Annotated in this window: 52 protein-coding genes, 1 pseudogene and 1 riboswitch (2 of these 54 only partly in view); of the genes and pseudogenes, 32 read left to right on the top strand and 21 right to left on the bottom strand. The window is 71.3% G+C overall.

Annotated elements, in window-relative coordinates:
• Window positions 1-12, top strand: the end of a protein-coding gene (locus ACFWXC_RS10870) for an ABC transporter substrate-binding protein (protein ID WP_384476389.1). Its footprint begins 1,047 nt before the window's first position; 12 of the gene's 1,059 nt are visible here — the last part of the coding sequence; its start codon lies off the left edge, out of view; the stop codon is at window positions 10-12.
• 18 nt (window positions 13-30) lie between these two features.
• On the opposite strand, the gene ACFWXC_RS10865 is transcribed toward ACFWXC_RS10870, so the two are convergent.
• The 4 genes from ACFWXC_RS10865 to ACFWXC_RS10850 form a co-directional block, all read right to left on the bottom strand.
• On the bottom strand, window positions 31-711 hold the full coding sequence (locus tag ACFWXC_RS10865; RefSeq protein WP_384476386.1) for a response regulator: 681 nt from the start codon (window positions 709-711) through the stop codon (window positions 31-33).
• On the bottom strand, window positions 708-2,363 hold the full coding sequence (locus ACFWXC_RS10860) for an ATP-binding protein (protein WP_384476383.1): 1,656 nt from the start codon (window positions 2,361-2,363) through the stop codon (window positions 708-710). Before ACFWXC_RS10860 ends, ACFWXC_RS10865 begins: the two co-directional genes overlap by 4 nt.
• Before the next feature lie 164 nt (window positions 2,364-2,527).
• Complete coding sequence (locus tag ACFWXC_RS10855; RefSeq protein WP_384476380.1) at window positions 2,528-3,472, bottom strand: sucrase ferredoxin; 945 nt, start codon at window positions 3,470-3,472, stop codon at window positions 2,528-2,530.
• An 80-nt stretch (window positions 3,473-3,552) separates the two neighbouring features.
• Window positions 3,553-4,809 (bottom strand): citrate/2-methylcitrate synthase, encoded by a 1,257-nt coding sequence (locus tag ACFWXC_RS10850; RefSeq protein WP_384476377.1) that lies wholly within the window; start codon window positions 4,807-4,809, stop codon window positions 3,553-3,555.
• 109 nt (window positions 4,810-4,918) lie between these two features.
• On the opposite strand from ACFWXC_RS10850, the gene ACFWXC_RS10845 reads away from it, so the two are divergent.
• Window positions 4,919-6,085: a citrate synthase/methylcitrate synthase gene (locus tag ACFWXC_RS10845; RefSeq protein ID WP_384476374.1), complete on the top strand. Its 1,167-nt coding sequence runs from the start codon at window positions 4,919-4,921 to the stop codon at window positions 6,083-6,085.
• Here the strand turns inward: ACFWXC_RS10845 and ACFWXC_RS10840 are convergent.
• Window positions 6,075-6,725, bottom strand: a complete 651-nt coding sequence (locus ACFWXC_RS10840; RefSeq protein WP_384476371.1) for a DUF6082 family protein — start codon at window positions 6,723-6,725, stop codon at window positions 6,075-6,077. The two genes, ACFWXC_RS10845 and ACFWXC_RS10840, sit on opposite strands and share 11 nt — an antisense overlap.
• Window positions 6,726-6,806: 81 nt before the next feature.
• Window positions 6,807-7,043 (bottom strand): hypothetical protein, encoded by a 237-nt coding sequence (locus ACFWXC_RS10835; RefSeq protein ID WP_384476368.1) that lies wholly within the window; start codon window positions 7,041-7,043, stop codon window positions 6,807-6,809.
• Window positions 7,044-7,194: 151 nt separating this feature from the next.
• Between ACFWXC_RS10835 and ACFWXC_RS10830 the strand changes: the two genes are divergently transcribed.
• Window positions 7,195-8,265, top strand: coding sequence for a CobW family GTP-binding protein (locus tag ACFWXC_RS10830; RefSeq protein ID WP_384476365.1), 1,071 nt, complete (start codon window positions 7,195-7,197; stop codon window positions 8,263-8,265).
• Here the strand turns inward: ACFWXC_RS10830 and ACFWXC_RS10825 are convergent.
• Window positions 8,262-10,718 carry a DNA topoisomerase (ATP-hydrolyzing) subunit A gene (locus ACFWXC_RS10825; RefSeq protein ID WP_384476680.1) on the bottom strand — a complete coding sequence of 819 codons (2,457 nt, stop codon included), beginning with the start codon at window positions 10,716-10,718 and terminating at the stop codon, window positions 8,262-8,264. The genes ACFWXC_RS10830 and ACFWXC_RS10825 overlap by 4 nt on opposite strands.
• 280 nt (window positions 10,719-10,998) lie before the next feature.
• Between ACFWXC_RS10825 and ACFWXC_RS10820 the strand changes: the two genes are divergently transcribed.
• The 4 genes from ACFWXC_RS10820 (at window position 10,999) to ACFWXC_RS10805 (ending at window position 15,891) form a co-directional block, all read left to right on the top strand.
• Window positions 10,999-12,402: a M16 family metallopeptidase gene (locus ACFWXC_RS10820; protein WP_384476362.1), complete on the top strand. Its 1,404-nt coding sequence runs from the start codon at window positions 10,999-11,001 to the stop codon at window positions 12,400-12,402.
• On the top strand, window positions 12,399-13,787 hold the full coding sequence (locus tag ACFWXC_RS10815; protein ID WP_384476359.1) for a M16 family metallopeptidase: 1,389 nt from the start codon (window positions 12,399-12,401) through the stop codon (window positions 13,785-13,787). Before ACFWXC_RS10820 ends, ACFWXC_RS10815 begins: the two co-directional genes overlap by 4 nt.
• Before the next feature lie 190 nt (window positions 13,788-13,977).
• Window positions 13,978-14,141, top strand: a riboswitch (cyclic di-AMP (ydaO/yuaA leader).
• A gap of 12 nt (window positions 14,142-14,153) precedes the next feature.
• Window positions 14,154-14,909 (top strand): M23 family metallopeptidase, encoded by a 756-nt coding sequence (locus ACFWXC_RS10810; protein ID WP_384476356.1) that lies wholly within the window; start codon window positions 14,154-14,156, stop codon window positions 14,907-14,909.
• A 286-nt stretch (window positions 14,910-15,195) separates the two neighbouring features.
• A complete protein-coding gene (locus tag ACFWXC_RS10805; protein ID WP_351709601.1) occupies window positions 15,196-15,891 on the top strand; it encodes a GntR family transcriptional regulator in 696 nt (231 codons plus the stop codon).
• 294 nt (window positions 15,892-16,185) lie between these two features.
• On the opposite strand, the gene ACFWXC_RS10800 is transcribed toward ACFWXC_RS10805, so the two are convergent.
• A complete protein-coding gene (locus tag ACFWXC_RS10800) occupies window positions 16,186-16,467 on the bottom strand; it encodes an HPr family phosphocarrier protein (protein ID WP_384476353.1) in 282 nt (93 codons plus the stop codon).
• 176 nt (window positions 16,468-16,643) lie between these two features.
• Here ACFWXC_RS10800 and ACFWXC_RS10795 point away from each other — a divergent pair, with 176 nt between their 5' ends.
• From ACFWXC_RS10795 to ACFWXC_RS10780, 4 genes are all read left to right on the top strand, one after another.
• Window positions 16,644-19,517: a GNAT family N-acetyltransferase gene (locus ACFWXC_RS10795; RefSeq protein ID WP_384476350.1), complete on the top strand. Its 2,874-nt coding sequence runs from the start codon at window positions 16,644-16,646 to the stop codon at window positions 19,515-19,517.
• 82 nt (window positions 19,518-19,599) lie between these two features.
• Window positions 19,600-20,196 (top strand): DUF5998 family protein, encoded by a 597-nt coding sequence (locus tag ACFWXC_RS10790; RefSeq protein ID WP_351709936.1) that lies wholly within the window; start codon window positions 19,600-19,602, stop codon window positions 20,194-20,196.
• The gene (locus tag ACFWXC_RS10785; RefSeq protein WP_384476347.1) at window positions 20,196-21,389 is read left to right on the top strand and encodes an alkaline phosphatase family protein; all 1,194 of its coding nucleotides are present in this window, start codon (window positions 20,196-20,198) and stop codon (window positions 21,387-21,389) included. The genes ACFWXC_RS10790 and ACFWXC_RS10785 overlap by 1 nt, the downstream gene beginning before the upstream one ends.
• A gap of 42 nt (window positions 21,390-21,431) precedes the next feature.
• Window positions 21,432-22,082 (top strand): thymidine kinase, encoded by a 651-nt coding sequence (locus ACFWXC_RS10780; protein ID WP_384476344.1) that lies wholly within the window; start codon window positions 21,432-21,434, stop codon window positions 22,080-22,082.
• Window positions 22,083-22,358: 276 nt separating this feature from the next.
• Here ACFWXC_RS10780 and ACFWXC_RS10775 read toward each other — a convergent pair whose 3' ends face one another.
• On the bottom strand, window positions 22,359-22,601 hold the full coding sequence (locus ACFWXC_RS10775; RefSeq protein WP_384476341.1) for a DUF5302 domain-containing protein: 243 nt from the start codon (window positions 22,599-22,601) through the stop codon (window positions 22,359-22,361).
• A gap of 436 nt (window positions 22,602-23,037) precedes the next feature.
• On the opposite strand from ACFWXC_RS10775, the gene ACFWXC_RS10770 reads away from it, so the two are divergent.
• On the top strand, window positions 23,038-24,435 hold the full coding sequence (locus ACFWXC_RS10770) for a CHASE3 domain-containing protein (protein WP_384476338.1): 1,398 nt from the start codon (window positions 23,038-23,040) through the stop codon (window positions 24,433-24,435).
• Between the two features lie 184 nt (window positions 24,436-24,619).
• Here ACFWXC_RS10770 and ACFWXC_RS10765 read toward each other — a convergent pair whose 3' ends face one another.
• From ACFWXC_RS10765 to ACFWXC_RS10755, 3 genes are all read right to left on the bottom strand, one after another.
• Complete coding sequence (locus ACFWXC_RS10765) at window positions 24,620-24,922, bottom strand: WhiB family transcriptional regulator (protein ID WP_384476335.1); 303 nt, start codon at window positions 24,920-24,922, stop codon at window positions 24,620-24,622.
• An 87-nt stretch (window positions 24,923-25,009) separates the two neighbouring features.
• Window positions 25,010-25,414: an SsgA family sporulation/cell division regulator gene (locus ACFWXC_RS10760; protein WP_384476332.1), complete on the bottom strand. Its 405-nt coding sequence runs from the start codon at window positions 25,412-25,414 to the stop codon at window positions 25,010-25,012.
• Between the two features lie 114 nt (window positions 25,415-25,528).
• The gene (locus tag ACFWXC_RS10755; RefSeq protein ID WP_384476330.1) at window positions 25,529-26,143 is read right to left on the bottom strand and encodes a hypothetical protein; all 615 of its coding nucleotides are present in this window, start codon (window positions 26,141-26,143) and stop codon (window positions 25,529-25,531) included.
• Between the two features lie 641 nt (window positions 26,144-26,784).
• Between ACFWXC_RS10755 and ACFWXC_RS10750 the strand changes: the two genes are divergently transcribed.
• Window positions 26,785-29,634: a LuxR C-terminal-related transcriptional regulator gene (locus ACFWXC_RS10750; RefSeq protein WP_384476327.1), complete on the top strand. Its 2,850-nt coding sequence runs from the start codon at window positions 26,785-26,787 to the stop codon at window positions 29,632-29,634.
• Window positions 29,635-29,741: 107 nt separating this feature from the next.
• Entirely contained in the window at window positions 29,742-30,401 is a 660-nt protein-coding gene (locus ACFWXC_RS10745; RefSeq protein WP_384476324.1) for a response regulator, read from the top strand.
• A 41-nt stretch (window positions 30,402-30,442) separates the two neighbouring features.
• On the opposite strand, the gene ACFWXC_RS10740 is transcribed toward ACFWXC_RS10745, so the two are convergent.
• Window positions 30,443-30,808, bottom strand: a complete 366-nt coding sequence (locus ACFWXC_RS10740; RefSeq protein WP_384476321.1) for a response regulator — start codon at window positions 30,806-30,808, stop codon at window positions 30,443-30,445.
• A gap of 130 nt (window positions 30,809-30,938) precedes the next feature.
• On the opposite strand from ACFWXC_RS10740, the pseudogene ACFWXC_RS10735 reads away from it, so the two are divergent.
• A pseudogene (locus ACFWXC_RS10735) lies at window positions 30,939-31,106 on the top strand (thymidine kinase); the annotation flags it as partial.
• On the opposite strand, the gene ACFWXC_RS10730 reads toward ACFWXC_RS10735, so the two are convergent.
• Window positions 31,096-31,911, bottom strand: coding sequence for a VOC family protein (locus ACFWXC_RS10730; protein WP_384476318.1), 816 nt, complete (start codon window positions 31,909-31,911; stop codon window positions 31,096-31,098). The pseudogene ACFWXC_RS10735 and the gene ACFWXC_RS10730 overlap by 11 nt on opposite strands.
• A gap of 314 nt (window positions 31,912-32,225) precedes the next feature.
• Between ACFWXC_RS10730 and ACFWXC_RS10725 the strand changes: the two genes are divergently transcribed.
• Entirely contained in the window at window positions 32,226-33,068 is an 843-nt protein-coding gene (locus ACFWXC_RS10725) for a sulfurtransferase (RefSeq protein ID WP_384476315.1), read from the top strand.
• A gap of 60 nt (window positions 33,069-33,128) precedes the next feature.
• Here ACFWXC_RS10725 and sepH read toward each other — a convergent pair whose 3' ends face one another.
• Window positions 33,129-34,163, bottom strand: a complete 1,035-nt coding sequence (sepH, locus tag ACFWXC_RS10720) for a septation protein SepH (RefSeq protein WP_384476312.1) — start codon at window positions 34,161-34,163, stop codon at window positions 33,129-33,131.
• A 471-nt stretch (window positions 34,164-34,634) separates the two neighbouring features.
• On the opposite strand from sepH, the gene ACFWXC_RS10715 reads away from it, so the two are divergent.
• A complete protein-coding gene (locus tag ACFWXC_RS10715; RefSeq protein WP_384476309.1) occupies window positions 34,635-35,420 on the top strand; it encodes a hypothetical protein in 786 nt (261 codons plus the stop codon).
• Here ACFWXC_RS10715 and ACFWXC_RS10710 read toward each other — a convergent pair.
• Both ACFWXC_RS10710 and ACFWXC_RS10705 read right to left on the bottom strand, forming a co-directional pair.
• Window positions 35,344-36,672, bottom strand: a complete 1,329-nt coding sequence (locus ACFWXC_RS10710; protein WP_384476306.1) for a D-arabinono-1,4-lactone oxidase — start codon at window positions 36,670-36,672, stop codon at window positions 35,344-35,346. The genes ACFWXC_RS10715 and ACFWXC_RS10710 overlap by 77 nt on opposite strands.
• Entirely contained in the window at window positions 36,632-37,870 is a 1,239-nt protein-coding gene (locus tag ACFWXC_RS10705) for an MFS transporter (RefSeq protein ID WP_384476303.1), read from the bottom strand. Before ACFWXC_RS10705 ends, ACFWXC_RS10710 begins: the two co-directional genes overlap by 41 nt.
• 159 nt (window positions 37,871-38,029) lie before the next feature.
• On the opposite strand from ACFWXC_RS10705, the gene ACFWXC_RS10700 reads away from it, so the two are divergent.
• Entirely contained in the window at window positions 38,030-39,157 is a 1,128-nt protein-coding gene (locus ACFWXC_RS10700) for a ferrochelatase (RefSeq protein WP_384476300.1), read from the top strand.
• 8 nt (window positions 39,158-39,165) lie between these two features.
• Entirely contained in the window at window positions 39,166-39,981 is an 816-nt protein-coding gene (locus ACFWXC_RS10695; RefSeq protein ID WP_384476298.1) for an inositol monophosphatase family protein, read from the top strand.
• 209 nt (window positions 39,982-40,190) lie between these two features.
• On the opposite strand, the gene ACFWXC_RS10690 is transcribed toward ACFWXC_RS10695, so the two are convergent.
• On the bottom strand, window positions 40,191-40,364 hold the full coding sequence (locus ACFWXC_RS10690; RefSeq protein WP_165939545.1) for a hypothetical protein: 174 nt from the start codon (window positions 40,362-40,364) through the stop codon (window positions 40,191-40,193).
• Window positions 40,365-40,781: 417 nt separating this feature from the next.
• Between ACFWXC_RS10690 and ACFWXC_RS10685 the strand changes: the two genes are divergently transcribed.
• The 4 genes from ACFWXC_RS10685 (at window position 40,782) to ACFWXC_RS10670 (ending at window position 44,332) form a co-directional block, all read left to right on the top strand.
• Window positions 40,782-41,435 (top strand): response regulator transcription factor, encoded by a 654-nt coding sequence (locus ACFWXC_RS10685; RefSeq protein WP_351728548.1) that lies wholly within the window; start codon window positions 40,782-40,784, stop codon window positions 41,433-41,435.
• 5 nt (window positions 41,436-41,440) lie between these two features.
• Window positions 41,441-42,703: a sensor histidine kinase gene (locus ACFWXC_RS10680; RefSeq protein WP_384476677.1), complete on the top strand. Its 1,263-nt coding sequence runs from the start codon at window positions 41,441-41,443 to the stop codon at window positions 42,701-42,703.
• Window positions 42,704-43,104: 401 nt separating this feature from the next.
• Window positions 43,105-43,401, top strand: coding sequence for a DUF4193 domain-containing protein (locus ACFWXC_RS10675; protein WP_003997302.1), 297 nt, complete (start codon window positions 43,105-43,107; stop codon window positions 43,399-43,401).
• Between the two features lie 13 nt (window positions 43,402-43,414).
• Window positions 43,415-44,332 carry a hypothetical protein gene (locus ACFWXC_RS10670; protein ID WP_384476294.1) on the top strand — a complete coding sequence of 306 codons (918 nt, stop codon included), beginning with the start codon at window positions 43,415-43,417 and terminating at the stop codon, window positions 44,330-44,332.
• Window positions 44,333-44,360: 28 nt separating this feature from the next.
• Here the strand turns inward: ACFWXC_RS10670 and ACFWXC_RS10665 are convergent, their stop codons facing one another.
• Window positions 44,361-44,822: a DUF3093 domain-containing protein gene (locus ACFWXC_RS10665; RefSeq protein ID WP_384476291.1), complete on the bottom strand. Its 462-nt coding sequence runs from the start codon at window positions 44,820-44,822 to the stop codon at window positions 44,361-44,363.
• Between the two features lie 58 nt (window positions 44,823-44,880).
• On the opposite strand from ACFWXC_RS10665, the gene ACFWXC_RS10660 reads away from it, so the two are divergent.
• The 8 genes from ACFWXC_RS10660 to ACFWXC_RS10625 all read left to right on the top strand — a co-directional run bounded on the left by ACFWXC_RS10660 (window position 44,881) and on the right by ACFWXC_RS10625 (window position 52,804).
• On the top strand, window positions 44,881-45,465 hold the full coding sequence (locus ACFWXC_RS10660; RefSeq protein WP_384476288.1) for a PaaI family thioesterase: 585 nt from the start codon (window positions 44,881-44,883) through the stop codon (window positions 45,463-45,465).
• On the top strand, window positions 45,462-46,025 hold the full coding sequence (gene dut, locus ACFWXC_RS10655; RefSeq protein WP_384476285.1) for a dUTP diphosphatase: 564 nt from the start codon (window positions 45,462-45,464) through the stop codon (window positions 46,023-46,025). The genes ACFWXC_RS10660 and dut overlap by 4 nt, the downstream gene beginning before the upstream one ends.
• Before the next feature lies 1 nt (window position 46,026).
• Complete coding sequence (locus tag ACFWXC_RS10650) at window positions 46,027-46,791, top strand: DUF3710 domain-containing protein (protein WP_351710003.1); 765 nt, start codon at window positions 46,027-46,029, stop codon at window positions 46,789-46,791.
• Between the two features lie 164 nt (window positions 46,792-46,955).
• Window positions 46,956-48,122, top strand: a complete 1,167-nt coding sequence (locus tag ACFWXC_RS10645; protein WP_384476281.1) for an alginate lyase family protein — start codon at window positions 46,956-46,958, stop codon at window positions 48,120-48,122.
• Window positions 48,123-48,279: 157 nt separating this feature from the next.
• A complete protein-coding gene (locus ACFWXC_RS10640; protein ID WP_384476278.1) occupies window positions 48,280-50,859 on the top strand; it encodes an ATP-binding protein in 2,580 nt (859 codons plus the stop codon).
• A complete protein-coding gene (locus ACFWXC_RS10635) occupies window positions 50,856-51,542 on the top strand; it encodes a response regulator (protein WP_351710013.1) in 687 nt (228 codons plus the stop codon). The genes ACFWXC_RS10640 and ACFWXC_RS10635 overlap by 4 nt, the downstream gene beginning before the upstream one ends.
• Window positions 51,543-51,637: 95 nt before the next feature.
• The gene (locus ACFWXC_RS10630) at window positions 51,638-52,036 is read left to right on the top strand and encodes an OB-fold nucleic acid binding domain-containing protein (RefSeq protein WP_351325771.1); all 399 of its coding nucleotides are present in this window, start codon (window positions 51,638-51,640) and stop codon (window positions 52,034-52,036) included.
• Window positions 52,037-52,039: 3 nt separating this feature from the next.
• Window positions 52,040-52,804: a DUF3159 domain-containing protein gene (locus ACFWXC_RS10625; RefSeq protein WP_384476274.1), complete on the top strand. Its 765-nt coding sequence runs from the start codon at window positions 52,040-52,042 to the stop codon at window positions 52,802-52,804.
• A gap of 89 nt (window positions 52,805-52,893) precedes the next feature.
• Here ACFWXC_RS10625 and ACFWXC_RS10620 read toward each other — a convergent pair whose 3' ends face one another.
• A complete protein-coding gene (locus ACFWXC_RS10620; RefSeq protein ID WP_351710019.1) occupies window positions 52,894-53,565 on the bottom strand; it encodes a TrkA family potassium uptake protein in 672 nt (223 codons plus the stop codon).
• Window positions 53,565-54,236 carry a TrkA family potassium uptake protein gene (locus ACFWXC_RS10615; protein WP_351325777.1) on the bottom strand — a complete coding sequence of 224 codons (672 nt, stop codon included), beginning with the start codon at window positions 54,234-54,236 and terminating at the stop codon, window positions 53,565-53,567. Before ACFWXC_RS10615 ends, ACFWXC_RS10620 begins: the two co-directional genes overlap by 1 nt.
• A gap of 363 nt (window positions 54,237-54,599) precedes the next feature.
• On the opposite strand from ACFWXC_RS10615, the gene ACFWXC_RS10610 reads away from it, so the two are divergent.
• Window positions 54,600-56,461 carry the 5' portion of an APC family permease gene (locus ACFWXC_RS10610; protein WP_384476270.1) on the top strand. Its footprint extends 184 nt past the window's final position, so the window shows 1,862 of its 2,046 coding nt (coding positions 1-1,862); its start codon is at window positions 54,600-54,602; its stop codon lies off the right edge, out of view.

The raw sequence follows: 56,461 nt of genomic DNA, 5'->3' as shown, positions 1-56,461 counted from the left end.
GCCGCCGAGTAACGGCAGGGCCGAAGGCGTTCAGCCGCGGGTCGCCCACACGTAACGGTGTTCGGGGCGGCCCGCGTCGCCGTATTTGAGGGTCAGCCGGGCCCGTCCCGTGCGCTCCAGGAGCTTCAGATAGCGCTGGGCGGTCTGGCGGCTCACCCCGGTCCGCTCGGCGATCTCCTGGGCCGACAGCGGGCCCTCGGCGTTCATCAGGGACTGGCGCACCAGCTCGGCCGTGGTGGGGGAGTGCCCTTTGGGCAGGTCCGGCTCGGACGTCGTGGACAGGGCGCCGAAGATGCGGTCCACCTCGGCCTGTTCGGCCTCGCCGCCGCCGTCCAGGGTGCGCCGCAGCTCGGCGTACGCCTCCAGCTTGGCGCGCAGTCCCGCGAACGCGAACGGTTTGACCAGGTACTGCAGGGCGCCATGCCGCATCGCCGCCTGCACGGTCGACACGTCCCGGGCCGCCGTCACCATGATCACGTCGGTCTGGTGGCCGCGCCGGCGCATCTCCTGGACCACCGCGAGGCCCGTGTCGTCGGGCAGGTAGTGGTCCATGAGGACCAGGTCGACACGGGGCAGCGCCTCCAACTGGCGCAGCGCCTCTGCCGCGTTGTGGGCCTCGCCGGCCACCCGGAAGCCGGGCACCTTCTCGACGTAGGCGGCGTTGACCCGGGCGACCCGGGTGTCGTCGTCCACGACCAGGACCTCGATCATCGTGTCTCCTCGTCGGCCGGGACGAGCGCCGGTTCCGGCTCCGGCTCGGTCAGCGCCTCGGGGAGCGCGACCGTGAACTGCGCGCCCCCGCCGTCCGCCTCACTCACGGCCGCGGTGCCGCCCTGCCGTTCGGCGAGCCGGCGCACCAGCGAGAGTCCGATGCCGCGCTTGCCGTGCGCGGGCGGCTTCTTGGTGGACCACCCCTCGGTGAAGACCAGCTCCCGCTGCTCCGCCGGGATCCCGGGCCCGGTGTCGCGCACCCTGAGGACGACCGCGCGGCCCTCGGCGCGCAACTCGACCTCCACGCGCGCGTGCGGAGTGCCGGCGACCGCGTCCAGGGCGTTGTCCACGAGATTGCCCACGACCGTGACCAGGCCTCTGGGGTCGATCAGCCGGTCCGGGAGCCGGGTGCGGTCCGACACCCACAGGGCGACCCCGCGCTCGGCCGCGACGGTGGCCTTGCCGACCAGCAGGGCGGCCAGCAGCGGGTCGTGGATCTTCTCGGTGACCTGCTCGGCGGTGACCCGGTGGTCGCCCACCACCTCTCCGACGAAGTCCACGGCGTCGTCGTACATCTCCAGTTCCAGCAGCCCGAGCAGGGTGTGCATACGGTTGGCGTGCTCGTGGTCCTGGGCGCGCAGGGCGTCGATCAGCCCGCGCGTGGAGTCGAGCTCGCGGCCGAGCTGCTCCAGTTCGGTGCGGTCGCGCAGGGTGGCGACGGCGCCGCCGTCGTCGGTGGGCATGCGGTTGGCGACCAGGACCCGCTGGCCGCGTACGGTGAGCAGATCGGTGCCGGTCACCCGGCCGGCCAGGACATCGGTCGTACGGCCCTCGCCGAGCGCCTCGTCAGGAGACCGGCCGACGGCCTCGTCGCCGATGCCGAGCAGCCGTCTCGCCTCGTCGTTCAGCAGGCGGATGCGGCCGCCGCGGTCGAGGGCGACGACGCCCTCCCGGATGCCGTGCAGCATGGCCTCGCGCTCCGAGAGCAGCGCCGAGATGTCGGAGAAGGCCAGGTCGCGGGTCTGCCGCTGGACCCGTCGGGAGATCAGCCAGGCGGCCAGCGCACCGACCGCCAGAGCGCCGCCGGCGTAGGCGAACAGCCCGGGGATCGCGCTGAGCAGGCGCGCCCGCACACTGTCGTACGCGATGCCGACCGAGACCGCCCCGATGATCCGGTGCTGCGAGTCGTACAACGGCACCTTGCCGCGCGCGGAGCGGCCCAGGGTGCCGTTGTCGATCTGCATGACGTCCTCGCCGTCCAGCGCCGGCCTCGGGTCGGTCGAGACGTGGTGGCCGATCTCCGAGAGCGTGGTGTGCGACCAGCGCACGCCACGCAGGTCCATCACCACGATGTACTCGGCGTGGGTGGCCTTCCTGATCCGCTCCGCCTCCTGCTGCACCGGGCCGGTCGTGCTCGGCTGCGTGGTGAGGACACCCTCGGCGATCCCCGGGTCCTGGGCCGTGGTCTGCGCGATCGCCAGCGCCCGGCGCATCGCCTCCTGGTCCAGCTGTTTGCTCAGCGGTGCCAGGAAGAGCCCGGTCGCCAGCACCGCGACCCCCGCGGCGATCACCACCTGCATCAGCAGGACCTGCGAGAACGCCCGTCGAGGCAGGCCGAGGCGCAGGCGGCGCGCTGGGGGAGTGGGGCTCATACCCACGACGGTACGTGGGCGTGCGGGCCCGGCCGTAGGGGGTGTGGCGTGGATCTCTTGACTATTTCTTGGGGAAATCCGTCGTCGGGGTCGCGTCAGCTCGCCCTTCGCGGTCGTCTCAGCTCACCCTTCGCGGTCGCCTCAACTCACCCTTCGCGGTCGCGTCAGCTCGCCAGAGCCGTCGTCGTGCGCAGTTCTCGCAGCGACACCACGTCCATCCGGGCCGGCGACCCCAGCACCGACACCCCGCAGCTCTCCGCGCGGGGCGGCAGGGAGGTTCCCTGGGCCACGCCGACCCGCCAGCGGCGGCCGTCGGTGTGGGCGACGGTGACGTCCCAGTGCGGGGCCGCGCCCTCGGTCCGTACGACGCTCAGCACGTCTGCCGCGTACTCGCCCGCCGCCTCGCGCACGGCCAGTTCGGCCGCCTGGCCGGGCCGATCCCAGGCGGAGCACCCACGGCACCCCTCCAGCACCACGCGGCCCTCCTGAGCGCCGTGCAGGACCTCCTTGACGGCATGGGCCTCGGCGCGGCCGTACGCGTAGCCGTACGGCAGGACCAGCACCGTCGGCGAGAAACGATGACCACCCAGATGGGTGACCTCCCAAGTGCCCTCCACACCGGACGCGGCCAGCTCCGCGGCGAGCGGGCGGCCCAGCAGGGCGCAGCAGCGGTCGCGCTTGCCGTTGGTGCAGACGAGCGCGAGGGGGCTGCCCGCGTGCGGCCGGCCGCCGAGCGCCGTACCGAACGAACGGTGGTCGCCCGCGCCGAGTGCGGCGAAGTCGAGGCCGAGCAGCCGCCCGGGGTCGCGGGTGGCGGCGCTGTGCAGCCAGACGTTCCCGGGGACCGTGTGGGCCGCGTACACCTGGCGAATGGCGGGCGTGCCCGGGTCGGCGTGCCGGCCGGCGCGGCGGATGAGCGCGATCCGTACGCCGGTCCCCTTGGCGGCGGCCTCCAGAGCGCGGCCCAGCGCGGGGTCCAGATGGCTCGAAGTGAGCGCCTTGGCACCCCACGGGCCGGACTGTTCCAGCAGCAGCCACGTCGTCGCGGTGGCGGCGGTGCCGGAAACGGGCTCGTCAAGCATCCGGGAGACGGTTGCGCACCTACTCACAGAGGTGAGCCTAACCTGACTTCGCCCGGGGTGACTTCCGGCCCCGGCCCGTTCGCATCTCCGGTGGGCTGCCCGGGTGGCTACTCCGGCAGGGGCTGCGGCGGCTTCGGACCGACGTAGTGACCGCTGGGACGCATCCGCAGCGGGCGCTCCCCGTACTCCTCCAGGGCGTGCGCGATCCATCCCGCCGTTCGGGCGACCGCGAAGATCGTCTCGCCCGCGGTGGCGGGCATGCCGCAGGAGGCCGTGAACACGGCCAGCGCCAGGTCGACGTTGGCGTGCAGCGGAGCGTGCCGGGCGGTCGTGGCGACGATGTCCCGGGCCGCGAGCAGGGCGGGCTCCGCGCGGGGGACCTCCTCCAGGAGGCCGAACAGGACCCGCGCGCGTGGGTCCTCGCCCTGGTAGAGGCGGTGGCCGAGGCCGGGGATACGGCGGCCCGCGCGGAGTTCGTCCGCGATCACCGGGACGGCGGTGCCCTGGTCGAGGACGTCGAGCAGCATCCGGTGGGCGAGGCCGCTGGAGGCGCCGTGCAGGGGGCCTTCGAGGACACCGAGCCCGGCCGACACGGCCGCGTACGCGTGGGCGCGTGCGGAGGCGGCGAGCCGGACCGCCAGCGTGGAGGCGGCCAGGTCGTGGTCGACGAGCAGGGCGAGCGCCGTGTCCAGCACACGCAGCTCCGCGTCGCTGGGGTCGATGCCGGTCAGCCTGCGCCACAGCCGGTGGGCCAGCGGGCCGTCGTCGTGCCGGCGCTCGCGCTGTACCGGCAGCGCCGCGACCAGCGTGGGGATCAGCACGCGCGCGGTGCCGAGGACGGCGTCCTCGGACAGGTCGAAGCGCAGCGGGTCCTCGGCGGCCGAGGCGATCGTGGCGACCCGCAGACGGTCGGTGGGGGAGGTGTGCTCCGGCAGCGCGTCGACGGCCCGGCGGGCGACGGCGACGGTGGCCTCCGGAGCGGTCAGGGCCACGCCCGGGGTCATCCGGCCTGTCCACAGCCACTCGGCCACCTCCTCGTAGGAGTGGCGCGCGGCGAGTTCGGTGGCGTCGACACCCCGGAAGAAGTAGCGGTCCTTCTCGATCAGGGTGATCCGCGTGCGCACCGACAGATCCCCGCCGGAGCCAGAAGTCCCGGCGGATTCGCGCCTGTTGCGCCGGGCGAGCGCCTCCACCTCGCCGGCGTCGAAGGTGCTGGCGCGGCCACCGGGCTCGCGCCTGCTGCTGAGCTGACCGCGGCTCACATAGGCGTACACGGTCTCGGGCTTCACGCCGAGCAGTTCGGCGGTCTCCTTGGTGCTCAGCCGCCGCGCGGGACTGCCGGGAGCGGGTTGTTGATCGCGCATGGCGTCACCGTAGCCGTCTTCGACATGTAGTGATTCAATCAATATTGACAGATTCTTAGTCAATCATAGACAGTCGAATCAAGTTCAGGGAGGAAAGCGGAGGCACGTCATGACCGTCAACAGGAGCGCTTCGACCCTTGTCGAGGTGCCGCGCGGGCTCGCCGGTGTCGTTGTCACGGACACCGAGGTGGGGGATGTCCGGGGGATCGAGGGCTTCTACCACTACCGTCAGTACTCGGCCGTCGAACTCGCGCGCACCCGTGGCTTCGAGGACGTCTGGCACCTCCTGGTCCACGGCGAACTGCCCGACGCGGAGCGTGCCGCCGCCTTCGCCGCCGAGACCGCCGCACTGCGGCGCCTGCCCGACGGGGTCCGGGCGGCCCTGCCCGCGGTGGCCGCGGCGAGCGGCGGGTCCGGACCGCTGGCCGGGATGCGCTCCGCGCTCTCGCTGCTCGGCGCCGCGCAGGGGTTCCGGCCGGTGTACGACATGGACGCGGACCAGCGACGCGCCGACACGGTCGCCGCCTGTGCGGCCGTACCGACGCTGCTCACCGCGCTGTACCGGCTCGGGCAGGGGCTCGACCCGGTGGAGCCGCGCGCGGACCTGTCGTACGCGGCCAACTACCTGTACATGTTGACGGGTTCGGAACCGGATCCACGGCAGGCGCGTGCGGTCGAGCAATACTTGATCTCAACCATTGATCACGGATTCAATGCATCAACATTCACCGCCCGCGTCATCGCGTCGACCGGTGCGGACGTCGCTGCCTGCCTCGTGGGGGCGGTCGGTGCGCTGTCCGGGCCGCTGCACGGGGGCGCGCCCAGCCGGGCGCTGGACACTCTGGACGCGATCGGCACGCCTGACCGGATCGACCCGTGGATCCGGGAACGGGTCCTGGCCGGCGACCGCGTGATGGGCTTCGGGCATGCGATCTACCGTACGGAGGACCCGCGTTCGCGCATGCTGCGCGAGATCGCACAGGACTTCGGCGGCCCCCGGGTCGAGTTCGCCGTCGAGGTCGAACGCCATGTGGAGCGCATTCTCGCCGAACTGAAGCCCGGCCGCGAACTGCACACCAACGTCGAGTTCTACGCGGGCGTCGTCATGGAACTGTGCGGCCTGCCCCGGGAGATGTTCACCCCGACGTTCGCGGCGGCCCGCGCGGTCGGCTGGAGCGCCAACATCCTGGAACAGGCGGCGGACTCGAAGATCATCCGGCCGGTGGCACGGTATGTGGGGCCGGAGCCGAAGAGGGCGGAGGCGGTCACCGCGTAGAGGGGAGGAAGTAGTCGACGGTGAGGACGGGGTCGCCTGCGGCGAGCGCGGCGCGGTAGGCCTCCTCGGCCAACGTCACGAACCGCCGCTCCCGGCGGTCCCGGCTCCCGGCGGAGTAGCGATGCCAGGACGGTCCGGAGTTGTGCCAGTAGTTGCGGCCGACCTCACCGCGGAAATAGTCGTCGAGGGTCGCACGTGTTGTCCGGTCGTCCACGAGCCCCAGTTTGTAGTCGCTGCTCCACATGCTGACGATCAGGTTGGCGACCAGCAGTTGCTTCCACTTCTCTTGCGTCATGGGTGTGTTGGGCGGCTCCCAGCACACTTGAAAGGAAGGGTCGCTGAGCGTGAGAATCACCAGCTCCCGGTGCGCCGACCGGTGGCTCTCTTCGTTCTGTGTGCGCGTCTGCCGTGCCTCATAGGCGAGGGACAAGGCGACGCCGGCGAGCGCCGCGGCGGAAATGAGGACGGACACTGCGCCGTACGTCTGGCTGATGGCACTGAGCCGTTCCCACGCCAGATGCCTGGGGGCCAGGGAATCGAGGGCGAAGGGCGTCGCAAGGATCGCGCTGATCGAAACGAGGGTGACAACGCCCCAAGAGAGCCCTTGGCGCGTCACCCCCTGGTGGCTGTTGAGCATCATGTCCCCCGAGTGCCAAGCCGGCGCCTGTTCGAGGACTCATGGTGGCGGCTGTGCTCCCTCTGGCCAAGATGTCGCGTATTGTCAAGAGTCGGGAATATCGCTCTTGGCTTGAATCAGTACCATCCGGGGCACGATGACGATGCGTTCGTCCTCGGCACATGCCGCGTCCGGAGGCAGTTCGGGCTCCAGCGCCGCTGTCGCCTCGGTTCCGATGACCGCGAAGTTTCCATCGCTCAATTCGAAGATGTCGGGACAGGACTGACCGGTCGCGCTGCCCCGGTCGCGTGGGGAAGCGCCCAAACGGCGCACGATCTTCAAAGGCTCCCCCTCGATCGTTTGCGAGCCGGAGTGGCGGCGGCTGAGCCAGGTTAGCCAGCACACCGGGGTCGACGGGACTCGCTTCCCAGCACCTGGCCGTTTCTTATCCTGGACGGGCCCGCCACCCCCACCCGCACGAAAGAGGCCCCCGTTGGAGCACCGTCCCAGCCCCCCGCAGATCCCGGTCGTCGTGCTCGCCGGATTTCTGGGCTCCGGGAAGACCACGCTCCTCAATCACCTGCTGCACCGCAGCGGAGGCAGCCGGATCGGGGCGATCGTCAACGACTTCGGGGCCATCGAGATCGACGCGATGGCCGTGGCCGGTGCCCTCGGTGACTCGACCGTCTCGCTCGGCAACGGGTGCCTGTGCTGCGCCGTCGACGCCAGTGAACTGGACCTGTACCTGGAGCGGCTCGCGAACCCCGCCACCGGTGTCGACGTCATCGTCATCGAGGCGAGCGGTCTCGCCGAACCCCAGGAACTGGTCCGGATGCTGCTCGCCAGCGAGCACCCCGGCATCGTCTACGGCGGCCTCGTCGAGGTCGTCGACGCCGCCGAGTTCGACGACACGCGCGCGAAGCACCCCGAGATCGACCGACACCTCGCCCTCGCCGACCTGGTCGTCGTCAACAAGCTCGACCGGGCCGAGCGGGGCGGCGAGCGTGTCCTGGGGCTCGTGCGGTCGCTCAGCGACCACGGGGCCGCCGTCGTCCCGGCCACCTACGGCCGTATCGACCCCGAGTTCCTCTTCGACTGCCGGCCGGGCGAGGAGCGCGTCGGGCAGTTGTCCTTCGACGATCTGCACGAGCATCGACAAGGCGATGAGCACGCGGGACACCTGCACACCCGGTACGACAGCCTGTCCTTCGTCTCCGGCCGGCCGCTCGATCCCCGTCGGCTCATGGCCTTCCTGGACAGCCGGCCCGAGGGGCTCTACCGGATCAAGGGGTACGTCGACTTCGGGCCGTACGACACCGGGAACCGGTACGCCGTGCATGCCGTGGGGCGGTTTCTGCGGTTCTACCCGGAGCCCTGGGGGCGGGACGAGGAGCGGCTGACGCAGCTCGTGCTGATCGGCTCCGGCATCGACGCACCCGCCCTGCGCAAGGAACTGGACGCGTGTACGAGCGACGCCCCGCACGCCGACGAGCACGGCATGTGGGGCGTCCTGCGCTACGTACAGGGCCTGGAAGAAGACCCTGAACAGGGCTACGAGGCCTAGACCGGGCCTGCCACCACCGACACCGTCTTCGGCAGCGAGACACCCGAGCCGTCCCGGCGCGGGTCGGCCTCCGGGAGCTCCGCCGGCGTGCCGTTCTTCTGGGCCGCCTTCGCCGGCACCGGGCCCGCCCAGGCGAAGGCCAGGCAGTCCTCGCCCTTCAGGAACCGCTGGCAGCGCACCCCGCCGGTGGCGCGGCCCTTGCGCGGGTACTGGTCGAACGGGGTCAGCTTGGCCGTCGTCTGCACCGAGTCGTCGAGCGTGCCGCGCGAACCGGCCACCGTGAAGACCACCGCGTCGGCCGCCGGGTCCACCGCCGTGAAGGAGATGACCTTCGCGCCCTCCGTGAGCTTGATGCCCGTCATGCCGCCCGCCGGACGGCCCTGCGGGCGCACCTGGGAGGCCTGGTAGCGCAGCAACTGTGCGTCGTCCGTGATGAACACGAGGTCCTCCTCGCCGGTGCGCAGCTCCATCGCGCCGACGATCCGGTCACCCTCCTTGAGGGTGATGACCTCCAACTCGTCCTTGTTGGACGGGTAGTCGGGGACCACGCGCTTGACCACACCCTGCTCGGTGCCGAGGGCGAGACCCGGTGAGGACTCGTCCAGCGTGGTCAGGCAGACCACCGACTCGTCGTCCTCCAGGGAGAGGAACTCGGACAGGGGCGCGCCGCCCGCGAGGGTCGGGGCGGTCGCCGTCTCCGGGAGCTGCGGGAGGTCGACCACGTTGATGCGGAGCAGCCGGCCGGACGAGATCACCGCGCCGACCTCGCCACGGGCGGTCGCCGGGACCGCCGAGATGATCACGTCGTGCTTGGCCCGCCTGCCGTCGGCGTCCTCAGGGAACGGCTCGCCGTTCGTCGTGCGCGCCAGCAGTCCCGTCGAGGAGAGCAGCACCCGGCACGGGTCGTCGGCCACCTGGAGCGGCACCAGGGCCGCCGGGGCACCCGAGGCCTCCAGCAGGACCGTGCGCCGCTCGGTGCCGAACTTCTTTGCCACCGCGGCCAGTTCGGCCGAGACCAGCTTGCGCAGCTCCGCGTCCGAATCCAGGATCCGGGTCAGCTCGGCGATCTCCGCGGTGAGCTTGTCCTTCTCCGCGTCCAGCTCGATGCGGTCGTACCTGGTCAGCCGGCGGAGCGGCGTGTCCAGGATGTACTGGGTCTGGATCTCCGACAGCGAGAAGCGCTCCATCAGGCGTTCCTTGGCCTGCGCGCTGTTGTCGCTGGAGCGGATCAGCCGGATGACCTCGTCGATGTCGACCAGGGCCGTGAGGAGACCCTCGACCAGGTGGAGGCGGTCCCGGCGCTTGGTGCGGCGGAACTCGCTGCGGCGGCGGACCACGTTGAAGCGGTGGTCGAGGTAGACCTCGAGCAGTTCCTTCAGGCCCAGGGTGAGCGGCTGGCCGTCCACCAGGGCGACGTTGTTGATGCCGAAGGACTCCTCCATCGGCGTCAGCTTGTAGAGCTGCTCCAGGACCGCCTCCGGCACGAAGCCGTTCTTGATCTCGACGACCAGACGCAGCCCGTGCTCGCGGTCGGTGAGGTCCTTGACGTCGGCGATGCCCTGCAGCTTCTTGGCGTTGACCAGGTCCTTGATCTTGGCGATGACCTTCTCGGGGCCGACCGTGAAGGGCAGTTCGGTGATGACCAGGCCCTTGCGGCGGGCCGTGACCGTCTCCACCGCCACCGTGGCCCGGATCTTGAAGGTGCCGCGGCCCGTCTCGTAGGCGTCCCGGACGCCCTCCAGGCCGACGATCCGGCCGCCGGTCGGCAGATCGGGGCCCGGGACGTGCTTCATCAGCGTGTCCAGGTCCGCGTTCGGGTACCGGATCAGATGGCGGGCGGCCGAGATGACCTCGCTGAGGTTGTGCGGCGGCATGTTCGTCGCCATGCCGACCGCGATGCCCGACGAGCCGTTGACCAACAGGTTCGGGAAGGCGGCGGGCAGCGCCACCGGCTCCTGCTCCTGGCCGTCGTAGTTCGGCGCGAAGTCGACCGTGTCCTCGTCGATCGACTCGGTCATCAGGCTGGTCGCCTCGGCCATCCGGCACTCGGTGTACCGCATGGCGGCCGGCGGGTCGTCGTTGCCCAGCGAGCCGAAGTTGCCGTGGCCGTCGACCAGCGGGACGCGCATCGAGAACGGCTGGGCCATGCGCACCAGCGCGTCGTAGATCGACGCGTCGCCGTGCGGGTGCAGCTTGCCCATGACCTCGCCGACCACGCGCGCGCACTTCACATAGGCGCGGTCGGGGCGCACACCCATCTCGTTCATCTGGTAGACGATGCGGCGGTGCACCGGCTTCAGGCCGTCGCGGGCGTCCGGCAGAGCGCGCGAGTAGATGACCGAGTACGCGTACTCGAGGTAGGAGCCGCGCATCTCGTCCACGACGTCGATGTCGAGGATCCTCTCCTCGTACGAGTCGTCGGGCGGCGGGGTCTTCGTGCTGCGGCGGGCCATCGCTGCCGGCTCCTTGCTCATGCGTGAACGGGATCTGACGCTGACCATTGTGGACCGCGGTACTGACAACCCGGGCCAGGCCCCGGTCTCCGCGGCCCGCCCCGGTGCCTCGGAGGCGTTCGGGAGCGGGTCGGACGCAGGCTACGCGATCCGCTGTGGGCGTACGCGGTGCGGGAACTTCGCCGGGTCCCGGCACGCTTGCATACAGTGGCAGGACCGGCAGGAAAACCGCGGTTCGAGACCGCTTCCGCGAGTGAGTGACGCGAGTGAAGGGACGTACATGCCCATGGGTCACACGACCACGGCCGAGACAGGCTCCGGAGGCCTGACAGCGACCGAGCACCGCTTGGCCAACGGTCTGCGCGTGGTGCTCTCCGAGGACCACCTGACCCCGGTCGCGGCGGTCTGCCTCTGGTACGACGTCGGCTCCCGGCACGAAGTCAAGGGACGTACCGGCCTGGCTCACCTTTTCGAGCACTTGATGTTCCAGGGCTCCGCCCAGGTGAAGGGCAACGGCCACTTCGAGCTCGTCCAGGGCGCCGGCGGCTCGCTCAACGGCACCACCAGCTTCGAACGCACCAACTACTTCGAGACCATGCCCGCCCACCAGCTGGAGCTCGCCCTCTGGCTGGAGGCCGACCGCATGGGCTCCCTGCTCGCCGCCCTGGACGACGAGTCCATGGAGAACCAGCGGGACGTCGTCAAGAACGAGCGCCGCCAGCGCTACGACAACGTCCCCTACGGCACCGCCTTCGAGAAGCTGACCGCGCTCGCCTACCCGGAGGGCCACCCCTACCACCACACGCCGATCGGCTCGATGGCCGACCTGGACGCGGCCACCCTGGAGGACGCGCGCGCGTTCTTCCGTACCTACTACGCGCCCAACAACGCGGTGCTCTCGGTGGTCGGCGACATCGACCCCCAGCAGACCCTCGCGTGGATCGAGAAGTACTTCGGCTCCATCCAGGCGCACGACGGCAAGCCCGCCCCGCGCGACGGTTCGCTGCCCGACATCATGGGCGGGCAGCTGCGCGAGGTCGTCGTGGAGGAGGTGCCCGCGCGCGCGTTGATGGCCGCCTACCGGCTCCCGGAGGACGGCACGCGCGTGTCCGACGCGGCCGACCTGGCCCTCACCGTCCTCGGCGGCGGCGAGTCCTCCCGCCTCTACAACCGCCTCGTACGGCGCGACCGTACGGCCGTCGCCGCCGGCTTCGGCCTGCTGCGACTCGCCGGTGCGCCCTCCCTGGGCTGGCTGGACGTGAAGACCTCCGGTGACGTCGAGGTGCCGGTCATCGAGACCGCCATCGACGAGGAGCTCGCCCGGTTCGCCGAGGAGGGCCCCACGCCCGAGGAGATGGAGCGCGCCCAGGCCCAGTTGGAGCGCGAGTGGCTGGACCGGCTGGGCACCGTGGCGGGCCGCGCGGACGAACTGTGCCGGTTCGCCGTCCTGTTCGGTGACCCGCAGCTCGCCCTGACCGCCGTCCAGCGCGTCCTCTCGGTGACCCCGCAAGAGGTCCAGGAGGTCGCCAAGGCCCGGCTGCGGCCGGACAACCGCGCGGTACTCGTCTACGAGCCCAAGTCCCCGGAGACGGTCGCGGACGCCGACGTACCCGAGGACCCCGAGGCCGAGGCCACGGTCGAGGCCGCCACCGCCGAGCACGACGACGAGGAGACGGCCAAGTGACCGAGCTCGCCACCATGGAATTCCACCCTCAGCCCCACGCGGGCGAGGCCCGGCCCTGGGCCTTCCCGGCGCCCGAGCGCGGCACCCTGGACAACGGCCTGACCGTGCTGCGCTGCCACCGCCCCGGCCAGCAGGTCGTCGCCGTCGAGGTGCTCCTCGACGCGCCCCTGGACGCCGAGCCGGCCGGCCTGGACGGCGTAGCCACGATCATGGCGCGCGCCTTCTCCGAGGGCACCGACAAGCACTCCGCCGAGGAGTACGCCGCCGAGCTGGAGCGGGCCGGCGCCACCCTCGACGCACACGCCGACCATCCCGGCGTCCGGCTCAGCCTGGAAGTCCCGGCCTCCCGCCTGGGCAAGGGGCTCGGGCTGCTCTCCGACGCGCTCAGGGCACCCGCCTTCGCCGACAGCGAGGTCGAGCGGCTGGTCCGCAACCGCCTCGACGAGATCCCGCACGAGCTGGCCAACCCCAGCCGCCGGGCCGCCAAGCAGCTCTACAAGGAGCTCTTCCCGTCGGCCGCGCGGATGTCCCGTCCGCGCCAGGGCACCGAGGACACCGTAGAGAAGATCGACGCGGCCGCCGTACGCGCGTTCTACGACCGGCATGTGCGGCCCGCCACCGCCACCGCGGTCGTCGTCGGCGACCTGACCGGCATCGACCTGGACGAGCTGCTCGGCGAGACCCTGGGCGCCTGGCGCGGTTCCACCGCCCAGCCCCGGCCGGTGCCCCCGGTCTCCGCCGACGACACCGGCCGCGTCGTCATCGTGGACCGCCCCGGAGCCGTCCAGACGCAGCTGCTCATCGGCCGCGTCGGCGCCGACCGGCACGACCGCGTCTGGCCCGCCCAGGTGCTCGGCACCTACTGCCTGGGCGGCACCCTCACCTCGCGCCTGGACCGCGTCCTGCGCGAGGAGAAGGGCTACACCTACGGCGTCCGCGCCTTCGGGCAGGTCCTGCGGTCCGCCCCCGACGGCAGCGGCGCCGCGATGCTCGCCATCAGCGGCTCCGTGGACACCCCGAACACCGGCCCGGCGCTCCAGGACCTGTGGACGGTGCTGCGCACCCTCGCCTCCGGGGGCCTCACGGACGCCGAGCGCGACGTCGCCGTGCAGAACCTCGTCGGCGTGGCGCCGCTCAAGTACGAGACGGCGGCCGCCGTCGCCGGCACCCTGGCCGACCAGGTCGAGCAGCATCTGCCCGACGACTTCCAGGCCACGCTCTACCGGCAACTGGCCGCCACAGGCACCGTGGAGGCCACCGCGGCGGTCGTGAACGCCTTCCCGGTCGACCACCTGGTCACCGTCCTCGTCGGCGACGCGGCGCAGATCAAGGAGCCCGTCGAGGCCCTCGCCATCGGCGAAGTGACGGTCGTCGCCGCGGAGTAGCGGCACGCGCGCGCAGAGCCCTGGTGACCCTCCGGTCACCAGGGCTCTGAAATGTCCGAATTGGGGCGGAGGTTGCCTGTCTGCCCTGTGGGATGCGCGACAAAATCCGCGTTCCGTTTGAGGATTAGGAGAACGTCCTCGTAGGTTCTTCCGGGCTGTCCGCCAGGCATTGCGCCGCACCCGCGGCACCGGACAGTCATCGCCGAGTCCCCGTACGGCGCGAGCCAGGGGAGCCGGGGACCCACGCAGTCCCTGGGGTGAATCGGGCGCCCGCGCGAGCCGCGAGGGGGCCCGTAGGAGACCTTCCTGCTCCGAACCCGTCAGCTAACCCGGTAGGCGAGAGGGAAGGAAAGGAACAGCCTCTACATGGCGTTCATGTGCGCCTCCGGGAAGCACCGTCGTCCCGGCCGGGTGAAGCGCACCAGCGCGCAGGCCGCCGGCATCGCGGCCCTCACCACCACGGGTGTCATCGGCACCGTCTCGGCCGCCCCGGCGCTCGCCGCCGAGAACTCCGTCGAGCAGACCGGCCTCACCCCGGTCATCACCGTCAGCGACTCGGTCGCCGACCAGATCGACGCCCAGGCCACCGCGCAGACGGCCGCCGCCGAGCGCAAGGCGGCCGAGGAGGCCGCGCGCAAGAAGGCCGCGGCGAAGGCCAAGAAGGAGCACGAGGCCGCGGCACGCGTCGCGCGGGAGGCCGAGCGCAAGCGCCTCAACGCCTTCGTCGTCCCGATCTCCGACTCGTACGTCTCCACCGGCTACAAGACCGGCGGCTCCCTGTGGTCCTCCGGCGCCCACACCGGCATCGACTTCCACGCCGCCACCGGCACGGTGGTGCACGCGGTCGGCACCGGCACGGTCGTCTCCACCGGCTGGGGCGGGTCCTACGGCAACCAGATCGTCATCAAGATGGCCGACGGCATGTACACCCAGTACGGCCACCTGTCGTCGATCGGTGTCTCGGTGGGCCAGAAGGTCACCCCGGGCCAGCAGATCGGCCTCTCCGGCGCGACCGGCAACGTGACCGGCCCCCACCTCCACTTCGAGGCCCGTACGACCCCGGAGTACGGCTCGGACGTCGACCCGGTCGCCTACCTCCGCAAGCACGGCGTGAACGTCTGACCGACCACGGCGCGCACGCCCGGCGCGCGGTACCGCGCGCACGCCCCGCGCGCGCAGCGCATATCTCCACCCACGCGACCACGGCGATGAACATGTGACGCCACAGGGCAGACAGCCCCGAAGCCCCGGCTCCCCGAGCCGGGGCTTTCGTCGTTTTCGTGACCCCGGTGTCCAAAAAATATGCATGGATTCAGGGCCGCCGTCGGAAATTCCCGCTCATTGCAATAGAGTCACGGAACGGACGTCACTCGGCGGCGTTTCACGGGGATTAAGGCGGAGGTCGGACATGCGTATTCCGGCGCACTCGGTATGCACGGCGATCCGGGACGACATCGTCGCGGGTGTCTACGAGCGCGGCAGCCGGCTCACCGAGGAACTCCTGGCCCGTCGCTACGGCGTCTCGCGCGTCCCCGTCCGCGAGGCCCTGCGCACCCTGGAGGCCGAGGGCTTCGTGGTGACGCGCCGGCACGCGGGCGCGTGCGTCGCGGAACCGACCGAGCAGGAGGCCGCCGACCTGCTGGAGATGCGCCTGCTCCTGGAGCCGCTCGGCGCCTCCCGGGCCGCCCAGCGCCGTACCGAGGCCCACCTTAAGGTGCTGCGCGGACTCGTCAGGCTGGGCCAGGAACGGGCCCGCAGGGGCGGCAGCGAGGACCTGCGCTCCCTGGGCGGCTGGTTCCACGAGACGCTCGCCCAGGCCACCGGCAGCCACGCCCTGACCTCGACGCTCACCCAGCTGCGGCACAAGATCGCCTGGATGTACGCCGTCGACGCGCCCGCCAACCCCGTGGAGTCCTGGGCCGAGCACGGCGCCATCGTGGACGCGGTGACGCGCGGCGACAGCGAACGCGCGCGGGCGATCACCGCGCTGCACACCGAGCGGTCCGCGGTCTCCCACCGGTTGCGCTTTTCCGGTGGCACGGACCGGGCGAACGGTGTGAGGACTTCGCAACATCCCGTAAACATGTCGGGCCTGCGGCATTAACACAGGCGCCGTATACAAAGAGGTGTTATTCGGTGGAGCGGTATTTCCGTCGCCCTCTGTCGGTCTTCGTCGCCCATATTTCGCGCGCGCCCGGAATTTCCGATGGCGCGTCATCGGCGTGCCCGATGGGGAATTAACTATGCCCGCCGCAAAGTCCGGCCCGGTATAAAGGGTGGCCCTTCAAGAAGACCGGCCCGAAAGAGGTCACGGCGGAAGGAACGACGGCGGGAACGGCGGAGGCCGCGCCGCCCTCGGAGGGGCGGCGCGGCCTCGGTCGTGCGGGCGCTGTGGCGCTCAGACGGTCTCGGGGAGCTCCTCGAGACCCTCGGCGACCAGCTTGGCCAGGCGGTCGAGGGCGGCGTCCGCGCCCTCGGCGTCGGAGGCGAGGACGATCTCCTCGCCGCCCTTGGCGCCCAGGCCAAGGACAGCCAGCATGGAGGCCGCGTTGACGGGGTTGCCCCCGGCCTTGGCGATCGTCACCGGGACGCCTGTGGCCGTGGCGGCTCGGACGAAGATGGAAGCGGGGCGGGCGTGGAGACCCTCGGCCCAGCCGACGTTGACGCGGCGCTCAGCCATGTGATGCTGCCCTTCGGTGTTCAGGGTTGTCTAGACCAGTTTCCCATACGGTGAAGCATGCCCGGAGCGGACGTGAGCCCTTCCGGGTGTGTCGTCGGACCGCGGCCTCGGCCCGACTTCCGTCCTCCACAGACTGCCTCGCGCCACTGTCGGACGCGAGCCGTACTCTGGGGCCCATGCAGACCCCGGCGGACCGGCAGGACCGGCACGAGTACCCCGCCCACTGGGAGGCGGACGTGGTGCTGCGCGACGGTGGTACCGCGCGCGTCCGGCCCATCACCGTCGACGACGCCGACCGCCTGGTCAGCTTCTACGAGCAGGTCTCGGCCGAGTCGAAGTACTACCGCTTCTTCGCGCCGTACCCCAAGCTCTCCGCCAAGGACGTCCACCGCTTCACGCACCACGACTTTGTGGACAGGGTGGGACTCGCGGCCACCATCGGCGGCGAGTTCATCGCAACCGTACGCTATGACCGCATTGGCGCCGACGGCATGCCCGCCTCCGCACCCGCCGACGAGGCCGAGGTCGCCTTCCTCGTCCAGGACGCCCACCAGGGCCGGGGTGTCGCCTCCGCCCTCCTGGAGCACATCGCGGCCGTCGCGCGGGAGCGCGGTATCCGCCGGTTCGCGGCCGAGGTGCTGCCCGCCAACAGCAAGATGATCAAGGTGTTCACGGACGCCGGCTACACCCAGCAGCGCAGCTTCGAGGACGGCGTGGTCCGCCTGGAGTTCGACCTGGAGCCCACGGACCGCTCGGTCGCCGTCCAGCGCGCGCGGGAGCAGCGGGCGGAGGCCCGTTCGGTACGACGGCTCCTGACCCCCGGGTCCGTGGCCGTGATCGGCGTCGGCCGGGCGCCCGGCGGCGTCGGCCGCAGCGTCCTCGGCAACCTCCGGGACGCCGGCTTCACCGGCCGCCTGCACGCCGTGAACCAGGCCTTCCCCGAGGACCTCAAGGAGGTCGACGGGGTGCCCGCGCACCGCTCCGTGCGCGACATCGACGGGCCGGTCGACCTCGCCGTGGTCGCCGTACCGGCCGAGGACGTCCCGGACGCCGTCACCGACTGCGGCGAACACGGTGTCCAGGGGCTCGTCGTCCTGGCCGCCGGATATGCGGAGAGCGGTCCGGACGGCCGCGAACGCCAGCGCGAACTCGTCCGGCACGCGCGCACGTACGGCATGCGGATCATCGGGCCGAACGCCTTCGGGATCATCAACACCGCCGCCGACGTACGGCTGAACGCCTCCCTCGCGCCCGAGATGCCCCGCCCCGGCCGGATCGGTCTCTTCGCCCAGTCCGGCGCCATCGGGATCGCCCTGCTGTCCCGGCTGCACCGGCGCGGCGGCGGCGTGACCGGGACCACGGGCGTGTCGACCTTCGTGTCGTCCGGCAACCGCGCGGACGTCTCCGGCAACGACGTCCTCCAGTACTGGTACGACGACGCCGAGACCGATGTCGTCCTCATGTACCTGGAGTCCATCGGCAACCCGCGCAAGTTCACCCGCCTCGCGCGGCGTACGGCGGCGGCGAAGCCGCTGGTCGTGGTGCAGAGCGCCGGTGCGGCGCCGCAGGGGCACGCGGTACGGGCCACGCGGCTGCCGCACGCCACGGTGTCCGCGCTGCTCCGGCAGGCCGGGGTGATCCGTGTCGACACGATCACGGAGCTGGTCGACGCGGGACTGCTGCTCGCGCGGCAGCCGCTGCCGGCCGGGCCCCGGGTGGCGATCCTCGGGAACTCCGAGTCGCTGGGGCTGCTGACGTACGACCGGTGCCTGGCGGAGGGGCTCCGGCCGGCACCGCCGCTGGACCTGACGACCATGGCGACCCCCGCGGACTTCCATCGGGCGCTGTCGCAGGCGCTGGCGGACGAGTCGTGCGACGCGGTGGTCGTCACGGCCATTCCGACGATCGGGGAGGGAGCGGTCGCGGACGCGGAGCTGGCGCAGGCGCTGCGGTCGGCGGCCGAGGGAGTCCCCGGGAAGCCGGTACTGGTGGTGCATGTGGAGCTCGGGGGGCTTGCGGAGGCGCTGTCGGCCGCCGGCCGCACCGCACCGCAGACGGCTGTCATGGCACCCGGCGCCCAGCTGTTCCGGCCTGCGCAACGACTGCCCGCCGCGGTGGAGACAGGAGCCCGGACACCCCCCGCCGCCGTCGCCGAGACCGCCAAGCCCCCCACCCCTCACCCCTGCTCCCGGCTGATCCCCGCCTACCCCGCCGCCGAGCGTGCCGTCCGGGCCCTCGCCGAAGCCGTGAAGTACGCGCAGTGGCGGCGGGAGGCCGCCGACCCCGGCAAGGTGCCCGAGTACGACGACATCGACGAGAAGGGGGCCGCCGAGCTGATCGGCGCCCTGCTGGAGCGCGGGGAGGGGCTCACCCTCGGGACCGAGGAGACCTGCGAGCTCCTCGGCAGGTACGGCGTCGCCGTGCACCGCGCGCCGGCCGCCCCCACCCCCGAGGCCGCCGCCGCGGCCGCCCGCGACCTCGGCTACCCGGTCGCCCTCAAGGCCACCGCCCCGCACCTGCGCCACCGCGCCGACCTGGGCGGAGTCCGGCTCGACCTGGCGGACGAGGAGCAACTGCGCCGGGCGTACACCGAGTTGACCGGGCTGTTCGGGCCGGCCGGGGAACTGCGTCCGGTGGTCCAGCGGATGGCACCCCGGGGCGTGGACACCGTCGTACGGGCCGTGATCGACCCGGCGGCCGGGGCCGTGCTGTCCTTCGGGCTGGCCGGGGCCGCCTCGCAGCTGCTCGGGGACACGGCCCACCGGCTGGTCCCGGTGACGGACCGGGACGCGACCTCGCTGGTGCGGTCGATCCGGACCGCGCCCCTGCTGTTCGGCTGGCGCGGCTCGACTCCCGTCGACACGCCCGCCCTGGAGGAGCTGCTGCTGCGGGTCTCCAGACTGGTCGACGACCACCCCGAGGTGGTCGCGGTCACCCTGGAACCGGTCGTGGTCGCCCGGCACGGTGTCAGTGTCCTCGGTGCCACCGTCCGGCTGGCGCCCCCGCCCGCCCGCGACGACCTGGGTCCGCGGACCCTGCCCGCCTACTGACCGCCGCGAACACCTGCCCCCCGCGGTGGCTTTCCAAGAGGGTGCGTCGACTGGCCCGGACCCCCCTTGCCCACGGATTAGGATGGACGCCATGGCCAAGACCAGTACGACGACCCAGGGGCTGCGCGTCGCGATCGAGCGCAGCGGCTACTACCCGGCCCTCGTGGCCGAGGCGGTGGAGGCTTCCGTGGGCGGTGAGCCGATCCGGTCGTACCTGGTCCACCAGGAGACGACGTTCGACCAGAACGAGGTGCGGCGGCACGTGACCGTGCTCGTCCTCACCGGCAACCGCTTCATCGTCAGCCACACCGACGAGCAGGCCGCCGACACCACCTCCCCGACGCCGTACGCCACCACCTCGACCGAGTCGGTGAAGCTCAGCCGGATCTCGTCGGTCGTGGTCAGCCGGGTGGTCGCCAACCCGGAGCAGTACACGCCGGGCACCCTGCCCCGCGAGATCGTGCTGACCATCGGCTGGGGCGCCGTCTCCCGTATCGACCTGGAGCCCGCCGCCTGCGGCGACCCCAACTGCGAGGCCGACCACGGCTACACGGGCAACTCCACGGCCGACGACCTCAGCCTGCGCGTCAGCGAGGCGGGGGACGGCCCGGAGACGGTGCGCCAGGCGCTCGCCTTCGCCCAGGCCATCTCCGAGGCGACCGCGGACGTCACGCACTGATGGCGTACGCCACCTGGGACCATCCGGAACCGCTCGCCCTCGGCTCCGCGCCGCTGCCCGAGTACGGCAGTGGTTCCCTCGCCGACCTGCTGCCCACCCTGGCCGCCGGGATGGCCGTACCCGGAATGACCGCGTCGATCACGGAACTGACCGCGGCCGACCGCAACTGCGTCTTCCTGGTCGACGGGCTGGGCTGGGAACAGCTCAGGGCCCACCCGGACGAGGCGCCCTTCCTGGCCTCGCTGCTCTCCAGCTCGCGCGGCGGCACCGGACGGCCGATCACCGCCGGCTACCCGGCGACCACCGCGACCTCCCTCGCCTCCGTCGGCACCGGCCTGCCGCCCGGCGCGCACGGACTGCCCGGCTACACCGTCCGCAACCCGGCCACCGGCGAGCTGATGAACCAGCTGCGCTGGCAGCCGTGGACCGACCCGGCCGCCTGGCAGCCGTACCCCACCGTCTTCCAGCTCGCCGCCGACGCCGGTGTGCACTCCGCCCAGGTGTCCTCCCCGACCTTCGAGCGCACCCCGCTCACCAAGGTCGCCCTCAGCGGCGGAACGTTTCACGGGCGGCTCACCGGCGAGGAGCGGATGGACTTCGCGGCGGAGCAACTGGCCGCCGCCGACCGTTCCCTGGTGTACACGTACTACGCCGAACTGGACGGCGCCGGGCACCGGTACGGCGTCGACTCCGACACCTGGCGCGGCCAGCTGATGCACGTCGACCGGCTGGTGCAGCGGCTCGCCGAGCAGCTCCCGGCGCGCAGCGCGCTGTACGTCACCGCCGACCACGGCATGCTCGACGTGCCGTTCGACGAGCAGCACCGCATCGACTTCGACGAGGACTGGGAGCTGCGGGCCGGCGTCGCCCTGCTGGGCGGCGAGGGCCGAGCCCGGCACGTCTACGCGGTGCCGGGCGCCCAGGACGACGTGCTGACCTGCTGGCGCGAGGTGCTCGGCGAGCAGTTCTGGGTGGCCTCCCGGGACGAGGCGATCGCGGCCGGCTGGTTCGGCCCGCCGGACCGGTTCGACGAACGGGTGTACGAGCGGATCGGTGATGTGGTCGCGGCCGCGCACGACGACGTCCTGATCATCGCCTCCGAGCGGGAGCCCAAGGAGTCGGCGATGGTCGGCAACCACGGTTCGATGACCCCCGTCGAGCAGCTCGTCCCGCTGCTCGAAGTACGCTCCTAGCACCCCCTGATCCCACTGCCCCCGAAAGGTGCTCAACTCCCCATGCCCGAGCTGGTCTTCTTCTCCGGAACGATGGACTGCGGGAAGTCGACCCTGGCTCTGCAGATCGAGCACAACCGGTCGGCCCGCGGCCTCGTCGGCATGATCTTCAGCCGTGACGACCGCGCCGGTCACGGCAAGCTGTCCTCCCGTCTCGGCCTGGTCACGGACGCCGTGGAGGTCGAGGACGGCCAGGACCTGTACGCGTACCTGGTCGACCATCTCTCGCGGGGCGGCCGCGCGAACTACGTCATCGCCGACGAGGCGCAGTTCCTGGCGCCGGAGCAGATAGACCAGCTCGCGCGCGTGGTCGACGATCTGGGCCTGGACGTCTACGCGTTCGGCATCACCACCGACTTCCGCTCCAAGCTGTTCCCCGGCTCCCAGCGGCTGGTGGAGCTGGCCGACCGGGTCGAGGTGCTCCAGGTCGAGGCCCTGTGCTGGTGCGGTGCCCGCGCCACCCACAACGCCCGCACGGTGGGCGGCGAGATGGTCGTCGAGGGCGCCCAGGTGGTCGTGGGCGATGTCAACGGGTCGGCCGGGGAGGTCGGTTACGAGGTGCTGTGCCGACGTCATCACCGCCGCCGCATGACGACCGCTGCTGCGCGTGTCGGCGCGCTCTCGCCGGACGTCCTGCCGTTTGCCCCCTCTTGAAGCTCGCACCTGCCTGCCGGGCCGTTGATGGTGACTCGGTCCGACGCCCGCCACCGCTGGAAGCGGTTTGTGCCCGGCCGGCCGAGCGCCTCACGCCACGGCAGCCCGCCGACCTGGACAAGCCTGACCTGGACCTGCGGCTCGGCGCGCCCGTGGCCGCCGCGCGCACGGTGACGCTCGCCGAGCGACCGGACTCGCTTGCACCGTCCTGATCCTGGTCGAGTCCGTGGCGCTCAAGGCGTGTCGCAGGGTCGTCAGATCGCGGATGTGATGGACTCAGCCGCCGCTCTTGCGCCGGAACGACCGCTGGCTCGCAGCCGGGCCGTGCCTCCCACGGACCTTCGAGGCATCGACATTCGCGGCAAGGCCGGCGGCGTCCGCCTGCGCACCGCGCTTGCGCGCCAGGGCTTCCCGGAACTTGCGTTTCAGGTCGGACTGGTCGTCGCTGTCGAGCGCCGGAGCGGACGTCTCGGGGTCGGTCGGCTCCGAACCTTCTCCGGATGCAGACTCTGCGGTCATGGCGACCTCCTGGGTTCGGGCGCTGGGAAGCACAGCTTGTCATGCCGGGCGCAGTGCCGTGCGCAAGCGACAGCATCTGGGCTTCGGCGGGTGGCGCCTCGCGGCCGGGCACACCACGAGGGCGTTCATCTCGTAGGGGTACGCACAGGAGGGTTTCGGGCCGGGGGGCCAGGACGCTCAAGGGGGAGGTCGGCGACCAGCGGGCCTTCACCCTCCGACGGCCTGGATCAACGACCCGGCCGAGCGTCGTGAACCCGCACCACACATCTCATGGCGTCACGGCCGTCTCACTGGACTTGAAATCTCCCGCCGGGTACCGATGGGCAGAGGTCGTGTCCCGACGACCTGTCTTCGTGGGCGTGGGCATGTCTTCCTCCTTGCCTGCGGTTACATTGCGCAGCGCAGGTGTCTCGATCCATCCAGGGGCAGGCGGAACATGAACGCGCGGCAGGAGCACACGGGCCGGCGGCTGGGGCTGACGAGCCTCACGGTCGCGGCGTGCGGCTTGCTTGCCTTGCTGATCGGCGTCGCCTTCGCTGTCCTGCTGTTGGCGATTTCCGAAGCGAACAGTTCCGTCTCGGCCAGACGCGCCTCCCGGACGGCCCTCGTGGAGGCAGGCTCCATGGAGCAGCTTCTCCTCGACCTGGAGACAGGACAGCGCGGTTATGTGATCACGGAGCGGGAGGAGTTTCTCCAGCCGTGGCAGTCGGCGCACAAGGCGTTGCCCGCGGAGGCACGGCGGTTCACCGAGAGCGCCACCTCCCCGGGACAGCGGCGCACCGCCGAACAGATCACGCGCGGTGTCGAGTCCTTTCTCAGCGACTACTCGGTCCCGCTGGTCCAGATGGTCCGGCGAGGTGATCCCGCCGCGTCCAGCCTCGAGGAGACGGGCGAGGGCAAACAGCGCGTCGATGCCCTGCGGGCCCAGTTCGACAAGTACATGACGGACGAACGCGCTCAGCTCGCGGAGCGCACGGACGCGGCGGGCACCAACAGCCGCCAGGCGGTGCTCGCCGCCGCCTTGGGACTCGCGGCGTCGACCGCGCTCGTGGCCGTCTTCACGGTGCTCCAGCACCGTGCGGTCGTGCGGCCGGTGCGTGGGGCGGCGGCCGCGGCGGAGGAACTCGCCGGCGGTGACCTCAGCGTGCGGATCACGCCCAGCAGGGTGGCGGAGATCGGGGCCCTGGGCACTTCCTTCAACACCATGGCGGCATCCCTCCAGGACAGCCGTAGACGCATCATGGAGAGCACCGAGGCCGTACACCGGCGCACGGCCCGGGACCTGCACGACGGGGCACAGCAACGTCTCGTGAGTCTGATGATCGGGCTTCGGCTCGCGCGGGAACTGTTGCCCGGCACCGAGACGGCAGCGATCGATCTGCTGGATCAGTCGATCGACAACGCGCAGACGGCGATCAACGAGCTGAGGGAACTCGCTTCGGGCATCTACCCGCTCGTGCTGACGGTGAAGGGGCTGGTGGCAGCGGTGAACGAGCTGGCGTCCCGGTGCCCGGTGCCCACCGTCGTCGAGAGCAAGGACGAACGGAGGATCTCCTCGACCGTCGAGTCGAACGCGTACTTCGTCGTGGCCGAGGCCGTGACGAACGCGGTCAAGCACGCCCAGGCGTCCCGGATCGATGTCACCCTCGCATTCGGGGACGCGCTGCGGATCAAGGTCGCCGACGACGGGGTCGGAGGCGTGGGCAGGGCCACCGCCGGCAGCGGGATGACGGGGCTCGCGGACCGTGTGGCGGCCTTCGACGGCAAGCTGGCCATCGACTCCCCGCCCGGTGGCGGCACCACCATCCTGATACAGATACCCATACCGGCCTGAACCAGAGACACATATTTCGACCGGCTCGGGCTGGTTGCGGCTGGCTCACGATGCGTCTCGCGACGTGCGGCCGACCGCCGACGGCGGGGCGGCAGGTCAGGGCCGCAAGGACGCGGGGCGCGGAGGCCGCAGGGCGCGCACTGACCGTCGGCGCGAAAACCGGGGCGGTTCCGCCGGCCGTCGGTCACCGCGACGGCGCGTCGCGCTGCTCGGCCGCGTCGGCGATACCCGTGCCGAGCTGTCGGCGGTCGTTGTCCGACAGCCCGCCCCAGACTCCGTAAGCCTCCCCGTGCTTCAGGGCCGTGGCGGCGCAGGTGTCGACGACCTCGCACCGCGCACAGATGCGGCGGGCCCTCTCCTCCCGGTCGCGGCGCGCCGGGCCCCGCTCGCCCGGCGGCGAGAAGAAGGTGGAGCTGTTCATTCCGCGGCAGGCGGCACGTTGCTGCCACTGCCAGTCGCCGAGGAGGGGGCGCGGGTTGGTTCGCATCGTCTTCCTTCCGGAGGGGATGTGTGACGGTCGTTCGGGAAACGCTTCCGGGTGTCCGCTCACGCCTGCTGTGACGGCCGCGGACGTTCACTCCGCCGGCTGGAGCAGCTCGTTCCAGTCCACCCGGTCCAGCTCGGCCCCGCGCGGCACCATGGCGTAGGTCGCGTCGAGCCACTGTGCGACCGGTCCGGTGGGTATCTCGAAGAGCGCCGTACGGGCGCCTCCCACCCGCACGGAGAAGGCGGACGGCTCGTCGTCGAGGTCGTACAGCGGCCAGAGCACGACATCGCCCTCGCCCGCACGGGCGGTCATGCCCTCGGCCAGCAGATCCCGGGAGAAGACCCAGCGCGCCGGCCGCTTGCCGTAGGTGTCGAAGACCAGCGTGACGGCGAGGGGGTCATGGGTGTCGTACCAGAACTCGCAGTTCGGCTCGAGGGCGAGTTCGAAGGACACCCAGTGGGTGATCTTCAGCGAGAGGTGGCACTGCTTCATGGTCGCCTCCTTGGGACTCGGCCGGTCGACCGGCCGGGAAACGTGGGTTGTCGTGCTCCTGCGGTCGCGCCGCGTGGTGGCCGGACGATGCGCCACCCCGGCCCGGGGTTCGCCTCAGCCGATGGCGCGGAGCGTGCGAGGGTGCCGCCGTGCGGCGGCGAACGCCTCGACCCCGCCGGTGGCCATCAGTACGCAGCCGCCGACGTCGGTCAGCTGCCCGAGGGACAAGAAGGGGAAGGCGGTCATGAACAGACCCGCCGAGACGATCACCGCGTTCAGTACCTCGTCGTAGACGAAGACATGGCTCACCGAGGCGGCGGTGGCCGAGACGGCCATGGTGAATCCCCGCAACAGCCAGCCGCACCCGGTCCACACACCGAGCAGGGCCACGGTGTCGGTCCAGCCGTGGAGGAGGACCACGCCGAGCAGCAGGGCGGCGAGAGCTCCGGCGGACAACGTCCACCGGACCGCCACCGGTGCCTTCGACGCGTGGACCGCCAGCAGTTGCAGTACCCCCTGGACGGCCATGTGCACACCGAAGAGCGCCTCGGCCGCCGCCAACGTACCGACGTGCGCGATGATCAGCGTGCCTCCGACGGCGGCCGAAGCCAGTGAACCGGCCAGCATCGTCCCCCGGGTGAGGGCCCCGCCCGGCCCCGCGACCATCCGGAGGCCCGAGCGGTTCAGCGGGTGCCGGACCTCGTCGCGAAGGATCTCCAACTGCGCCATTCGCACTTCCTGTTCGTCGGCCGCGAGTGTTCGGTGCGCCGCGGCGCTTCCTCGTCCTGTCGGTGAAACTCGTCGGTTCCCGTGGGCCGGTCGACGCGAAAGGCGGCCGGCGTGGCGGCTGTCCGTCGCATCGCGTTTCCCTGGACCGGCGCTCCTCCACCCGGCCCTCCGGACCCCCGTGACGGGGGAGTCGGACCAGAAACCCCTGGAACCAAGCGCCAGTCTCGGAGCGGGCCGCATCCGGGTCTGTCGTGTGCTCCCTCGCCCGTCCTCGGGGCTCCCCCACACCTGTGTAGGGCCCGCCCCACATCGCGGCGCGCATCGGCCGTGTGACGTGCGACGGAGTGCTCGCACCGGGCCGGGCCGAGCCGGCGGCATCCGGGCCGGGACACACGCAGACGTCGGGTTGTCCCCACACCGCCCGTGGAGTGCGCCCCCCGCCGCCTCTCCGGTGTCCTTGACAGCCACCGGACGTGACGAGGACAGATCCTGTGTCACGACCGATGGCACAGCACGTGTGAGGGCCCATGCCGAGGCCCGAACGCGGCCCGTCACCTTCGGCTCGGCCGTGCTCGCGGCCAGTGCCGCACAGCGCGGGGTACCGCCCCTGCCGCGCGGCACACGGACCACTGGAGGCTGCCTTGATCCTGGCGACTGACATCGCGAAGACGACGAACGACACCACCGGCCCCGTGTCCGCGGTGCCCCCGGACAGGCACGGTGCGCAGCGGGAGCATCTCCTTCGGCGGGTGCTGAGGGGCCTCCAGCGCCACGAGGGCGGGGTGTTGTGGATCGAGGGTCCCGCCGACGCCGGAAAGTCCCGCTTGCTGGCCTTCGCCGCCGAGGAGGCGGCCCTGGCCGGGGCCCTGGTCCTGACAGGGCGCGGGGTCGCCGGGGGCGGCATGCCACCGTTGGCTCCTCTGCTGGACGCCCTCGGCGCGGCGCCCGCCGCCCCGGACGACGAGTCCCCTTCTCCGCATCACGACTCCCCTTCTCCCTCTCCGCATCAGCCGATGCGGCGGGTGGAGGACGGTCTGCGGAACCTCGCCCGCGACCGGCCGCTCGTCGTCGTCCTCGACGACGTGCAGCACTGCGACGACCTGACCCTGCTCGCGCTGCGCACGCTCACCGCGCGGCTCGCCGGGCTGCCGCTGCTGTGGGTGCTCGCCGCGCGGTCCCACCTCGACATGCCGGCCGTGGAGTCGCTGCGCCGCGACCTGCTCACCGGGCGGGCGACCCGACTCGACATCGCCGCCCTGGACCCCGACGCCGTACGGCTGCTGGTTCAGAACCTTCTGGGGCCGCGGGCCGCGGAGGCGGATCCGTACCTGCCCCTCTGCGGCGGACTGCCGGGCGCCGTCCGGCATCTGTGCGCCGCCCTTCTCTCCCCGCGCTCCGAGGCGGCCGACGGTGTACGTGTCGGCGAGGACCCGGTGGCCGGGGCCGTCGTCGCCCGCAGGCTCGACCAATTGACGGACGACGCCAAGGAGTTGGTGCTGATCGCCTCCGTGCTGGGTGACAGGCTCGCTGTCCGTCACCTGTCCCGGATGCTCGGCCGCCGCGAGTCGGTTCTGCTGCGGCCCCTGCGCGAGGTGCTGGCGGCGGGTCTGATGCAGGTCGAGCAGCGACACCTCGCCTTCGCGTCCCCGTCGGTCCGCGACGCCGTCGTCGCCACGCTGCCCCCGCCCGTACGACTGTCAGTGCGCCGGCGCTCGGTCGACCTGCGGCTCGCGGAGGGCACGCCTCCTGCGGCGCTCGCGGCCGAGATCGCCGAGATCGCCGAGCCCGGCGACGAGCGCGCGATCCGCGTCCTGGAGACCGCAGCCCTGGAGCTTGCGCCCCACTCGCCCGCAACGGCCGCCGCGCACCTGCGCCACGCGGTGGACCTGAGCCGGGCCGCCGCACCCCGGCAGATGAGGCTGACGGCGCGGCTGATTCCGCTGCTGTGGGAGACCGGCGAGCCCGACGAGGCCCGCGCACTGGCCCGCGAGGTCGTCCAGGCGCCGCCGGACGCGGCCACCCACGCCCAGGTGTGGCTGGAACTGACCCGGATGGGCGGCCGGTTCCCGGTGGCCCAGGCCGAGGCACATCTGCGCCGGGCCCTGCACCACGACGGCGTCCCGCCGCAGATGAAGGACCAGCTCCGCTCGGTCACCCTGCTGAACCGTCTGCTGGCGGGCGAGGTCGAGGAGACCGGCGAGGCCCTGGCCGGGTCCCTGCCGCGCGACCGGGACACGCACCCGCTGAACGACCTGACGCAGCGTACTCTCCGGTCGATGAGCGCCTGCCACGGGCAGCACTGGACCGAGGCGCTAGAACACAGCGAGCCGGTGCCGGCGAAAGCCGCCGAGCTCGACCCGGCATGCGGGCCCGCCCTCTTCGAAGTGGTGCTCTCGACGGCCTGGAGGGCCGCGCTGCTGGGCCTGGCCGGCGACGGCCCGGCCGCCGCGGACCTGGTGGAGGGCGGCCTGGCGGAGGCGGAGCGGCGAGGCCGCCGGGCGTACCTGCCCCTGTGGCGCACCGCGCGGGCCCGGCTGCTGCTGGACGGCGGCCGGCTGCGGGAGGCGACGCGGGAACTGGCGGCGGCCGAGACCGGACCGCACGCTCCGGGGACGTCCGCAGCGAGCGAGGCAGCCCTGGCGTGCGCCCGGGCCCGGGCCGCCTTCCACACCGGGGACGACGCCGAACTGGAGGCGTGCTCGACCCTGGCCGAGGCCTACCTCGCGGGCGACGACCGGCAGTTGCGCAGGGCCGGCGCGTGGATCGCCGTCCTCGTCGCCCTGGACCGGGACGAGGCCCTGACCCGTCATCAACTCGACGCGGCCGCCGCCCACCTGCGCCGCGGCTTCCTCCACGTGACCTGCGTCGACGCCGGGGACGTGGTGCTGCTGGTGGAGGCCGCACTCGCCTCCGGGCAGCGTGATGTGGCAGCCGCGGCGCTGGAGTTCGCCGAGGAACGAGCCCGGCTCAACCCCGGCCTGCCGCTTTTCGCGACCGCTGCCATGCACGCGCGGGGCCTGTTCGACCTGGACTCTGAACTGCTCGCCGAGGCGGCGGAACGCCATGGAGACGCCCGCCCCCTGCTGCGGGCCCGCGCCCTGGAGGATGCCGGGGAGTGCGCCCCCGCCACCGCCCTGAACCGCTTCGAGGAGGCGCTGCGGCTCTACACCACGTGCGGGGCCGAGCGCGACGGGCGGCGGGTGCGCGGCAGGCTCCGCAAGCTCGGCGTCCGGTCCCTCACCACGGCGGGCCCGGCCGCCTGCGCCGCCCAGGACCCGGAATGGCGCGGGCTGACCAGGTCGCAACTCGGCGTGGTGCGGCTGATCGCCCACGGCGCCACCAACCGCGAGGCGGCGCAGCGGCTGTTCGTCTCCCCGCGCACCGTGGAAGCGCATCTGCGGTACGCCTTCGACAAGCTCGGGGTCCGCTCCCGGGTCCAACTGGCCCGCCTGTACGCGCTGGAGGTCGAGTCGACCGGCGCCTCCGTCTGAACCGCGGGCGCGATCCGGTCCGCGCGGAACGGGACACGAGTCCGAGTACCGCCCCACCTCCCATTCTTGTCATGTCTGCGCGGCCCGACTCGGGCTAGGATTCAGCCATGAGCCAACCACTGCGGGCGGTGCTCGGAGAAGACCAGCCGATTGTGCGCGAGGGCATCGCAACGATCCTGCGCCATGCGGGCATCGACGTGGTCGCTTCCGTCGACAACGCGGTGGATCTCGTCCGCGCCGCCGAGGCCCATCGGCCCGACGTGGTGATCACCGACATCCGGATGCCGCCGGCCCTGGAGGCGGACGGCCTGGTTGCCGTGCAGAAGATCCGCGCGGTGCGGCCGGAAACGGCCGTCATCGTGCTGTCCCAGTTCCTCGACTCGTCCTACGCGCTCGATCTGGTCGGGGACGATCCGAGCGGGGTCGGCTACCTCCTCAAGGAGAAGGTGGCCAGCCCCCAGATCCTCATCGACGCCGTCGAGCGGGTCGTGGCCCGCGACTCGGCCCTCGACCCGGACGTGATATCGGCGCTGCTGGGACGCAAGCGTCCGGAAGACCCGCTGGCGGCGCTGACGCCGAAGGAGCGGGAGGTTCTGGCCCTGATGGCCGAGGGCCATTCCAACACGGGGATCTCCGAGAAGCTCTTCGTGAGCGTCGCCGCCGTGGAACGGCACGTGACCGGCATCTTCATGAAGCTGGGGCTCAGCCAGACGGCCACCGGGCAGCACCGGCGGGTACTTGCGGTGCTGCGCTACCTCGGGCAGTAGCGGGGCGGTCGGGAGCGAAAGGGCCACGCCCCGGGGCGCCGTCAGGACCCGGAGGGGGCGAACAGGCTCAGCAGGTCCGCGTCGAACAGGTTGTCCTTGGCGACGAAGGACTCGATTCCCGCTCTCCGCAGTTCCTCCTGCGACCAGAGCGACTTGTCGGTGGAGGTCAGCACGATCCGCGGCGGGTTCTCCTCCTCGGCCAGCTGACGGGCGACGCTCAGCCCGTCCAGGTCGGGCAGGTGCAGATCGAGCAGCAGTCCGTCGGGACGGTGTGCCCGCACCGCGGCCAAGGCCGCGGCGCCGTCCCGGGACTCCGCCACGACACGCAGGCCCCGCGCCGTCAGCAGCATCGTGGCGATGCGTCGGAATCCGGGGTCGTCATCCACGATGACGATGTTGATACACATGATTTCAGCATGCCCAAGGGTCCTGCGGCTGGGCCATAGGGGGAGCCCTACGGTTTGTGTATCACTCATGCACGGGGATCTCCGCGTCCGCGCTCGTGGCCTGCCTGTCGGACATGCGGCGAACGGGAGGGGCGGCGAGACGGTCGTCGAGGGCGCCCAGGTGGTCGTGGGCGATGTCAACGGGTCGGCCCAGAAGGTGGGTTACGAGGTGCTGTGCCGCCACCACCGGCGCCGGACGACCGCCGCCTCGGCCCGTGCGGCGGCCCTCTCCTCGGCCGTGCTGCCCGTCACGACGTGACCCGGCGCGGGCTCTGGATCACCGAGAAGACCGCGCCCTCCGGATCGGCCACGGTGGCGACCCGGCCGTGTGCGCTGTCCCGGGCCGGCTTCAGCACCTGCCCGCCCAGCTCGGCGACCTCGCGCAGGGTCGCGTCCGCGTCGGCCACCTCGAAGTAGGTCAGCCAGTGCGGCCCCCGGTCCCGGGGCAGCGAGAGTCCGACCCCGTGGATGCCGGCCACCGGGCGGCCCTCGACGTGCAGGGTCAGGTAGTCGAAGTCGGCGGACACCACCGGCTCCTCCGTGTAGCCGAACACCGCCTCGTAGAACTTGGCGACGCTCGCGGTCTCGAAGGTGAGCAGCTCGTTCCAGGCGGGTGTGCCGGGGACACCGGTGACGGCCGTGCCGAGGCGGGCGGAGGCCTGCCAGATGCCGAACACCGCGCCCGACGGGTCGGAGCCGATGGCCATCCGCCCGGCCTCGGCCGCGTCCAGCGGGCCGACGCCCACCGTGCCGCCGCACAGCCGGGCCGTCTCGGCCGTCAGGTCCACGTCCTCCGAGGCGAAGTACGGCGTCCAGGCGATCGGCAGCTGGCGGTCCGGCGGCAGCTGCCCGATGCCCGCGATCTCCTGCCCGTCCAGGAGCGCCCGGACATAGGGGCCGAGCTGCTGCGGCCCGGGCTGGAACTCCCAGCCGAACAAGGCCTCGTAGAACTCCTCGGTCGCGGTCAAGCCGTGCACCATCAGACTCACCCAGCAGGGGGTGCCGGGCGCGCGCCGAGCGTGTGTACCGCCGTTCGGGCCGGCCGATCCCCGTACCTCGGTCATCGTCACTCTCTCCTCGGCCCCTCGCGGTGGCCGTGTCGCTTCCGCTCTCCGGACCGGCTGTGCCACAGCCGCGGGCACGCCCCGTGCCGATGCTCGCACCCTCCGTGGCGCACTGCGTCCAGGCCGTGGCGGCGGCCTTCGCCGCGAGGATGCCTGATCTGCCGTTTCTCGCCCGTTTCCGGCCGATTGCCGCCGGGTGTCCATCAGCCGTACAGCATGTGCCCGATCCCGTACGCCCGGTGATCGAGCCTGTCCGGCCGAGCAGAGTAGTCGTACCTGGACGATGCGGCCACCCCTGGCGTAAGGATGGGGCCATGGAAGCCATCATCACCGCAACCGAACTCGCCGACGACCTGACCGGGCCGAACCCGCCCGTACTGCTGGACGTGCGCTGGCAGCTGACCGCGCCGGGCGGCGCGGCCTTCGACGGCCGGGCCGAGTACGCCGCAGGGCACCTGCCGGGCGCCGTCTACGTGGACCTGGACACGGAGTTGGCCGCCGCACCCGTGGGCCGCGGCCGTCATCCGCTGCCCGACCTGGCCGTCTTCGGGGCGGCGATGCGCCGCGCGGGGGTGTCGGCGGACCGGCCGGTGGTCGTCTACGACGGCGGACCCGGCTGGGCGGCGGCGCGCGCGTGGTGGCTGCTGCGCTGGACGGGTCACCCGGATGTGCGGGTCCTGGACGGCGGGTTGCCGTCCTGGGAAGGCGCTCTTTCGACTGACGCGGCCGAGCCGGCCGAGGGTGACTTCGAACCGGCGTCCGGTGCGCTGGAGTTGCTCGACGCGGACGGGGCGGCCGCGCTGGCCCGCACGGGTGTGCTGCTCGACGCCCGCGCGGGGGAGCGGTACCGGGGCGAGGTGGAGCCGATCGACCGGATCGGCGGCCACATCCCGGGCGCCGTCTCCGCGCCGACCACCGAGAACGTCGGCCCGGACGGCCGTTTCCGGTCCGCCGGGGAGCTGACTGACCGTTTCAAGGCGCTGGGCGCCTCCGGGGCGGCCCCGGTGGGCGTCTACTGCGGCTCGGGTGTCTCGGCCGCGCACGAGGTGCTGGCGCTCGCGGTGGCGGGCATTCCGGCGGCGCTGTACGTCGGTTCGTGGTCGGAGTGGTCCGCGGACCCGTCCCGTCCGGTCGCGGTCGGCTCCGACCCGCAGTAGGACAGCGGCAAGAGGGGGCACGCGCGCGTGCCCCCTCTTCGTACGGCCGTACGACTCCTGCTACTCCTGCTTCTTGCGCCGTGTCCCGAAGACGATCTCGTCCCAGCTCGGCACGGCTGCCCGGCGTCCCGGGCGGACGCCGTCCGCCTCGGCCTGGCGGTCGGTGGCGCCGATCAGCCGGTCGCGGTGGCTGCCGACGGAACGGGGCATGAGGACGTCCGCGTAGGCGGAGCCGGCCGAGGCCGCGGGGGCCGGGGGCTCCTCCGCCGCCGGTTCCGGGGCGGGCTCCTCCGGGACGACCTCCGCAGGGCGCTCCGGGACCACCATGTCGCCCCGGAAGCTCGGCACCGCCTCCAGCAGGCTGGTCAGCGAGTCCCGCTCGCCGGCCGTCTCGTCGACCGGTTCGGACGACTGCGCGGGCAGGCTCGGCCGGTCCCGGTCGCCGGAACGGTCCAGCGGGCGGTCGCGCGGCAGCCGTGCGATCCGCGGCACGAACGGAAAGCTGGGCTCCGGTACGGCGAGGTCGTCGGACTCGCCGATCAGCGAGCGCGCCTCGTCGTCGACGGCCTGGACCAGCCGCCGGGGCGGGTCGTAGGTCCAGCTCGCCGAGTGCGGTTCGCTCGCGACCCGGTAGACCAGGAGGACTTCCCAGGTGCCGTCGTCGCGCCGCCAGGAGTCCCACTGCACGGTGTCCTTGTCGGCACCGCGCAGCACCAGTCGCTCCTGGACGGCCTCGCCGAGCAGCGGCCCGGAGTTCTCGCCGGGCCGGCGGACCGGCGTCTTGCGGGCTCGCTCGGCCATGAAGGCGCGCTCGGCCAGTACCGGACCCTCGAAGCGCCGCACCCGGTCGACGGGGATCCCGGCGAGCTGGGCGACCTCTTCCGCGGTCGCGCCCGCTCGTATCCGCGCCTGAATGTCTCGGGGCCGGAGATGGCTCTCGACCTCGATCTCGATCTGGCCGAGCCGGGGCCGGTCGCCGCGGACGGCGGCGCGGAGCCGTTCGTCGATCGGAAGCGTGTACTCCGTAGAGTCGGCAGCCTTGAGCACCAGCCGTGTGCCGTCATTGGAGACGGCCACGACACGCAGTTCGGGCATGGGGACCTCCCGGGTGGTGCCTGCCGACGTCACGTGCGTCGCTGCTTCCGCTAGTCGAGTGTGGCCTGCCCGGGTGCAGCCTGCCACAACCTTGCCGAGTTGCCCGGCGTGTCGGGCACAGGCCCTGCACCGCCGTTATGGCACGGTTACCTATTCGCAACGCTAAGTGACCAAAACCGTCACCCTGTGCAACTAGCCCCCTCCCGGCGGTCCTGCAAGGCCCCGGACGCCCTGGCGGGAGACCGGATCCAGGGCTCGCAACAGTACTCCATTCGGGCCACGTGCGTGGATTGGCGCGCCGCCCAACTTCTGGCAACGACCCCTCCCTGGCCACCGGTTGCCCACTTCGGGGGATCTTGAACGTGGCGTACTTCACGTAATCCGTAGAAACGGAACTAATGGTTTCGTCCGTACGTCCCTTTCTTGTGCAGTCGGTCGAACAAGTACGGGAAGGGCAGGCAAGGTTCGGGAATGCGTGAAAGGCCCGGTTCCGGTGACCAGACCAGTGCGGGGGAGGAGGTGAAGGGAAGTTCGAAGCGGATCGATCTCAGCGTGCCCCAGGTCGCGGGCAGCGCGGTGGCCGCGGTGGTGGCCGCCAAACTCGCGTCCTATTTCGGGGTGTACGGCACGATCCTCGGTGCCGGAGTCGTCAGCGTGGTCGCCACCTGCGGCGGCTCGTTGTTCCAGCACTTCTTCAAGCGCACCGGCGAACAACTGCGCGACGCGACGGTGACCACCCGGCCTCGCGAACAAGCGCCCCTGGCGCCCGGCGAGTTCACCGAGGGCACCGTCTACCGTGCCCGGGTGCGGACCTGGCGGCGCCCGGTGTTCGCGGCGGCCCTGGTGTTCGCGGTGACCATGGCCGGCGTCACGACCTGTGAACTGGTCTCCGGCAGCAGCTTCAGCGGCGGCTCCGGTACGACGGTCAGCGGCGCCGTCACCGGCGACACCACGTCCTCGAAGTCGTCGGACCCCTCGGATTCCCCTGACTCCTCGGACCCGTCGGGCTCCCCGGCCCCGAAGTCCGGTGACGGTACGGCCACTTCGCCGGCCCCGTCGCCGTCCTCCCCGGACGCGTCACGGACGCCCGTGAGCGAAGGGGCCACGACACCGGCGCCGTCCCCGAGCGGGTCCGCGGGCGGGGAGCCGAGTGCGGCCCCCTCGCCCGCCGGGTCCTCGGCTACTGCCCCAGAACCCTCCGCAAGTAGTCGTTCTGGAACAGCCGATCCGGGTCGAGCCGGTCCCGCAGCGCGGTGAACTCGCCGAAGCGCGGGTAGGCCTTCGCGAAGTACTCCGCGTCCCTGGTGTGCACCTTGCCCCAGTGCGGGCGGCCCTCGTGCGCGGTGAAGATGCGCTCGGCGGCGGTGAAGTACGCCTGGTACGGCGTGCCCCGGAACATGTGCACGGCGACGTAGGCGCTGTCCCGGGCGGAGGCGGTGGACAGGGCGATGTCGTCGGCCGGGGCGGTGCGGACCTCGACGGGGAAGTTGATCCTGAGACCGGAACGGTCGACCATCGCCTTCAGTTCCCGCAGCGTGTCCACCAGCGCCTCGCGCGGCACGGCGTACTCCATCTCCACGAAGCGCACCCGGCGCGGGGAGGTGAAGACCTTGTAGGGAATGTCCGTGTACGACCGCGCGGACAGTGCCCTGCTGGAAATCCGGGCGGCCGTCGGTACGACGGCGGGCACCGCGCGGCCGAGCAACTGCACGCCGTGGAAGAGGCCGTTGGAGAGGAACTCGTCCTCGAACCAGCCGGCCAGCTGCCCCACCGGCTGCGGCGGACCCGCGCTGCGGTTGTTGCGCTTGGTGTTGGTGTTGCCGGTGTGCGGGAACCAGTAGAACTCGAAGTGCTCGTTCTCGGCCCAGAGCTGGTCGAACTCGGCGAGGACCCGGTCCAGGGGCATCGGCTCCTCGCGCGCGGTGAGCAGGAAGACCGGTTCCACGGCGAAAGTGATCGCGGTGACGATCCCCAGCGCGCCGAGGCCGATCCGCGCGGCCGCGAAGATCGCGCGTTCTTCCTCGGTCCCCTGCTCGGAACAGGTGAGCACCGAGCCGTCGGCGGTGACCAGTTCGAGTTCCCGGATCTGGGCGGCGAGCGAGGCGGACTCGCGGCCCGTGCCATGGGTGCCGGTGCTGGTGGCCCCGGAGACCGTCTGCTCCATGATGTCGCCCATGTTGGTGAGCGACAGGCCCTCGCGGGCCAGGGCCATGTTGAGTCTCTTGAGCGGGGTGCCCGCCTCGACCGTGACGGTCATGGCCTTGCGGTCGATGTTGCGGATCCCGGTCAACAGCTGAGGGCGGATCGAGACGCCGTCGGTCGCGGCGATCGACGTGAAGGAGTGGCCGCTGCCGACCGCCTTCACCTTCAGGCCGTCCTCCGCCGCCCGCCGTACCTCCGCCGCCAGTTCGTCCACGGAGGCGGGTGTGACCTCCCGCGCGGGGCGGACGGTGACATTCCCTCCCCAGTTACGCCACGCGCCGTTCTTCCCGCTCGCTGTACTGCTCAACGGTGCCTCCCCGACCCGTGACCGGCCTGTTGAGCCGGCGGTACCCGAGGAAACCGACCGCGACCGCGACGGCCCCGGACACGGCCGGAACCCCGTACCCGGCGCGGGCACCGGCCGCGTCGATCACCCAGCCGGCGACCGAGGAGCCGAGCGCCACCCCGACCGCGAGGCCGGTGCTCACCCAGGTCATGCCCTCGGTGAGCTTCGCGCGAGGTACGTGCTTTTCGATGAGGGACATCGCCGTGATCATCGTTGGTGCGATGGACAGGCCCGCAACGAACAGCGCCACGGCCAGAAGCGGCAAGTTTCCGACCAGTAGGAGGGGGATCATACTCACGGCCATCGCACATATGCCCAGCAGCCACCTGTGTTCCGGCTTCCCCGCGAAGCGCATCAGGCCGAAGACCACCCCGGCCAGGCAGGAGCCCGCCGCGTACAGGGCCAGGACCACGCTCGCGGCGCCCTTGTGGCCGCGTTCGTCGGCGAAGGCGACGGTGACCACGTCGACCGCCCCGAAGATCGCCCCGGTGGCCACGAAGGTCGCCACCAGCACCTGGAGGCCGGGCGCCCGCAGCGCCGAACCACGGGTGTGGTGCTCGCGCGGGAGCGGCGCGGGCTCGGTGGCCCGCTGGGAGGTCAGCCAGCAGACGCCGGCGGCCAGGAAGCAGGCGGCCAGCAGCGGCCCCGCCTCCGGGAACCAGGCCGTGGACAGGCCGATGGAGATGATCGGCCCGAAGATGAAGCAGACCTCGTCGACGACGGACTCGAACGAATAGGCGGTGTGCAGCTGCGGGGTGCCCCGGTAGAGAGCGGCCCAGCGGGCCCGGATCATCGCGCCCAGGCTCGGTACCGCGCCGATCCCGGCGGCACAGACGAACAGCACCCAGTCCGGCCATCCGTAGTGCGCGGCGAAGAGCAGCCCGGCCGCCGCCGCCAGCGCGAGCAGCGTCGCGGGACGCAGCACACGGCGCTGGCCGTACTGGTCGACCAGCCGGGAGACCTGCGGGCCGATCGCGGCGGCGGAGAGCGCGATGGTGGCCGAGAGCGCGCCCGCGAGGCCGTACCGCCCGGTGAGCTGGGAGATCATCGTGACCACGCCGATGCCCATCATGGACAGCGGCATCCGGCCGACGAAGCCCGCGGCGGAGAAACCCTTGCTGCCGGGGGCGGCGAACAGGGCGCGATAGGGGCTGGGCACGGGGATCTCCGACGGCTGGGTAAGGCGTGACTGCGGCTGATACAGCTTACGAGTGCGGTCACCCGGATGCACCTGCTGGGCACTGGGGATAAACCTCCCGAATCCGACTCTTCACGCTCCTGTTTCCGGGCTGTCAGCGCCGGGTGGCAGGATCGGCTCATGTCAGACGCGCTCGATGCCACCCCCTACGACGCCCTGCTCCTGCTCTCCTTCGGCGGCCCGGAAGGCCCGGACGACGTGGTCCCGTTCCTGGAGAACGTGACGCGCGGGCGCGGTATCCCGAAGGAACGTCTCAAGGAAGTCGGGCAGCACTACTTCCTGTTCGGCGGGGTCAGCCCGATCAACGACCAGAACCGCACCCTGCTGGATGCCCTGCGCAAGGACTTCGCCGAGCACGGCCTGGACCTGCCGATCTACTGGGGCAACCGCAACTGGGCGCCGTATCTGACGGACACCCTGCGCGAGATGGTCGCCGACGGCCGCCGCCGCATCCTGGTGCTCGCCACCAGCGCCTACGCCTCCTACTCGGGCTGCCGCCAGTACCGCGAGAACCTCGCGGACTCGCTGGCCGAGCTGGCGGCCGAGGGCCTCGAACTCCCGAAGATCGACAAGCTGCGGCACTACTTCAACCACCCCGGCTTCCTCGACCCGATGATCGACGGGGTGCTCCAGTCCCTCGCCGACCTCCCCGAGGGCGTCCGTGCGGGCGCCCACATCGCCTTCACCACCCACTCCATCCCGACCGCGAGCGCCGACACCTCGGGGCCGGTCGAGACCCACGGGGAGGGCGGCGCGTACGTCGAGGAGCACCTGGACGTGGCCCAGCTGATCGCCGACGCGGTCCGCGAGCGCACCGGCATCGACCACCCCTGGCGGCTCGTCTACCAGTCCCGCTCCGGCGCCCCGCACATCCCGTGGCTGGAGCCCGACATCTGCGACCACCTGGAGACGCTGCACGGCGCCGGGGTCCCGGCCGTCGTCATGGCCCCCATCGGCTTCGTCTCCGACCACATGGAGGTCCTCTACGACCTCGACACGGAGGCCACGGCCAAGGCCGGGGAACTGGACCTGCCGGTACGGCGGTCCGCGACCGTCGGGGACGACCCGCGGTTCGCCGCCGCGATCCGTGAGCTGGTCCTGGAGCGCGCGGCCGTGGAGATCGGGCGGGAGGTCACGCCGTGCGCGCTGGGCGCGCTGGGCGCGAGCCACAACCTGTGCCCGGTCGGCTGCTGCCCGGCCCGCGCCCCCCGCCCGGCCGCGGCCGGCGCCGACAGCCCGTACGCGTGAGGAGCCCCGTGACCGACCCCCTGCACACCGATCTGCTCGAGCTCGCCCGGGAGGCGGCAGCCCGCGCGGGCGAGCTGCTGCGGGACGGCCGCCCGGCCGACCTCGCCGTGGCCCGGACCAAGTCCAGCCCGATCGATGTCGTGACCGAGATGGACATCGCGGCGGAGAAGCTGATCACCGACCTGATCTCCGGGCACCGTCCCGACGACGGCTTCCTCGGGGAGGAGGGCGCGTCGACGGAGGGCACGAGCGGGATCCGCTGGGTGATCGACCCGCTCGACGGCACGGTCAACTACCTGTACGGGCTGCCGACCTGGGCGGTCTCCATCGCGGCCGAGCAGGACGGCGAGACCGTGGCCGGGGTCGTGGCGGCGCCGATGCGCGGCGAGACGTACCACGCGGTGCGGGGCGGCGGAGCCTGGGCGACCGGGGCGTGGGAGGGCGAGCGGGAGCTGCGCTGCCGCCCGGCGCCGCCGCTGGAGCAGGCGCTGGTCTCGACCGGCTTCAACTACGTGACGGAGGTCCGCACCCACCAGGCCGAGGTCGCCGCCCGGCTGATCCCGCTGCTCCGCGACGTACGCCGGAGCGGGTCGGCGGCGATCGACCTGTGCGATGTGGCCTGCGGCCGGCTGGACGGGTACTACGAGCGCGGGCTGAACGCGTGGGACTGGGGTGCGGGCGACCTGATCGCGAGAGAGGCCGGCGCGCTCACGGGCGGGCGCCCCGGGGAACCCCCGTCCCGCGCCCTGACGATCGCGGCCACTCCGGGCGTCTTCGAGCCGCTCCAGCACCTGCTGGACGACTTCGGAGCCTGGCACGACTGAGCCCCGGACGTGGGCCTCGCATGGCGCATGCAGGCTTGGGCCGGGTGGGGCTGTCGGGAGTGGTGTGGGGCCAGGGGGGCCCGGGTTCTTTGGGCCTGGGGGGAATCGAACGTTGTTGCGGTGGGTAGTGGTCAAGGTATGAGCAGGGCCCCGGCGCTGGATTCGCCGGGGCCCTGCTCCTGTGCCGGTGAGGTGCTGCTGCGGGACTGTCAGACGCTGGTCGCGCCGACTTCCACGCCGTGTTCGGCGGCGAGGCGGCGCAGGTCGTCGAGCTCGGCCTGTTCCACTTCGACAAGGAAGTCGTCGCCCTCGTCACGAGCCCGGGTGATGTCGGACTCGGTCGCCTTTATGCGCTGCAGAAGTCCTGTGGTGAATGCGTCCATGCTGCGCCCCCTCGTCCTGGGTCGTGGGTCGGTGGCACGGGGGTGTGCCGTTGGAAGGGGCGATCACGTCTCTCGCGGGTGCCCAGCGCTGCCCTGCTGGGCGGCGACGGTGCCGGACACCCCCATCGTCCACTCTGCTGTAGCGGCGACGTACGTACCGCATGGTGCTGCGGCACATGCAGAGCGTGATCGCGGGGTGTACATGCCGTCCTCCCCCCGCTCCCTTCCGTGGAAACCTCAACCGGAAGAGAAAATCTCGCATTCCCGCCCGGCACCGCCGATCCTGCTGCCCCGGCCCCCGTCTTACTGCCGACTTATGGCCGAAAAGGGCAGGATGGAGGCCACACACCCCATGGAGACCCCTGCCCACGTGCGCCGGTGCGCGCTACGCGGGTGGACAGAGGAAGGACAAGCGACGTGCGCGTACTCGTCGTCGAGGACGAGCAACTGCTCGCCGATGCGGTGGCCACCGGACTGCGCCGGGAGGCCATGGCCGTCGACGTCGTGTACGACGGTGCGGCCGCTCTGGAGCGCATCGGCGTCAACGACTACGACGTGGTCGTCCTCGACCGCGACCTCCCCCTCGTGCACGGCGACGACGTCTGCCGCAGGATCGTCGAGCTCGGCATGCCCACGCGCGTGCTGATGCTCACCGCGTCCGGTGACGTCAGCGACCGCGTGGAGGGCCTGGAGATCGGCGCCGACGACTACCTTCCCAAGCCCTTCGCGTTCAGCGAGCTGATCGCGCGGGTGCGCGCCCTCGGCCGCCGTACCAGCGTGCCGCTGCCCCCGGTCCTGGAGCGCGCCGGCATCAAGCTCGACCCGAACCGCCGCGAGGTCTTCCGCGACGGCAAGGAGGTCCAGCTCGCCCCCAAGGAGTTCGCGGTCCTGGAGGTGCTGATGCGCAGCGAGGGCGCGGTGGTCAGCGCCGAGCAGCTCCTTGAGAAGGCCTGGGACGAGAACACGGACCCCTTCACCAACGTCGTACGGGTGACGGTGATGACGCTGCGCCGCAAGCTGGGCGAGCCCGCCGTGATCGTCACCGTCCCCGGCTCGGGTTACCGGATCTGATGACCGTGGCGACCACTCCCGCACCTCCGCAGGCACCCCCCAAGCCCACCTGGGACCCCCGCAGACCACAGCCCGTCTTCCCGTGGCTGCGCCCCACCATCCGCATACGGCTCACCCTGCTGTACGGCGGCATGTTCCTGATCGCCGGCATCCTGCTGCTTTCGATCATCTACCTGCTCGCCGCGCAGGCGATCAGCACCGGCAACCAGCCGCTGTTCAAGATCGTCAAATTCACGGCGCTCCAGGTCTCCAGCGACAACTGCCCCGCGATCAACATGGCCAGCACCACCTCCTCCTCCGTGCCGCTGCCGGACTTCAACAACGCGATCGCCCAGTGCGTGGACCACCAGCGCCAGGCGGCCCTGGACGACCTGCTGAGCCGTTCGCTGCTGGCCCTGCTGGGCCTCGCCGTGATCGCCTTCGCGTTCGGGTACGCGATGGCCGGACGGGTGCTGTCCCCGCTCGGCCGGATCACCCGCACCGCCCGCGCGGTGGCCGGCTCGGACCTGTCCCGCCGGATCGAGCTGGACGGCCCGGACGACGAGCTCAAGGAGCTCGCGGACACCTTCGACGACATGCTGGAGCGACTGCAACGGGCCTTCACCGCCCAGCAGCGCTTCGTCGGCAACGCCTCCCACGAGCTGCGCACGCCCCTGGCGATCAACCGCACGCTCCTGGAGGTGCACCTCTCGGACCCCGGTGCGCCCGTGGAGCTGCAACAGCTCGGCAAGACCCTGCTGGCCACCAATGAACGCAGCGAGCAGCTCGTGGAGGGCCTGCTGCTGCTCGCCCGCAGCGACAACCAGATCGTCGAGCGCAAACCGGTCGACCTGGCCGAGGTGGCCGCCCAGGCCGTCGACCAGGTGCACGCCGAGGCGGAGGCCAAGGGCGTGACCATCCGGGGCGTGCGGAAGCCGGCGGTCGTGCAGGGCAACGGCGTCCTGCTGGAGCGGATCGCGCTGAACCTGGTGCAGAACGCGGTGCGCCACAACGTGCCCGAGGACGGCTGGGTCGAGGTCGACACCGACATCCAGCACGGCCAGGCGGTACTCTCCGTCTCCAACACCGGTCCGGTGGTGCCGGCGTACGAGATCGACAACCTGTTCGAGCCCTTCAGGCGGCTCCGTACCGAGCGCACGGGCAGCGACAAGGGTGTCGGCCTCGGTCTGTCCATCGTCCGGTCCGTGGCCCGGGCGCACGGCGGCCACATCGCGGCCCAGCCCCGTGAGGGCGGTGGGCTCGTGATGAGGGTCACCCTGCCGATCTGATGCCGTTACAAGATCGCGACACACGCGGAGGATGTTCGCTTTGCGCGGAATTTTCTGTCGGCGTGGCGTGCTAGCCCTTGTGTGATCGATCACAAGGGCGGTTTTCCGGCCATATACTCTCCGTGATCATGGCTGGGGGAATAAAGCCGGGAAAATCCCTGTTTTCAGGGGTCTTGATCACGGGAAGTACAGGGTGAGGCGCCTTTGAGGTGTCTCGTGAGAACCGTGTACGGTCCCCATCGCCATTCAACCCGATCACTCTTGAGGGATCCGGTTGGGTGTCGATTGAGTAACAGACCTTGATGTGAGGCAAAATCTCCGCCTCGGGTCGGGCACAAGTCCGGCCTCTCACGCGTTACGTGCGCTGGAGACACCGCAGACACCCAGAGGGGGAGAGCGACATGGCAACCGATTACGACACTCCACGCAAGACCGACGATGACGTCGACTCGGACAGCCTTGAAGAGCTGAAGGCTCGGAGGAACGACAAGTCCACGTCCTCGGTGGACGTAGACGAGTTCGAGGCCGCCGAAGGCCTGGAGCTGCCCGGCGCGGACCTCTCGAACGAGGAGCTGGCCGTCCGGGTGCTGCCCAAGCAGCAGGACGAGTTCACCTGCATGAGCTGCTTCCTGGTGCACCACCGCAGCCAGCTGGCCCGGGAGAAGAACGGTCAGCCGATCTGCCGCGACTGCGACTGAGGAGGGGTCGGGCATGACTGGCTCGACCCCACCTCGGAAGCGCCGCTTCTCTCTTCCGGGAGCGGACTCCGGGCCGTCCGACGGCCCGCGCGCGCGTGACGACGGGCGAGGCTCATCCGATCCGGGAGCCTCGCTCGAACCGGCGGCCGACCGGGGTGACCTCCCGGCGCCGGCGGACCGGCCCGCGCCCGTCGCCAGGCGACGGGGCGGGGCCATCCGTGACAGGGCCGTGAACCTGGCCCGGGAAGGTGCCCGTAAGGGCAGCAGCCGGGCGCGAGCGGGGCTGGCCTACCTCGCGGACCGGATCATCGAGATCGCCCCTCGTGTCCCCGTACGCGACCTCGCGACCCTGCGCCGGCAGTTCCCCGACCTGGGGCCGGAGCAGCTCGCCGACAAGCTGGTGGCGGGCGCGGCGGGTGCGACCTCGGCGGTCGGGGCCGGGGTCGGCGCGGCGGCGATGCTGCCGGTGCCGCCGGCGATGCCGACCGAGCTGGCCGCGGAGATCACCGGGGTCGCGGCGATCGAGCTGAAGCTCATCGCCGAGCTCCACGAGGTCTACGGCGTGCGGCCGCCGGGGAACCTGAAGGCCCGCAGCACCGCGTATCTGTCCTCCTGGTCGGGGGAGCGCGGGATCGACGTGATGAAGCCGTCGACGATCAACGGCGCCCTCGGCGGGCACATGAAGCGCGAGCTGCGCCAGCAGATCATGAAGCGGATGGTGCGGGACCTGCCCAACCTGATGCCGTTCATGGTGGGCGCCGCGGTGGGCGCGGTCATGAACCGCCGGGACACCAAGAAGCTCGCGGCGCGGATCCGGGCGGACCTGAGAAAGATCCAGGTGCCGTGGGAGGAGCTGCCCGAGCTGCCGCCGCTGGAGAAGCCGGCGGAGCCGCTGCCGATCGCCGAGCTGCCGGAGGACCTCGGCGGCTGACGCCGGCCGGCGGAGAGATCTACCGGTCCTACTGGGCCTTCTTCGCGGCCTCGATCGCCGCCGCCAGAGCCTCCGGCTCCCGCGTCGACAGGTACAGGTACGGCGTCGGGTCCGCCGGGTCCGTGACCTCCACGCGCAGGGCCCTCGGGATGTAGGCGCGCAGCAGGAGGAAGGCGCGGACATCGGCCTTGTACGTGCGCCAGGCGCGCGCCTCCTCCGGGTCCAGGACCTCAGAGGTGCCCAGGGCGGACACCGGGATCTTCGCCTCGCCCGCGATCAGCGAGTCGCCCACCACCCGGATGCGCGGGGAGCCGTACGAACTGGCCACCACCGCTGCCGCCGCCGTGCCGCCCACCAGGCCGCCCAGCGTCGGCAGAGTGCCGAAGGGAAGCAGGACCAGGGCGCACGAGACGCCGATCAGGAAGCTGAGGAACCACCACGACCGGGGGGCCGTGAGGCGTTCTTCGTACGGGGTGGCGGAGAGCTGCATGGAGCCAAGCTTGGCACGGTGTCCGGATTCACCGGACGCGCGGGTAAGGTCTGCGCCTGTGAGTGGTAGTTCCGCAGCTCTTCAGCCTCCCGCCAGTGCCCGGCAACCGGTGCGGCATCCCGACGCTCCCGCGCCCGGCGAGCTCATCGGCGCGCACTACGAACAGTGTTTCGGGTGCGGTCGCGAGCATGCGCACGGGCTGCATCTGGAGGTACGGGCCGGCGAGGGTGTCTCCCTCACCGCCGAGTTCACCGTGCGGGCCGCCCACCAGGGCGCCCCGGGCCTCGCTCACGGCGGTGTCCTCGCCAGCGCTCTCGACGAGACGCTCGGCTCGCTGAACTGGCTGCTGCGGAAGATCGCCGTCACCGGACGGCTGGAGACCGACTTCGTACGGCCGGTGCCCGTGGGCACCACGCTGTACCTGGCGGCCGAGGTCGTCGCGGTGGCCGGCCGGAAGATCTACTCGACCGCCACCGGGCGCCTGGACGGCCCCGGCGGACCCGTCGCCGTCCGTGCCGACGCCCTCTTCGTGGAGGTACCGGTCGAGCACTTCGTCGACAACGGCCGCGAGGAAGAGATCAAGGCCGCCATGAACGACCCGGACCAGATCCGGCGCACCCGCGCCTTCGAGGTGAACCCGTGAACCCCGCATCCCCCGTGAGCCCGCTCGACGTGCTCATCCGCCGTGTCGACCCCGGCGTACCGCTTCCGGCGTACGAGCACCCCGGTGACGCGGGGGCCGATCTGCGGACCACCGAGGCGTGCGAGCTGAAGCCCGGCGAACGGGCGGTACTGCCCACAGGGGTGTCGATCGCCCTCCCGGACGGGTACGCGGCCTTCGTACACCCTCGTTCGGGGCTCGCCGCCCGGTGCGGTGTGGCCCTCGTGAATGCCCCGGGGACGATTGATGCCGGGTACCGTGGGGAGATCAAGGTGATCGTGGTGAATCTCGACCCGCACGAGGCTGTGCGGTTCGAGCGCTTCGACCGGATTGCCCAACTGGTCGTCCAGCAGGTCGAGAAGGTCCGCTTCCAGGAGGTGGCGGAGCTTCCCGGCTCGGCGCGGGCCGAGGGGGGCTTCGGGTCCACCGGCGGGCATGCCGCGGTGGGCGACGTGAGCGGCACAAGCGGTCAGGCCGCCGACGGTGGCCGGACGGGTGGGAATCGATACGCTTCGGTCGTATCCGACCGGGAAGGACAGTGACGTGTTCGGACGTCGCAACAAGAAGGGTGCCGCCGAGGACGCGGCCGGCGAGGCCGAGCAGGTCGTCGACAGCGTCGGCACCGAGGCGGACGAGGAAGAGGGCGAGCGCGAGCGCGTACGCCTGGAACCGGAGCCCCGGCCCGACGGGCCGTGGGACGACTCCGAGGTGCGCGAGCCGGGCGAGGGCCGGGTGGATCTCGGCGGGCTGTTCGTGCCCGGCGTCGACGGCATGGAGCTGCGGGTCGAGGTCGCGGGTGACGCGATCGTCGCGGCGACCGTGGTGCTCAAGGACAGTGCCGTGCAGTTGCAGGCCTTCGCCGCGCCCAAGCGCGAGGGCATCTGGGGCGAGGTGCGTGAGGAGATCGGCTCCGGCATCACCCAGCAGGGCGGCATCGTCGACGAGGTCGAGGGTCCGCTGGGCTGGGAGCTGCGCGCCCAGGTGCCGGTACAGCTGCCGGACGGCACGGGCGGCTTCCAGGTCGTGCGGTTCGTCGGTGTGGACGGTCCGCGCTGGTTCCTGCGCGGTGTGATCTCCGGGCAGGGCGCGGTGCAGCCGCAGGCCGCCGGGCTCCTGGAGCAGATCTTCCGGGACACGGTCGTGGTCCGCGGCGAGGGCCCGATGGCTCCCCGTGACCCGATCGTCCTGAAGCTGCCGAACGACGCCCAGATGGTCCCCGAGGGCGTCCAGCAGCAGGAGGAGGGTTCGCGCTTCTCCGGCGGCATGGGCCAGCTCCAGCGCGGACCGGAGATCACCGAGGTCCGCTAGGCGCTCCGCCGGGAGAGCCGTTCGAGAGCCGCACCCTTCGGGGTGCGGCTCTTTTGTGTGCGCACCCTCTTGACGGCGCATTGGTCTGTACCTACGGTCACGGCTCAACGCGCCGTTCATAAAGGCGCTTCACGTTCACCCACATGAACGAGAGGCCTTCAGGTATGCGCAGAACCGGACTCCTCGCGGCCGTCGTCGCCCTCGTCCTCGGAGCCCTTTCCTGGCCGGCCCAGGCCGCCCCAGCCACCTTCGTCCATCCCGGAGTCACCGTCTCCAGGGCCCAGCTGGACTTCGCCCGCACCGAGGTACTGGCCGGCGCCCAGCCCTGGAAGGCGGCCTATGACCAGATGATGGCGAGCAAGTACGCCGACCTGAACCGGACGCCCGCACCCAGGGCGACGGTCGAGTGCGGGTCGTACTCGAACCCCAACTACGGCTGCACCGACGAGCGCGAGGACGCGATCGCCGCCTACACCGACGCCCTCGCCTGGTACATCACCAAGGACGCCCGCTACGCCCAGAAGGCCATCCAGATCATGGACGCCTGGTCGGCCACCATCACCAGTCACACCAACAGCAACGCGCCTCTGCAGACCGGCTGGGCCGGCTCCTCCTGGCCGAAGGCCGCCGAGATCATCAGGTACACGTACACCGGCACCTGGGCGAACGAGGCCCGCTTCGCCACCATGCTGCGCAACGTCTACCTCCCCACCGTCATCAAGGGCTCCAACTCCAACGGCAACTGGGAGCTGACGATGTTGGAGGCCGCCGTCGGCATCTCCGTCTTCCTGGAGGACAAGGCGTCGTACGACACGGCCATGGCGAAGTTCCGCACCCGCACGGCCGCCTATGTCTACCTGGCCTCCGACGGGTCGGTGCCGAAGACCGTGCCTAGCCAGAACCTCGACACCACCGCCAAGATCGTCTCCTACTGGCAGGGCCAGTCCACCTTCGTCACCGGCCTCACCCAGGAGACCTGCCGCGACTTCACCCACACCGGCTACGGCATCTCCTCGATCTCGCACGTCGCCGAGACCAGCCGGATCCAGGGCCAGGACCTCTACGGCACCGACGTGGGCGAGCGGCTGCGGCAGGCGCTCGGCTTCCAGTCCAAGTACCAGCTGGGCACCGCCGTCCCCAGCTGGCTCTGCGGCGGCTCCCTGACCCTCGGCCTCGGGCCCGTCACCGAGGTCGGCTACAACGCCCTCCACAACCGGCTGGGCATCGCCATGACCAACACCCAGACGCTCACCCAGAACAACCGTCCCGCGGGCTCCAACAACCTCTTCGTGGCCTGGGAGACCCTCACTCACGGCGACAACCCCAACTGAGTCACCTGATGCCCCGCGGGGCCCTCAGAGAGGCCCGCGGGGCACATCAGGGTTCCGTCAAAGATGCCCGCCGTCGAACTGCCTGTCCCATTCGCCGGGATTGTTGGCCGTAAGGTCGACGCTGCGTAGGCGGCAGTAAGCGGAAGACAATGGGACCATGGCACGCGGCAAGCTTCGGATCTATCTCGGTGCGGCACCGGGCGTGGGCAAGACCTACGCCATGCTCTCCGAGGCCCACCGGCGCGTGGAGCGCGGCACCGACTGCGTGGTCGCCTTCGTCGAGCACCACAACCGGCCGCGCACCGAGGTGATGCTGCACGGCCTGGAGCAGGTTCCGCGCAAGGAGCTGGAGTACCGGGACGCCCTCTTCACGGAGATGGACGTGGACGCCGTGCTGCGCCGCGCCCCCGCCGTCGCCCTGGTGGACGAACTCGCCCACACCAACATTCCCGGTTCCCGCAACGCCAAGCGCTGGCAGGACGTCGAGGAACTGCTGGCGGCCGGGATCGACGTCGTCTCGACCGTCAACATCCAGCACCTGGAGTCCCTCGGCGATGTCGTCGAGTCCATCACGGGAGTGCGCCAGCGCGAGACCGTGCCCGACGAGGTGGTGCGGCGCGCGGACCAGATCGAGCTGGTCGACATGTCGCCCCAGGCGCTGCGCCGGCGCATGGCCCACGGCAACATCTACAAGTCGGACAAGGTCGACGCGGCCCTGTCCAACTACTTCCGGCCGGGCAACCTCACCGCCCTGCGCGAACTGGCGCTGCTGTGGGTGGCCGACCGGGCCGACGAGTACCTGAAGCAGTACCGCAACGAGCACCGGGTCTCCGCGATCTGGGGCTCGCGGGAGCGGATCGTCGTCGGGCTCACCGGCGGGCCCGAGGGGCGCACGCTGATCCGGCGGGCCGCGCGGCTCGCCGAGAAGGGCGCCGGCGGCGAGGTCCTCGCCGTCTACATATCCCGCAGCGACGGCCTGACCTCGGCCTCCCCGAAGGAACTCGCCGTCCAGCGCACCCTGGTCGAGGACCTCGGCGGCACCTTCCACCAGGTCGTCGGTGAGGACATCCCCGCGGCCCTGCTCGACTTCGCACGCGGGGTCAACGCCACCCAGATCGTGCTCGGCTCCTCCCGCCGCAAGGCCTGGCAGTACGTCCTCGGGCCCGGCGTCGGCGCCACGGTCGCCCGCGAGTCGGGACCCGACCTGGACGTCCACATCGTCACCCACTCCGAGGCCGGCAAGGGACGCGGGCTGCCGGTGGCCCGGGGCGCCCGGCTCGGGCGCGGCCGGATCATCGCGGGCTGGCTGGTCGGCCTGGTCGGCCCGGCCGTCCTGGCGGTGCTGCTGAACACCGTCTTCCTCGGCCTCGCCAACGACATGCTGCTCTTCCTGACCCTCACGGTCGCGGCCGCGCTGCTCGGCGGGCTCTACCCGGCGCTGGCCTCGGCGGCCTTCGGGTCCCTGCTCCTGAACTACTTCTACACCCCGCCCCTGCACCGGCTGACCATCGCCGATCCGAAGAACATCGTGGCCATCGTGATCTTCTTCGGGGTCGCGCTGTCCGTCGCCTCGGTCGTGGACCTCGCCGCCCGGCGCACCCACCAGGCCGCCCGGCTGCGCGCCGAGTCCGAGATCCTCTCCTTCCTCGCCGGCAACGTGCTGCGCGGCGAGACCAGCCTCGAGGAACTGCTCGAGCGGGTACGGGAGACCTTCGGCATGGAGTCCGCCGCCCTCCTGGAGCGGGCGGGCGACGTCGAGCCGTGGAGCTGCGCCGGGCGCGCCGGTGTCGGCCCCGCCCTGCAGCGGCCCGAGGACGCCGACGTCGACGTGCCCATAGGCGACCACATGGCCCTCGCCCTGACCGGCCGGGTACTGCCCGCCGAGGACCGCCGGGTGCTCGCCGCCTTCGCCGCCCAGGCAGCCGTCGTCCTGGACCGCAGACGCCTTCAGGAGGAGGCCGAACAGGCCCGCACGCTCGCCGAGGGCAACCGGATCCGTACGGCCCTGCTGGCCGCCGTCAGCCATGATCTGCGCACCCCGCTCGCCGGGATCAAGGCGGCGGTGTCGTCGCTGCGCTCGGACGACGTGGCGTGGTCCGAGGAGGACCAGGCGGAGCTGCTGGAGGGCATCGAGGAGGGCGCCGACCGGCTCGACCACCTCGTCGGCAACCTGCTCGACATGTCCCGCCTGCAGACCGGCACCGTCACCCCGATCGTCCGTGAGATCGACCTCGACGAGGTGGTCCCGATGGCGCTGGTCGGGGTGCCCGAGGGCAGCGTCGATCTGGACGTCCCCGAGACCCTGCCCATGGTCGAGGCCGACGCCGGGCTCCTGGAGCGGTCGGTGGCCAACCTGGTCGAGAACGCGGTCAAGTACAGCCCGACCGACCGGCCCGGCGATGTGGTCGTGGTATCCGCCAGCGCCATCGCCGACCGCGTGGAGCTGCGGATCGTGGACCGCGGGCCCGGCGTGCCCGACGATGCCAAAGAACGCATATTCGAGCCCTTCCAGCGCTACGGTGACGCTCCGCGCGGTGCCGGGGTCGGACTGGGGCTCGCCGTCGCCCGGGGCTTCACCGAGGCGATGGGCGGCACCCTCAACGCCGAGGACACGCCCGGTGGAGGCCTCACCATGGTCCTCACCCTTCGCGCGGCAGGATCGGTGACCGCAGCAGCAGAACCCGTGGCGGAAGCAGCAGCACAGGCCGCGGCAGAACCGGAAAGGCAGGCCTCATGACCCGTGTGCTCGTGGTCGACGACGAGCCGCAGATCGTGCGTGCCCTCGTGATCAACCTCAAGGCGCGCAAGTACGAGGTCGACGCGGCCCCCGACGGCCGTACCGCCCTCGAACTGGCCGCCTCCCGCCACCCCGACGTGGTCGTCCTCGACCTCGGCCTGCCCGACATGGACGGCGTCGAGGTGATCAAGGGGCTGCGCGGCTGGACCCGGGTGCCGATCCTGGTGCTCTCCGCCCGCCACTCCTCCGACGAGAAGGTCGAGGCGCTCGACGCGGGCGCCGACGACTACGTCACCAAGCCCTTCGGCATGGACGAGCTGCTGGCCCGCCTGCGGGCCGCCGTCCGCCGGGCCGAGCCGGTCGCCGGGGGCGGCGAGGACGACGTTTTGGTGGAGACCGAGGGGTTCACCGTCGACCTGGCCGCGAAGAAGGTCAACCGGGCCGGCCGGGACGTCCGGCTGACCCCCACCGAGTGGCATCTGCTGGAGGTGCTGGTCCGCAACACCGGCCGGCTGGTCAGCCAGAAGCAGCTGCTGCAGGAGGTGTGGGGGCCGTCGTACGGGACGGAGACCAACTACCTGCGCGTGTACATGGCACAACTGCGCCGGAAGCTGGAGGCAGACCCCTCGCACCCCAAGCACTTCATCACAGAGCCGGGGATGGGCTACCGGTTCGAGAAGTGAGGGTTCGAGAAGTGAACCGGGCGGCCGGTTCGGGAAACGGGCCGGGGTGTGGGCTGGACTACGGCAGTGTCGGTTCGCCCCGGTACGCTTCAGACATGAGTGCTGTTCCTCGTTCCGAAAAGCCGGCCGGCCGGTTCCGGCGCATGCTGGGCCGGCTGTCCTCGTCGCAGGAGGACCTGGAGTCCGAGGAGCTGCGCGAGGACGCCGACACGGCGGGCTGCATCCGGATCGGCGACTGTCAGGACCGACAGATCGTCACCGTTACTGGTACCTTGCGCACGGTCACCCTGCGGCCGCGCGCCGGAGTCCCGGCCCTGGAGGCCGAGCTGTTCGACGGCTCCGCGGCACTGGACGTGGTGTGGCTCGGCAGGCGCTCCATCGTGGGCATAGAACCGGGGCGCAGGCTGATCGCATCGGGCCGGATCTCGCTGAGCCGGGGCCGCCGGGTGCTGTTCAATCCCAAGTACGAACTGAGACCCCTCGGTAGGGAGTAGCCGGTGACGTCGCTCGACAAGCCGACCGAAGACACTCAGGCGGCGGACGATGCGCGGGCGGTGACCGAGGCCGCGCTGTTCGAGGCCTTCGGCGGCGTGCGCGGCATGGTCGAGACGGTGCTGCCCGGCCTGCTGTTCGTCACGATCTTCACCATCAACAAGGACCTGCACTGGTCGGCGATCGCCGCCCTCGCGGTCTCCGTGGTGCTGGTCGTGGTCCGCCTGGTCATGAGGGACACCGTCAAGCACGCCTTCAGCGGGGTCTTCGGCGTCGCCTTCGGTGTCGTCTTCGCGATGATGACCGGCAACGCCAAGGACTTCTACCTGCCCGGCATGCTCTACACGCTGGGCCTGGCGCTGGCGTACATCATCACCACGCTGTGCGGGGTGCCGCTGATCGGCCTGATCCTCGGCCCGGTCTTCAAGGAGAACCTCTCCTGGCGCACCCGCAACCCCGGCCGCAAGAAGGCGTACGCCAAGGCCAGCTGGGCCTGGGGCCTGATCCTGCTCGCCAAGTGCGCGATCCTCTTCCCGCTGTACTGGTGGGCCAACACGGCCCAGCTCGGCTGGGTGCTGGTCGCGCTGAAGATCCCGCCGTTCCTGCTCGCCGTCTGGCTCACCTGGGTCTTCCTGGCGAAGGCGCCGGCGCCGATCGACGTCTTCGCCGAGATGGAGGCGGAGGAGAAGGCCGAGGAGGAGCGCAAGGCCGCGCAGGCCGCGCAGGCCGAGGAGAGCGGCGAGCCCTCCGGCGGACGGCACCGCAAGTAGACGGCTGCACGTGTACGACAGAAGGGCGCCCTCCGTTTACGCGGAGGGCGCCCTTCTTCCTGCGCTGTGTCAGACCTGCCTGCGCTGCCTCAGACGTCTTCCCGCCGTACCGACAGCAGGTCCTCCAGCTGCTCCTCGCGGGCCTGGGCGGCCACGAACAGGAGTTCGTCGCCCGCCTCCAGGGAGTCCTCGCGCGAGGGGGTGAGGACCCGGGTGCCCCGGATGATCGTGACCAGGGAGGTGTCCTCGGGCCACTCCACATCGCCGACCTGGGTGCCGGCCAGGGCCGACTCCTCGGGCAGGGTCAGCTCCACCAGGTTGGCGTCGCCGTGGCTGAAGCGGAGCAGCCGGACCAGGTCGCCGACGCTCACCGCCTCCTCGACCAGGGCGGACATCAGGCGGGGCGTCGAGACGGCGACGTCCACGCCCCAGGCCTCGTTGAACAGCCACTCGTTCTTGGGGTTGTTGACCCGGGCGACGACGCGCGGAACGCCGTACTCCGTCTTCGCGAGGAGCGAGACGACCAGGTTCACCTTGTCGTCGCCCGTCGCGGCGATCACGACGTTGCAGCGCTGCAGCGCCGCCTCGTCCAGGGAGGTGATCTCACAGGCGTCGGCGAGCAGCCACTCCGCCTGCGGGACCCGCTCGACCGAGATGGCGGTCGGGGCCTTGTCGATCAGCAGGACCTCGTGGCCGTTCTCCAGCAGCTCGCCCGCGATCGAGCGGCCGACGGCGCCGGCTCCGGCAATGGCGACCCTCATCAGTGACCGCTCTCCTCTTCCGGACCCCCGGCGAAGGCGGCCTCGACCTTGTCGACGTCGTCCGTCCGCATCATCACATGCACCAGATCGCCCTCCTGCAGCACCGTCTGCGAGGTGGGCAGCATCGCCTCACCGAGCCGGGTGAGGAACGCGACCCGGACGCCGGTCTCCTCCTGGAGCGTGCTGATCTTGTGGCCGACCCACTTCGGGGAGGCGTGCACCTCGGCGAGCTGGACCCCGCCGGTGGGGTCGCGCCACAGCGGCTCCGCCCCCGAGGGCAGCAGCCGGCGCAGCATCTGGTCGGCGGTCCAGCGGACCGTGGCGACGGTCGGGATGCCGAGGCGCTGGTAGACCTCGGCGCGGCGCGGGTCGTAGATGCGGGCCGCGACGTTCTCCACACCGAACATCTCGCGGGCCACCCGGGCCGAGATGATGTTCGAGTTGTCACCGCTGGAGACGGCGGCGAAGGCGCCGGCCTCCTCGATGCCCGCTTCGCGCAGGGTGTCCTGGTCGAAGCCGACCCCGGTGACCCGGCGGCCGCCGAATCCCGGGCCCAGCCTGCGGAAGGCGGTGGGGTCCTGGTCGATCACGGCGACCGTGTGCCCCTGTTGCTCCAGGGTCTGGGCGAGAGCGGAACCCACTCTGCCGCAGCCCATGATGACGATGTGCACGACCGTCCTTCCGGTGTCCAAAAGTTAGTGCTCAGCCCCATCAGGGTCTCAGACCGAGGCCCAAGCTACACACGCACCGTCCCGGCCGGGCACCCCTGTGCCACGGTCATCGCCGAGTGATGCTGCGCACGCTCCACGCTGTGAGGATTCCGAGGCCGACGAGGGCGACCGTGGCACCGATCAGTTCTGCGGTCGCGGGCATGAGACCTCCGAAGTGCGAAGACAGGCGGGGTCTGTCATCTAGGCACGAATGGCGCGAAGGCTGCGGAATCCGCAGTTCCGACCGTCACTTTTTTCACTCGGGAGGCAGATCCCGCACTGCGGCTGGAGGCCTGCCAGGTGGAAGGCCTACGATCCTCTCTCGTGTCCAAACTGACCGACGTGCCCAAACGGATCCTGATCGGGCGCGCTCTGCGCAGCGACCGGCTGGGCGAAACGCTCCTGCCGAAGCGCATCGCACTCCCCGTCTTCGCCTCCGACCCGCTGTCCTCCGTCGCCTACGCGCCGGGGGAGGTCCTGCTGGTCCTGTCCATCGCGGGTGTGTCGGCCTACCACTTCAGCCCCTGGATCGCGCTCGCGGTCATCGTGCTGATGTTCACGGTGGTCGCCTCCTACCGGCAGAACGTGCACGCCTACCCGAGCGGCGGCGGCGACTACGAGGTCGCCACCACCAACCTCGGGAACAAGGCCGGCCTCACCGTCGCCAGCGCCCTGCTCGTCGACTACGTCCTGACCGTCGCCGTCTCCATCGCCTCCGGCATCGAGAACCTCGGCTCGGCGATCCCCTTCGTGGTCGAGCACAAGGTCTTCTGCGCGGTCACCGTGATCGTGCTGCTGACCCTGATGAACCTGCGCGGCGTGAAGGAGTCCGGCAAGCTCTTCGCGATCCCGACGTACGTGTTCGTCGGCGGCGTCTTCGTCATGATCGCGTGGGGCGCGTTCCGGGGCCTGGTCCTCGGGGACACGATGCGGGCACCCACCGCCGGCTACCACATCAAGGCCGAGCACCAGGGCCTGGCCGGCTTCGCCCTGGTCTTCCTGCTGCTGCGCGCCTTCTCCTCCGGCTGTGCCGCGCTCACCGGAGTCGAGGCGATCTCCAACGGCGTCCCGGCCTTCCGCAAGCCCAAGTCGAAGAACGCGGCGACCACGCTGGCCGCGATGGGTCTGCTGGCGGTCACCATGTTCTGCGGCATCATCGCGCTCGCCATGGTCACCAAGGTCCGCATGGCCGAGAACCCGGCCACCGACCTGCTCCACAACGGCGTCGCGATCGGCTCCGGCTACGTCCAGAACCCGGTGATCTCCCAGGTCGCCGAGGCCGTCTTCGGCAAGGGCAGCTTCCTGTTCATCCTGCTCGCCGCCGCCACCGCCCTGGTCCTGTTCCTGGCGGCGAACACCGCGTACAACGGCTTCCCCCTGCTCGGCTCGATCCTCGCCCAGGACCGCTACCTGCCCCGCCAGCTGCACACCCGCGGCGACCGCCTCGCCTTCTCCAACGGCATCGTGCTGCTCGCCGGCGCCGCCGCCCTGCTGGTGGTCATCTACGGCGCCGACTCGACCCGCCTCATCCAGCTGTACATCGTCGGTGTGTTCGTGTCCTTCACGCTCAGCCAGACCGGCATGGTCCGGCACTGGAACCGCCACCTGGCGACCGAGAAGGACCCGGCCAAGCGCAGCCACATGATCCGCTCCCGCGCGATCAACGCGTTCGGCGCCTTCTTCACCGGCCTGGTGCTGGTCGTCGTCCTGGTCACGAAGTTCACCCACGGCGCCTGGGTGGCGCTGCTCGGCATGTGCATCTTCTACGCGACGATGACCGCGATCCGTAAGCACTACGACCGGGTCTCCGAGGAGATCTCGGCCCCCGAGGAGCCGGACGACGACCTGGTACGGCCCTCCCGCGTGCACTCGGTCGTCCTGATCTCCAAGATCCACCGTCCCACCCTGCGCGCCCTGGCCTACGCCAAGCTGATGCGCTCGGACACCCTGGAGGCGCTCACCGTCAACGTCGACCCGGCCGAGACGAAGGCGCTGCGCGAGGAGTGGGAGCGGCGCGGGATAGACGTGCCGCTGAAGGTCCTCGACTCGCCCTACCGCGAGATCACCCGGCCGATCATCGAGTACGTCAAGGGCCTGCGCGCCCAGTCCCCGCGGGACGCGGTCTCCGTGATCATCCCGGAGTACGTCGTCGGCCACTGGTACGAGCATCTGCTGCACAACCAGAG

The sequence above is a fragment of the Streptomyces sp. NPDC058683 genome, from assembly GCF_042716195.1.
Classification (GTDB): Bacteria; Actinomycetota; Actinomycetes; order Streptomycetales; family Streptomycetaceae; genus Streptomyces.
This window is presented reverse-complemented; position numbering and strand designations above follow the sequence as displayed.

Coding starts and splice junctions, on each gene's coding strand:
- ACFWXC_RS10865 (WP_384476386.1), bottom strand. CDS start 711: ATGATCGAGGTCCTGGTCGTGGACGACGACACCCGGGTCGCCCGGGTC.
- ACFWXC_RS10860 (WP_384476383.1), bottom strand. CDS start 2,363: ATGAGCCCCACTCCCCCAGCGCGCCGCCTGCGCCTCGGCCTGCCTCGA.
- ACFWXC_RS10850 (WP_384476377.1), bottom strand. CDS start 4,809: ATGCGCGATCAACAACCCGCTCCCGGCAGTCCCGCGCGGCGGCTGAGC.
- ACFWXC_RS10845 (WP_384476374.1), top strand. CDS start 4,919: ATGACCGTCAACAGGAGCGCTTCGACCCTTGTCGAGGTGCCGCGCGGG.
- ACFWXC_RS10840 (WP_384476371.1), bottom strand. CDS start 6,725: ATGATGCTCAACAGCCACCAGGGGGTGACGCGCCAAGGGCTCTCTTGG.
- ACFWXC_RS10825 (WP_384476680.1), bottom strand. CDS start 10,718: ATGGCCCGCCGCAGCACGAAGACCCCGCCGCCCGACGACTCGTACGAG.
- ACFWXC_RS10820 (WP_384476362.1), top strand. CDS start 10,999: ATGCCCATGGGTCACACGACCACGGCCGAGACAGGCTCCGGAGGCCTG.
- ACFWXC_RS10810 (WP_384476356.1), top strand. CDS start 14,154: ATGGCGTTCATGTGCGCCTCCGGGAAGCACCGTCGTCCCGGCCGGGTG.
- ACFWXC_RS10805 (WP_351709601.1), top strand. CDS start 15,196: ATGCGTATTCCGGCGCACTCGGTATGCACGGCGATCCGGGACGACATC.
- ACFWXC_RS10800 (WP_384476353.1), bottom strand. CDS start 16,467: ATGGCTGAGCGCCGCGTCAACGTCGGCTGGGCCGAGGGTCTCCACGCC.
- ACFWXC_RS10795 (WP_384476350.1), top strand. CDS start 16,644: ATGCAGACCCCGGCGGACCGGCAGGACCGGCACGAGTACCCCGCCCAC.
- ACFWXC_RS10790 (WP_351709936.1), top strand. CDS start 19,600: ATGGACGCCATGGCCAAGACCAGTACGACGACCCAGGGGCTGCGCGTC.
- ACFWXC_RS10785 (WP_384476347.1), top strand. CDS start 20,196: ATGGCGTACGCCACCTGGGACCATCCGGAACCGCTCGCCCTCGGCTCC.
- ACFWXC_RS10780 (WP_384476344.1), top strand. CDS start 21,432: ATGCCCGAGCTGGTCTTCTTCTCCGGAACGATGGACTGCGGGAAGTCG.
- ACFWXC_RS10775 (WP_384476341.1), bottom strand. CDS start 22,601: ATGACCGCAGAGTCTGCATCCGGAGAAGGTTCGGAGCCGACCGACCCC.
- ACFWXC_RS10770 (WP_384476338.1), top strand. CDS start 23,038: ATGAACGCGCGGCAGGAGCACACGGGCCGGCGGCTGGGGCTGACGAGC.
- ACFWXC_RS10765 (WP_384476335.1), bottom strand. CDS start 24,922: ATGCGAACCAACCCGCGCCCCCTCCTCGGCGACTGGCAGTGGCAGCAA.
- ACFWXC_RS10760 (WP_384476332.1), bottom strand. CDS start 25,414: ATGAAGCAGTGCCACCTCTCGCTGAAGATCACCCACTGGGTGTCCTTC.
- ACFWXC_RS10755 (WP_384476330.1), bottom strand. CDS start 26,143: ATGGCGCAGTTGGAGATCCTTCGCGACGAGGTCCGGCACCCGCTGAAC.
- ACFWXC_RS10745 (WP_384476324.1), top strand. CDS start 29,742: ATGAGCCAACCACTGCGGGCGGTGCTCGGAGAAGACCAGCCGATTGTG.
- ACFWXC_RS10740 (WP_384476321.1), bottom strand. CDS start 30,808: ATGTGTATCAACATCGTCATCGTGGATGACGACCCCGGATTCCGACGC.
- ACFWXC_RS10730 (WP_384476318.1), bottom strand. CDS start 31,911: ATGACCGAGGTACGGGGATCGGCCGGCCCGAACGGCGGTACACACGCT.
- ACFWXC_RS10725 (WP_384476315.1), top strand. CDS start 32,226: ATGGAAGCCATCATCACCGCAACCGAACTCGCCGACGACCTGACCGGG.
- sepH (WP_384476312.1), bottom strand. CDS start 34,163: ATGCCCGAACTGCGTGTCGTGGCCGTCTCCAATGACGGCACACGGCTG.
- ACFWXC_RS10715 (WP_384476309.1), top strand. CDS start 34,635: ATGCGTGAAAGGCCCGGTTCCGGTGACCAGACCAGTGCGGGGGAGGAG.
- ACFWXC_RS10700 (WP_384476300.1), top strand. CDS start 38,030: ATGTCAGACGCGCTCGATGCCACCCCCTACGACGCCCTGCTCCTGCTC.
- ACFWXC_RS10690 (WP_165939545.1), bottom strand. CDS start 40,364: ATGGACGCATTCACCACAGGACTTCTGCAGCGCATAAAGGCGACCGAG.
- ACFWXC_RS10675 (WP_003997302.1), top strand. CDS start 43,105: ATGGCAACCGATTACGACACTCCACGCAAGACCGACGATGACGTCGAC.
- ACFWXC_RS10670 (WP_384476294.1), top strand. CDS start 43,415: ATGACTGGCTCGACCCCACCTCGGAAGCGCCGCTTCTCTCTTCCGGGA.
- ACFWXC_RS10665 (WP_384476291.1), bottom strand. CDS start 44,822: ATGCAGCTCTCCGCCACCCCGTACGAAGAACGCCTCACGGCCCCCCGG.
- ACFWXC_RS10645 (WP_384476281.1), top strand. CDS start 46,956: ATGCGCAGAACCGGACTCCTCGCGGCCGTCGTCGCCCTCGTCCTCGGA.
- ACFWXC_RS10640 (WP_384476278.1), top strand. CDS start 48,280: ATGGCACGCGGCAAGCTTCGGATCTATCTCGGTGCGGCACCGGGCGTG.
- ACFWXC_RS10635 (WP_351710013.1), top strand. CDS start 50,856: ATGACCCGTGTGCTCGTGGTCGACGACGAGCCGCAGATCGTGCGTGCC.
- ACFWXC_RS10630 (WP_351325771.1), top strand. CDS start 51,638: ATGAGTGCTGTTCCTCGTTCCGAAAAGCCGGCCGGCCGGTTCCGGCGC.
- ACFWXC_RS10620 (WP_351710019.1), bottom strand. CDS start 53,565: ATGAGGGTCGCCATTGCCGGAGCCGGCGCCGTCGGCCGCTCGATCGCG.